A 57,449-nucleotide genomic window follows, 5' to 3' on the forward strand; every position below is an offset into this window, starting at 1 on the left:
CGAAGATATCCAAGCCTGTCTATTGTTTGCAGCACGGCAAACTGACTTTCCTCGATTGACAGCATGAAAATTTGGATTGATGCTCACTTACCTCCTACATTAGCACTTTGGCTGACTGAGACTTTTGATGTTGAGGCTACTGCACTACGAGAGCTTGGATTACGAGATGCTAAAGATGTAGATATTTTTGAGGCAGCACGAGTCACTAACGCGGTAATGATGACAAAAGACAGCGACTTTGTTGACTTGGCATGTCGGTTAGGAACACCACCTCAAATTCTCTGGCTGACCTGTGGTAACGTGACAAATCGGAATTTGCAGCGACTACTTGCGTAGGCGTAGCCCGTCGTAGACATCGCTTTACCTGATGCAATAGAACGACTACGGCAAGGAGAAGCAATTGTAGAAATTAGCAGTAGTTCATGAAAAATTGCTCAACTTATACCTACGGCAAGCCCCTAAAAAGCGTCTATGCATAAATTGTTAGATTTTCTCACGTCAACTCAATTTACAGTGATGAGCGATCGCTTTTAGTCCAAATCTTCTTCGGTAAGTCTAACTTCCAACCAACCTTGAATTGCATCTTGCAGCATCTCTAACAAATGTTCGTAGCTGTTTCCCCAAGGTGACATCCTGGTAGAGCAGCTACACAACCACACCACACACCGTCTTCTTGCCAGATAACTGCTTTAATTTTCATTGCCAATCATCTCCACAAGATTGCGACTAATATTTTATCGCCTTTTCCCTGTATTGAGGTTTTCGTTGGGAATAACAGCGATCGCAGAATTATCGCAATCCGAATTGAAACTTGAGAAAATACTGAGATTAAAAGTACGGATTTTAAAGCTTTTCAGCGATTTTATGTCTCAGAAGTGATTTATAATTGGTATAGTTTAGCTCATAACAGACGCAAGTGTTGTAGCTATCCGCTAACGGAACAGGGAACTGTTTTGCCCAATGCCCAACTAGCTGGATATAAGCCAGTTTGTAATTCTTAACACACTTTTTTAAAATTTTTTATAACCCAAATATTACTACTTATTTCGGGTTAGAATACGCAAAAATACTTAAGCAATAAGCTTTAAATAAGTATTTTTTAATAATAGCGATCAGAAAAATCTATGCAACCCTTACCTCAACTTCTAAGCCACAAAGCTGAGAGTGAATAATTGACCGTTCGCTACGGATGGTTGTGCCGGAAACACTACTATTAGATGCGATCTGTACGATGGGCTACTCAGTGTCACACTGATGGCAGCAGGGGGCAAGAGTATCTTAGCTTCTTGCTCTTTGCAGGTAGTGGGGTACTTTAGTAAGTATGATATGGTACTGCTTATAGCTTCAGGATCTAGCTTGCAAACAGCTAGTATTTCTGAAGTTATGCATACCTCGGTCATGACATTCAACGTGTCATAATTTCCAAAGCTAGCCTCAGTGTTATCACTGTTGCACCAGCAGCAGTTCCATCTACTGCCAGTTGTAGATAACCAAGATCAAGTTATTGGTCTTGTCATCTGGTACTGACAGACATGACAAACCAGGTTGGCTGATTGGAGTTTGTGTGAATAGTACATTTGAAAAAAGTGTATAGATATCTACTAACGTGAAACATTTGTCACAACTGTGTTGGGACTTCAGACAAACTTTATTGTCATTTTGTCATTAAATAATGAAACATAAATTGAGGTAAATTATGCCCAAAATTTTAATAATAGAAGATGAAGAAGCAGTTCGTGAAAACATTTTAGACTTACTAGAAGCTGAGGGTTTTGAAACTCTTGCTGCGGCTAATGGCAAAATCGGACTATATTTGGCTATCTCCGAAGCTCCCGATTTAATTCTCTGTGATCTGATGATGCCAGAAATGGACGGTTATGGTGTGCTAAGAGCGTTACGCGAAGATCAGTCAACGGCAATAATCCCCTTCATTTTTCTCACTGCAAAATCTGCCAAATCTGACTTCCGTCAAGGTATGGATATGGGTGCCGATGACTATATAACTAAGCCATTCACTCGGGCTGAGTTATTAAGTGCCATCATGAATAGGTTGGAAAAGTACGCTACTTTAAAAAGATATTTATCTCCTCAGACTATAATTAATAATTTGTCTCCGAAAATGCATCTATTAGAAATTAGCTTACATCGGGCTATAAAACAAGATAATTTTCAACAATTTGAAATTTATTATCAACCAATAGTTGATATTGATTCGGGGAAAATAGTAGCTGTTGAAAGTTTATTGCGCTGGAAAAGTACGGAAATGGGGATGATTTATCCAACAGAATTTATTCCGTTAGCAGAGTCTACAGGTTTAATAGTTCCACTTGGTAAATGGGTATTAAAAACAGTGTGCCAACAGATAAAAAGCTGGCGCGATGCCGGAATTTATTCTATGATTGTTGCTGTCAATCTGTCAGTAATGGAATTTAATCAACCAGATTTGATTCAGAAAATAGTCAATTTAATAGCTATGAATGATTTGGAACCACATTACTTAGAGCTAGAACTCACTGAAAGTATGATTATGCAAGATATAAATAGTGCGATCGCTACTATGAACAAATTGCAATCCTTGGGTATAAAAATTGCGATCGATGACTTTGGTTCGGGCTACTCTTCTTTAATTTATCTGAAAAACTTACCAATTAACACATTAAAAATAGACCGTTATTTTATTCATAATGTTGCTAACGATCTACAGAAATCAGCGATTACTAAAGCATTAATTGAAATGGCTCATAATCTAAATCTAGATGTAGTTGCTGAAGGTGTAGAAACGGAAGCCGAACTGGCTTTTTTGCGGCAACAAAACTGTAATTCTATCCAAGGCTTTCTATTTAGTCGTCCATTGCCAGCAGCAGAATTTGAAAAATTTTTTTTAACTAACAAATGCTTATATGTTTAAATATTGGGCATTGGGCATTGGGAAGTAAATTATTTTCCCAGTACCTTAAGGGATTTCCAAGAAATAAATTATCCCGTTCCATAATAAATAGTTGGAGATTTTTTATTTGGAAGTCCCTAATAGGTTGACTAAATAAAAAAAATCAAACTTTAGACTGGCGACAATTATTAAGTCTCAAGTCTAGAGTAGAAAAATTGTGTATAGTGTCTACCGCCATGAAAGTCGCTGCGCGTTTCTTGTTGCCAGTTTTTTTACTAACCTTGGCAGTAGCGTGTAACCAGATTCGCGCTTCCTCAGATAATCCCACACCACAAACATCTGTATCTTCTGCCCAACATACACAGAATCTTACACAGCCAAAAAATATTGTCCGTACTGAAGCACTTTCACCGACACGCATCCGAATAAATCTGAAGAATTTACCAGCACCCTTCGCCACAAAAAGTGCCTCCAAGCAACCAAAGGTTGTGGCCATTCCGCAAAATCCGGTGCTGCGCGTACCACCAGGCTTTACAGTTAACGTCTTTGCCGAAGGTTTAGATGCCCCACGCTGGCTAGCTTTAACCCCCAGTGGTGATGTCCTGGTGACTGAAACTAGGGAAAACCGGATTCGTCTGTTGCGTGACAGCAATGCTGACGGTGTAGCCGACGTTCGAGAAACCTTTGCAAGTGGCGACAACGGACTTAATATTCCTTTTGGGATGGCGTTTGCAGGCAATTCTTTTTTCTTGGGTAATACTAATGCGGTTTTACGGTTTCCTTACACCAAAGGTCAACAGCGACTAACTGGCATCGGTGAAAAAATTGCTGACCTTCCTGGTGGTGGCTATAACCAGCACTGGACGCGTAACGTGGTGGTATCACCCGATCGCAATAAATTATATGTTTCAGTTGGCTCAGGAAGCAATGTGGATGAAGAACCCCTACCACGGGCTTCCATACAGGTGATGAATTTAGATGGTTCCCAGCAGCAAACTTTTGCTTCCGGCTTGCGTAACCCTGTTGGTTTAGATTTTCATCCTGTAACTAAGGAACTTTACGCCACTGTTAACGAACGCGATGGAATCGGTGATGACTTGGTTCCAGACTATCTGACACGCGTTAAACAGGGGGCGTTTTACGGCTGGCCTTATGCTTATCTGACACCAAACAACCTCGATCCCCGCCAAAAGACGGATGACAAAAGTAAACGCCCCGACCTAGTAGCCCGTACCCAAACGCCTGATGTGCTGTTCCAGGCGCACTCAGCAGCATTGGGTTTGCAGTTTTATGATGGTAAAACGTTTCCAGAAAGATACCGTAACGGTGCTTTTGCGGCTTTTCGTGGTTCTTGGAACCGCGATCGCGGCACTGGTTATAAAATTGTATTTGTTCCCTTCGATGCTAAAGGGCGATCGCTTGGCTACTACGAAGATTTTCTCACAGGCTTTTTGCTAAATCCTTCCGTACCAAGCACTTGGGGACGGCCTGTTGGTTTACTTGTGTTGCCAGATGGCAGTCTACTACTAACAGAAGAAGCCAATAATCGGATTTATCGGATTCAGTATAAGGGGGGTTAGGCAATTCAAAATTCACGCATTCAAAATTCAAAATTAAGAAATTCAGAGATAGAATTCATTTTACCTGGGGTCAAGTTAAGTAAGTGGGTCAAATTAAATATAAAACCTCACCCTGCCTCCAGCTTCCCTCTCCAAAGCATCCCAGAGGGATTGAGGGTGAGGTTTGATCTTATATTTAATTACGCCTACCTACTTAGAGCAGTTGTACTAATAGAGATGCTGTTACCATTTCCCTTCCCAGGTTTATTGCCTTTACGCTAGATTAATTAAAAATACTGATAATCATTTGGTTGAAAAATTAGTTATGACTCAGAATGACAATAATACTCAGTCAAATATCAACGAATTGTCTCCACATGCAGGTACACGATATTGGGGTGAGGTGGAGGTGATCGAGGAGGGAGAAACCTATAGAATTAGTCGTGTTGAAATCAAACCCAGGCACGGCATTAAACCACAAATCCATTATCACCGCAATGAACATTGGGTTGTAGTTTCCGGTGTGGCGAAGGTGACTTGTGGCGATACGGAAATATTACTGAATCGAAACGAATCAACTTATGTTCCCTCAGCAACCCTACATAAGGTAGAAAATCCTGGACATATTCCGCTAGTTATTCTGGAAATTCAAAATGGTGAATATTTAGGTGAGGATGATACTGAGCGTCCTTATGACTTAAATTTGGTCAAACCTGTAGCTGAAGGACAGTAAGAATTTTAGATTTTAGATTTGGGATTTTAGATTGAAATTTAATCCAAAATTGTCAATCCAAAATCCAAAATTGAATTGCCCAATGCCTAATTAAAACCATCCCTCTTGTTCCAGGGTTTCAATCAGCTGTAAGCCACGGGGATCACCCACTCCTAAAAGTGAGGCTTTGGCGTCTTCCCGTACTCCTAAATCTTGGTCTTCGGCAAAGGCTTGAATTAGGGCGTCGATCGCTGTAGCATAAACTACATTAGAAGGTAGTTCGCGGCACAGTTGACCAATTGCCCAAGCACTGTTACTCCGCACTGCTGCCACGGGATCTTGGACTAAGGCTTCAATTAATGGTGGTATTGCCCCGATAACTGCTTCGTAACTCACTTCTCCCATCTGTGCTAAAGCGCTAGCAGCCCACAAACGCACTGCGGAAATGTCGGTTCTTAAGGCATCTGCTAAGGGTGGTAAACAACGGCGATCGCGACAGTTTCCTAAAGCCCAAACAACACCTTTACGCACATAGCCATTCCAATCACTCTTTAGTTGAGCAATTAATGGACTCACTGCTTCTGAACTGGGATTACGTCCGATGCCATAGGCTGCACTCACCCGCACTAAGGGACAGGTATCAGTTAACAGGCGAATCAGATGGGGGGTAGCACGCGCATCTTCTAGATCACAAAAAGCACGCGCCGCTAACATTCTTTGCTGGGGCTGGGGATTTTCCAGCAAGGCTAGCATCACTTCTGGATCAGGCTTTGCCACAACTGATTCAGCAGTTAGCGGCTCTATTTTATCTAAGGGGCTTTCTAGCTCCTCCTCAATATCAAGTAGGCTTAGATCGTTTTCGTCATACATAATTTCATTTCAATCCCGAAAAGGGATTAACACATAATGCGATGTGCCAATAAGTTAAAGCTTTATATATATTAGTTGCGTTATTATACACTTTCCGTTCTCCCTCGTTGAGTTTTATCTAAACGAGAACCGCTATAACTCAGACCCTACACTATGTTATCGCTATCTTTTAGTTTATTGTTCTGCACTCAGGAATTTTACCATCCACAGAGATTGGGTTTGATAACCTAACTGATTGTAAAGATTTAATGCGGGTTTGTTTGATTGAAACACTTGTAATCCAATCTGGCGATCGCCTCTTTGAATAGCCCAATTTTCCACATATCGCATCAATGCTCTACCAATACCGCGTCGCCGATGTTCTGGTACAACGTAGAGGATAAAGATGTGAGCATGACGGTTCCCATGTACTTGATCTATGGCATTGCCCACCCAGAGGCAGGCAATGGGGTATTGGTTATTTCTCCCCTGATCTCCCTCACCCAAAAAATCGACCCACCACAAGGGTGTATCGCTAGAGAAGTATTGCTTAACTGTTTGTTCTAGGTGAGAAAAATCCTCATTGGGAAAAAGATCCTGGTAAGTTCGCTGCATGAATTTAAGCAGCAGCGATCGATCCAAAGCGGAGCCACGGCGAATAATATACCCAGGTAGTAGTTGCTCAGACACTTCTGATGTTTATTGACTCATATATTGCTAAGTTATATGCTGCTGGTGGGAAATCAGTAGGAGTGGGATCAGAACTTACTCCTACCTGTTCAATTGGTGCGGGTGCTGCCATATCGGAGGGTAAAAAGATGCGGGCGCTGACTGCCACTAGGGCAAAGAGAAATACCAATACCGCAAGCAAGGGGGCGATGTACTGACGAAATATAGCCATATTTAGATTGCAAATATCTAGGAACTTTTATGAAAATCTAGCTGAAGATTTGTGAAGTATTCTTAATTGATTTTAGCGATTTTCTAAGCATGGGGAATGGGGCAATTCAATTTGGGATTTTGGATTGACAATTTTAGATTAAATTTAAATCTAAAATCCAAAATCTAAAATCTAAAATTCTTACCCCCCACTTTTGCTTATGGGCGATCGCGCTCTAAGTCATCAAGCACTCTCTCGCAATACCAATTCTCCGGCATCCCAGGATAAGTTTCCTTTGCCTGTTCAATTAACCGTTCGGCCGCTGCAGCGTCACCGGATAATTTAGCGATTAGCCTGTTTTTGAGATAGCTATCAGATAGATCCTCTTCTACCTGGTTTGGTATCCCTTCATTTATAGTTGATGGTCGGGATTGTTCTCTCCGCAACTGCCAAAATAAAACGTAATAAAGTGTACCAAAAATTAAAATTAGGCTGAGTGTTCCGAAAAAAGTTAGTAAGTTAAATGCTAGAAATCCCAAAACTAACTGCGAGAGAACATAGCCAAGTAATAAACCTGTTAGTAAGAGGATGAATGTGCCGACAGCGATGACTACTTGATTCCCCATATATCCTCTTCTTCGTCCTCAAGTCCGGGTCTGGATACTGCCACTGGCTGAGGGTTCCAGGGGGCAAATAATGGCAATAGGAGTAGTCCTGGGATAGCGGCGGCGATGGTAATTAAGAAAAATATCGGCCAACCCGTGCTTTGGGCGATCGCGCCACCAGGGGCTGCCAGAATATCGCGGCTGACAGCCATTAAGCTGGAGAGCAAAGCATATTGGGTTGCGGAAAATCGCTGGTTACAAAGACTCATCAAAAAGGCAACAAAGGCTGCTGTCCCCAATCCACCACAAAATTGTTCTATATTGATGGCAAGTACCATAGCTTGGTAGTTTTTACCGATGTATGCTAGAAAAAAGTAAGCTAAATTACTTACTGCTTGTAGAATACCAAAAACCCAAAGCGATCGATTGATGCCAATAGCACTCAAAATTGAACCACCTACTAAGGCACCGACAATCGTAGCAATTAACCCCATTCCTACCTGAATTGTTCCAATATCCGTTTTGGTAAAACCGGTTTGCAGCAAAAAAGGCGTGCTCATATTGCTCAACAAAGCATCACCTAGTTTATATAGGGTAATGAATGCAAGCATTAGAATACCTTGGATAATACTTTGACGCTGAAAAAATTCCCTAAAAGGCAAGACTACAGCATCAGTGAGAGAAGCTGGAGGGCTAATTTCCTTGGGTTCTGGTGCGAACAACGTGGCAAGAATACCTATTACCATCGTTCCTGCCATAAATAAGTAAACTGATGACCAAGGCAGTTTGTCAGCAAGTATCAAGGCTAAAGCACCTGCAACTAATAGGGCTATTCGATAACCTAAGATAAAAACTGCTGCACCAGCCCCCATTTCTAGTTTTTCTAAAACGTCGGTGCGGTAGGCATCAACGGCGATATCTTGAGTTGCACTGATAAAGGCGATGACTATAGCGTTGATGGCTAGTAGCTGTAATGCTTGTTTGGGTTGTTGAAAAGCCATAACTGCGATCGCTATGATTAAAGCAATCTGCGTCAAAATTAACCAACCCCGTCGTCGTCCCAAAACTGGCAGAGTGAACCTGTCCACCAACGGCGACCACAAAAACTTTAAGGAATAAGGCAAACTAGCGAGGCTAAACCAACCAATTGCGGCTAAATCTACCTTCTCTACGGTCATCCAAGCCTTTAAGGTATTACCGATTAACAATAACGGTAAACCTGACGAAAAACCTAAAAATAATAAAGCCGCCATTTTCCGACTACCGAAAACTCCCAGTAGCGATTTAATTTTCCTCATAGTTTCAACTTTTTGCCTCTTTTGAGAAAATATCAATAAAATCCAACGAGGAAATGCAAAAGTATATCATGTAACTAGTACCTATAAAGGTTTGAATTATGGAAGCAGCAACAGTTCCCTATTAATCCCGATCAGAGATTGAAACTTACCATAGCTGCTGTGTGATTTCTCCCAAACATGACAAACTACCAAGATTTACTTGGGTTAAATACAAATTCAGGATAACCCTATAGCGTCAGGTTTTCTTAACTTTCTTGAATTGAATAAACCTGATGCCCCCTGATTTCTACTCTGTGTGCAGTAAGGCATTTTTCCCAACCTTCACGCGTACCAATGTTGCTTTTTTGGTTAAGCAGCCCTAATTCCTCTTCTTGTTGCGTGAGTTTAGCAAATTCTTCGTAGCGTGGGTAGTTGCTGGTAACAAATGTTTCCTTACGATGCAAAATTGGCGGATTCGCCCTAGTTTCGTAATCTCGGTGAGTGACGAAGAGGGTTTTTAAATCAATACCGATGCTGGCTTTTAACGCCGGATGGGGATCGGTGTCGAATTCGGGGTAAGACAGATAGGATATTTGCGGCTTATCAGTGTGATATTTAATTAATGTGGCTTCATCTACACGCCCAATGGTGCGACTAGCGCAACCTTCACAAATTCGTAGTATGGGATCAAGTGCAGCAAGTGCCGAAACATGGACGTAAAGGGCACCGCGCGTATGTTTACCAATTTTGCTTTTTTCGCAAGCAGTTTGAATCACCCCAGCTTTACCTAAACTGAAAAGCTTTTGGTCGGCTACTTGACAAGCTTCTTCATAGCTACTAAAAAAGGCTTTGATATCGTGACGCATTTCTGCTGCTAGCTTTTGCCATGCAGGGCGTCGATCAAAGTGGGTAAGGGCGAGATAAACTTGGATATCTAGAGAACGACGATAAGCGATCGCATCCCATTCAGCCTCATCAGTAGCTTGTAAAACTACACCGAAGGCGCGGCGAAAGTTACCAAATTCGCTCAGTAATTCCTGTTCATTTTCCAATTCACCTTTTACAGGTAGTCTACCGCGCTTGGTAAAAAAAGCCATGAGTGGTTGCAGCTGTTCTTGATAGTCTTCAAACCGCTTAGTGGGGATGCGGACTCGTGGTGTAGAGGTGGTAGAAAAGAAGCGGATAGCTTTGTAACTTTCCTTTTCGGCTTCATCTCGAAAAACAAAGTATACGCCTAGTGCGATCGGTATTGCATCTACATTTAGGACTTCATCAATATAAGTTTTGAGTTCTTCTTGTTCGTAATATTTCTGAAAAGTATTGCGGCGCGTCACAATGCCATCATTGTAAGCAAGTTGGGTTTTGCTGGGAGCGTTAATCAGTATTTGAGCCGCGACAATTAAAACTTTGTGGGTGAGTTCCCAAGCTTGGATTAGGCTTTGACGGCGTTCTTCTGCGTCTTCAATGACATTGAGGATATAGCCCAAGTTGACCACATCGGCGGCGGTGCGTGGTACATCAGGATGGTAGTAAGGGTCCCAGCCAGCGCTGGTGTAACCTAAGTTTTTTACTCGCTGGACATCACCACCGTAACCGCAACCGTAATCAAAAAAAGTGGTGTCTGGATTGAGGATTGCCCATTCTATTGCCAATCGTACAGGGCGAGATAGGTCAGTGCGAGCGATCGCAGCTCTATGACGCTCAATTTCTAGCGCTTCAGGCATAATACTAATTCGTAATTCGTAATTCGTAATTCGTAATTAAGAATTTAAATTACGAATTGCAGAGTATTAGTTACGAATTATTTTGTCAATCTTTGACCGCCAGTTCAATTAAATCTTCAATTTTCTTGATATTTGGATCGCCTGCTAAGTAACCAATACCGCGATGCAAATGTAAGCGAAATTGGGTGGCGAGGGTTTCTTTGTCGGTGGGATAACCGTCATTGTGACAACGTTGCTTAAGGGCGAGGAGGAGTATATCGGACATTTCGCCGCCAAAGACGCGCCAAGTCATTTCGACGTTGCTATCTTGCGGAATTGGGACGGGGGAGGGTGTGGTTGCTTCTGCGAGGGAACGACAAAATGCCCAACGACATAGGATATTCCATTGGTCTATTTTGGTGCTGCGTCTGAGTTTGGTAAGTTGGTCTTTAGCTGTTTGAGAGAGTTTTATTCTTTCGATTGGCGATTCCATGATTAAAGGTTAAAGGAATACTCTACATTATGCTTTCAGATAATTAACAATAGTTAACAGCTTGTTATTAATTTAGTATAATGTGCGTTTACGCATATATTCATCACCCAAACGTACAAAATTCCTACTGAATTCTGACTCCTGAGTTCTGAATTCTTCTGCATGAACTTTTAAAGGATATTATGGCTAAACTGCAATTACATTTTAATGGTTCTTTTGCGCTAAAAAAAGACGAAATAAGTAGAATTATTCATGCTGCTGCCCAAGATAAAGGCTTAAATGATAGCTTGCCCAATTTGATGGAGAAAACAAGTTTAGGTAATGGCAAAGTAGGACGAGTAAAAAGTTGGGCAGTACGTGCAGGGTTAATTAAGAATAATCGTCCCAGTCCAGAAGGGGAAATTGTTTTGCGACTAGATCCTAGTTTGGAGTCAAATATTACAGATTGGTTGATGCACTTTTATTTAAGTTTTGGCGATCGCGGTCTAAAACCAACACCAGAGAATCCTGCTGATTGGGGTGGATGGTCTTACTTTATATATACATTTTTACCTCGTTATAGTAAATTTACGAGTGAAGAATTGCTCTATCACAGTGCGTCAATATTTGAAGAAGAAAGTAAAGTGATTGCTGACAGAATTAAATTTATCTTACGAGCATACACTGAGTTCACTGCTTTAGCATCCTGCAAGTTTGTCACCCAAGAAAAGGATAAATATATTAGTGGATATGCCCATTTACCTAACTCTTATCTATTAGGATACTTTTTGGCAAAGCTGTGGGAACGTGACTTTAAGGGCGAAGGTTCCGTTCTCACTGAGTCTATCTTCAACCAGAAAATGGGACTTGCTGCCGTACTGGGGGTAAAAGCAGAGACTTTACAAGAACAGCTAAATGCATTAGAAGCTTACGGCATCATCGAACAGCGACGTGCAGTACCTCCTTTTCAAGTGATTCCGCGCTGGGATGAACCCTTGGCACTGCTAGAGAAGGCGTATGACAATTAGTAGAACCTAATTATCATGTAATGGAACTAGCTCCTAAAGGCACTGGTAAAAGCTTCTTTTTTGAAAATATCAGTAGCAAAGTTAGCTTAATTAGTGGTGGTAAAGTTACTCCAGCCCAATTGTTTATTAATGGTAGAACTAAAGAAGTTGGTTTACTCGGTCGTCATGAAGTTGTGGTTCTAGATGAAGTTCAAAGTTTAACATTCGATAATCCTGAAGAGGTGATTGGTCCACTGAAAAATTATCTGGCTAGCGGTCGTTATAATTGCTCTGGTTTTGCAGATATTTCTAGTGATTGTGGATTAGTGATGCTGGCAAATATCGAATTAGATGAGCAATTACAACCACGCAATGAAGATAATTTAATGGCTAACCTACCAAAGTTTTTTACTGAGACTGCATTATTAGACCGATTATCTGGGATTATCCCTGGTTGGAAAATTCCCAAGTTTCAAAGAGAAATGGTAGCTTCTCAAGTTGGTTTAAAAATGGATTTCTTTGGTGAAGCCTTGCTATCTCTACGCCAAGATAATCGCTTCATATCCTATGTACAGCAGCATACTCACTTTGAAAAAAATGTTACGATTCGTGACCAGAATGCCATCCTCAAATCAGCATCAGGTTTTCTGAAAATTCTCTATCCCCATTTAGAATTAACATTAATGGACTACGAGGATGATTGCCTAAAACCTGCTTGTAAACTGCGCCAAGCTATCCGAAATTCACTATATTATCTCGATGATGAATTTAGGCAGCTTGGTAGAGAAATTCATGTAGAAGCAAAGCAACAGTCAATATCTACTACCAAAAATATCCTGGTTGTATGGTAGTTTGGCGGGTTGTGGAGTCGTATTTGAGTAGATATTCACGGGCGATCGCTTCGTTTTCCCGCAGTGTTTCGACTTCTTTCTTTCCAATCTCAGTATCCGTAGATAACAAAATTACTTGATGGCTAGCGGATGGAAAGTAACGTTCAACTAAGTTGCTACGGTGAGAGGAGTCTAGCCTACCTAGTGGCGTATCGATTGCTACTGGTAGGCGGTGTCCAGAGACTTTGGCTAAACCCCAGAGGAATGCGATCGCCAGTAGTTGTTTTTCGCCAGCAGAGAGGCGATGTTTCGGGACGGGTTTACCATTTAAATCGTAAAGCAAAAGGCTAAAAGTATTGGTATCAATAGTAATGCGATGCACTAAATCTGATTTATGGAGAAGATAAAGGAAGCAATTTTTAACTTCTTCCTCTAATTTATTGAGTTTTCGCAGAGTTAATTTTTCACGGAATATCTTAAGTGTATTTTGAACTTTAGCTGCTGAGGTAATAATATGTTCGCTATTTTTATGTTTAATGTTTTCTACAGTATAATCGCTTAATTCTCTCTTTGACTTAGCAATAATACTTTCTAATTCAGCTAAACGGCGACGGATTGTTTCATAATTTGCTTTAGTTTCAACAACTTGATTTTGTGCGGCTTCTAGTGCTTGACGCAGCTTTGTATAATCTTCTGGTGCTGCTGCTGTTTGCACTTGTCTTTCTAGAGTGTGAATTTCTTCTTCTTTATTTTTGAGAATAGCTAATTTATCTTTTGCAGAAAGTTGAGAATTTTCTAAGTGATATATGAGATTATCTAGCTGACTTAAAGTCTCATCATCAGCTAATAACCAAGGTGCTTCTATCTGGATAGTCTTTGCATATAAGCTATCTACATCTTGGACTAGAAATAATTGAATTTGTTCAACTTGTAGCGGGGAAATTTCCGCTTGATTTAGCCAAGTGAGTAAGCGCTGATCTCGCTCAATTAACAAATCTTTAGAAATTTGTACCTGTTGATGGCGAAATTCTTTTTCTCCCTGTGTTTGTACTTGAGTAAGCAAATTGGGAATTAATGCTAAAGGTAAAACATCAGCCGCCAATTCACACATTGACTGACGTACTTGTTCAATTTCCGCAGTTTTTGTATCTTGTTGTAATTCTAGCTGATTGCGTTCTGCTGCAATCTTCCCGCCTTCAGAAATAAATTTATCAAAGGCTTCTTGCTGCTTTTGTTCTAATTCTTCTACCTGATTTTTGAGAGTTTCTAACTTTTCTCCTGTTGTTTGATAATCTTCTTGCTGTTGGGTTAACCTAGTTTCAATTTCCTCTAGGTTTTCTAAATCTTTAGTATTACCAACTTCTTTAAGTTTCCGGTTAACTAAAATATCTAAATCAACTGCTAAACGATCTGCCAATTCTAGTCCTAAAAGTCCGCGAATTGCATCTACTACAACTGGTGGTGGTGTTTCCTGTTCTGCGAGTTCTTTAACCTGTTCACCATCAAAGAGAAATAAGTTAGAAATGCCTAACGGCAGAAGATTTTCAATATATTCATCCCAGATATTAACTAAAGCATCAGGCCATGTATCACTATCACCTAAAATACCTAATGTATCTTTACCGTCTTTAGGGTTTTTTGTCCAACTACGGACAACACGGTATTTTATTGGTTTATCGTTTTCAATATGTTCAAAAAGTAATTCAATTCGGGTATCTAAAACTGGATCTGTTTTGCTGTTAACACATTGGTTGAGAAAATCGCTATAACTTAAATTACCACGGGTAGAACATTGGGCACGGGGGCCGTAAAGGGCGAGACGAATGGCATCCATAAGGGTAGTTTTTCCACCACCATTCATCCCACCTAAAAGGATAATTGGACGTGAGGTTTCCTGATCAATTTTTGGGTTAAGATTAATTACTTGTTTCCCACTGTAGGGGCCAAAGTTTTGTAGAACGAGTTCAAGGAATATCATTAGTTTTTAAGATTAACATGAGTTCGATGGCGATCGCAGAAGCAGAAAGTTTGTGATAAAAGGAATCAGATAAAATTAATTAGATGATTTTGTCTGACGCATTGAGAGAAAATATTATCTATTAAATATAGATAATACCATCACTAACTTCTAAGAAATGCGATCGCATCTGTGTCGGTGTTGGTAAGCGTGGCTAGATTTGTACACCTCCAGCTTGAAAAATCTGTTCGGCGGTTAAATTCAATTCTGGGAAAGTAGGAGATACAATATGGCTATCGGCTCTAAATTGAGTAACTTGGTACTCACCATCAATTAATTGATAAATGGATATAGTAGGCAGTTTAGGATTGCCAATAAACTTCCTAGCACCTATAGCCGCGTAATCTATAATCCAATATTCGGGAATACCTATAGCTTCATAATCAGCTAATTTTTTGTAGTAATCATCTCGCCAATTAGTACTAACAACTTCAATAACTAATGGAATAGATGTAGCTTGAGATACAGTTGATTCTTTTTTCCATAAAGGCTCATTCACTAAATTTGGTCGATTGATTATTAATATGTCTGGTGAATAAGCTGATTCACTTTCAAGTGGTTTGACTAATACACTTTTTGGAATGAAGTAGGGAAGTTTTTGTCGCCCAATTTCGATAGATATATTTAGCGCCAAAAAACCAACGACATCCTCATGATCTCCCACTGGTTGTGCCATTTCAACAATCACGCCATCATGTAATTCGTATCTCCCACCCTCAGGCCGCCAAGCTGCAAAATCTTCAAAAGTTACTAATTTGTGTATGGCTTGAATCATAGAACCTCGCTTGTCTTAAGATAATCAAACTTTGTCAAGTGTTCTTTAAGTAGTAGTCTGTCAAGGTTAAATTGATGGGTAGTGCGAGCATCTTGCTCGCGTCGTGAGCGAGACGCTCATACTACCAACTCGTCAAAATGAATTTGACAGACTAGTAGTTTGTTGACTGCTGTTTTCTATTCTTCTAAATTTTCCTTTTTAAATTTCATACTTGCCCAAGTTACCTGTTCATCACTTTCACCTTCATCTACTTCATCGATTGCTGCAACATCGCCCAAAGTCATCTGCTTGACTTTTGCAACATCACCTTGACTAACTGCTTCGCTTAATTCGCGTTTCAAACGAGCATTCTTAATCGCATCTTCTGGGGAACGGGAACTCGTATTAAAACATTTTTCTAGGGTTTCGTATATTCCCACGCGACGACTCTTTTTGCGATACTGACGTTCTGTGTCTAACAATTTCGCCATGAGTTCCAAGTGCATCGCGTCACCTTCACAGATTTCTTCTAATACTATCCACTCATCACGACCTAGTAAGCTATAGTCAGCGCCAGGACGGGGATCTTGAAATTCTTCGCCAGTCACTTCTTGATAAATTCGGGGTAAGCTATCATCAAATTCGTGTTTGTCTTCTAGCCAAATGCGGCGAATTTCGCTCATTTCTTCGAGAGTAATTAGGGTGATGTCGCGCATATTTTCTGGCGCTGTACTACGGGTTTTTGTTTGCGCTTCTAATAATCGTCTAAGCCAATGTTCCCGCCAATATTTGGTATAGGGTCCAGGTATTGGTTCAACAGAAATTTCCCCATTTTTATTGCGTTCAAATAGTTGGACGTCTCCCCAAATGCGACGGAAATCTCTCTTGTCCCAGTCATCTTTAATATCTAGTTCGTTACGGATATCTAATAGAGGCTGCATCCATTCTTTCTCTTCATCATTTTGAATCATTGCCTCCATCGATTTATCCTTACTAACGATTGTGCAAACCCAACAGCCAAATCGGGAATCACCACAGCTAGGAGTAGAAGTATCAACAACTAATGGACATTCATTATCTGCTGTTGCACCTCGATACATAGTGAACAAGTCTTTGTTGCTATATTTCCAAGGGTTTTGCCACTGATTTAGGTAAATCCAAACTTCATCAGTACGCCAATCTTCGATAGGAAGATAAATCAATGAGTTAGGTCGGTTAGGATTAGTATTTATGTGATCACGTACCCGCGATTCTCTATGTTTAGCCATCGTAGCAGCACGTTTAGTACTTTCAGCCTTGCGTGTACCTAAGACAAGAATTACTTCACCATTAGACCTAATAACTGCACGGATAAAGCTGTCGGATGGTTGAATTTTAAGGCGTTCAGTACACCATCTAAATCTGTTTCGCGGCGCTGGGTAGCCTTTCCCAATTAAGCTTACCCAAAAGGTATCCTTAATTGCAGGATAAAGCAAATGGGGTTCAATTGGCATTTCTTGTTCTTTAGCAGCAACTTTCATCTGTGCTAAAGAGTTACGTACCCAAACAGAGACCACAGGATTTTCTACCAGCGTATCAGTTGTAATAACATGGATTGTTTTAGTTCTCTTTTCCTGGGGGAGTGCTGCGATCGCATTCCAGATAAGCTGTAAAGTAGCAGTACTATCTTTACCACCGGAATAGCCCACCACCCAAGGAATCTCATCTAAACAATACAATTCTTGAATTTCAATGGTGAGAGCTTGGATGTAGTCCACTAACTCTGCTACAGTACGTGTTTGTTGAACTGTCTTTTCTGGTTGTTGTGCTGTAGTCATTTCTCCTTCTCTCTGGAAACACTGGCATAATATCTAGGCGAATAGGGCGAATAGAATTCGCGTCTACACAAACAAAACCCAGCGACCTGGGTTGAAAAAACAGTTTTTAAAAACTTTACTACTAATATCCAATTTTTTGGATAATTAAACGACATAATCTTATTCTGTTTTTAAAATTTAACATGAAAGATAGTACATCTGACCCAACTGCTGACATCGCTAGAGAGTACCTGGAACGAGAAAACAAGGAAAAACAGGTACTAGCTTTACTCCTGGAGAACTTTTTAGGGAGAAAAGATCAGATTCTCGTCCAAAAAACCGAGATGGGTGGTACTGAGGCTTATGTTAGCTCTGTTACATTGGAATGGTTTGCAGGTCGGGTTCACTTCGCCTCTGGTTTACCTCTGTTTCAGAAAAAGTACAATCCTGAAACTGATAATGTCGAAATTGATGCGGATAGTATTGATGAAATTCAGCAACGTCCCCTTGATTGGTCACGTCAAGCACCACTAGTCCAGTATTTAGCAGCTAGACATAATCATAAGTTTCCACCGGTGCTAGTAGTAATTAATCAACCGTGGGTGGATAATCCCAAAGCTGCTGAATGGGATAACGAAGGACGCGCCACAAAGTCTACGACTGATTTTATACCCCTAGATAAAGACGGTAAGGTAGGTCTGCTAAATATTTCTGAGGATGATGTCACCATTTATGCACTAGATGGTCAACACCGATTAATGGGGGTTCAGGGGTTGATGGAGTTAATTAAAACTCGGAAACTCCAGCGCTATAAAAAAGATAAAGGTGTTGATGACAGTTTTATTACAGTAAATGATTTGATAGAAAAGTACCAAGTAGACCTTACTTACTTGCAAAATTTACCCAAGGAAAAAATTGGTATTGAGTTCATCTGTGCGGTAGCGGCTGGGGAAACTCGCACCCAGGCGAGGCGGAGGGTAAGATCGATTTTTGTTCATGTCAACTTGATGGCTGCACCCTTGACTAAAGGGCAACTAACACAGTTGAATGAAGATGATGGTTTTGCGATCGTTGCTAGAAAAATTGCAGTTACACATCCACTATTAGAACAACGACAAGAGCGCAATCCTCGTGTTAATTGGAATAGTGCAACAGTGGCTTCCAATTCTACAGTTTTGACGACGTTGCAAGCTCTGCAAGATATGTCTGAGCGATATTTGGCTCAAAAGTTCCCCCACTGGAAACCCTTGGAGAAAGGTCTAATTCCCATGCGTCCAGAGGATGAAGAACTTGAGCAGGGGATTCAGGAATTTAGAAAGCTATTTGATAATTTGGCTAGTCTTTCCAGTTATAAAATTTTAGAACACGAGGATACACCAGCTTTGCGGCGTTTCAGCTTTGAGAAAGATGGAGGTGAAGGAAATATGCTTTTCCGTCCGGTTGCTCAAGTTGCATTAGCGCAAGCTTTGGGAATTTTGGTATTTAAAAAAGGTTTTTCTTTAGCAGATATTTTTAAGAAGCTGCGGAAGTTTGACCAGCAAGGTGGTTTTAGTGGTATGGAATATCCGCAATCTATTTGGTATGGGGTTTTGTATGACCCAAATAAAAAGCGGGTGCAGGTTTCTGGACGAGATTTGGCGACGAAGTTATTGGTTTATATCCTGGGTGGAATTCAGGAACAGATGGAACGTGCTGAACTTCGCAAGTCTTTGGCGGATGCTAGGACTGTTGAAAATAAAACAATAGGTTTTGATGGCAAGCTTGTTGAACCGAAAGCGGTAGGACTTCCACCTATCCTGTAATTATGCTTGAAATATATTTTGGCGATGCCATTGCAGGGCTTCCAGTTCGGGAAAGTGTTGCTCTATATTTGGTAGAAGTATTGTTTCACCATGAAAATCTTTCATAGGTTTAGCATGGGGAGATGCTTCTTCTAAATCATTGCTAACTATGATTTTGTATTGCTCATCTACAGCAAACCAACCTCTATCAAATGCCCAATGATGATTTTTGCAAAGTGCTATTCCATTATGAATTCTACTATCATAGAATTGTGAAAATGGCTTAATATGTGCGCCATCAACGATGTTTTGACTTACAGATTTAGTTACTTTTATCCCACAAAAAGCGCATTTGTAATCATAAATACTTACAATTGCTTTTCTGAAAAAAGCATTTCTAATTACTGCTTTTCTTAAGCTCCATCTAGGATTAGTATCTAAATTACTAGACTCAATAGTTTTATCTATTTTTAAGGGGACATCTTGAAAATTCTGATTAATGGTTAAAAAATTTTCTATCGTATTATCTTCAGATGGCAGCCAAGCTGAAACAAGTGCATCAATTAATATTTGCCTAGAAATTTCATCTTGAATTAAATTAAATAGTTCATCATCCAAATGTGCATAGTCAACATCTTCCTTGAGTTTGGGAATTGTTTGCGGACGACCACCATCATATCCAGAACTATACTTGAGATGCCAAAATTTACCATTATCATTTTTTAGATGAAAAAAAGGAAGCGCAAAATCACTTCCCTTAAAAGTACTAGAAGCAAGTACTTCCCAATACTTTTTGAAGGTATCAATCAATTCATCTGATATGGTGATACGATTATCTGTGATTAAATCTTGTGTAATTAGGTCAATTATAGATAAAAGTAATATGGGTTTATTAAGAGCATCACCCTTTTTCTGAGTTTTATATACCTTAATATTAGAGAAACATTCACAATAATAAACTAAACTTCGCTCATCTGCTGGCTGTTGTGCTTTACTCATTGTTTCATCTTTATATACATAACAAGTATTTTCTCAGTCTGTTGTTAATTATTAAGGGTGGATTGATGGTGATTTATGAAAGAAATTTGCTTAAATCGAAATCCTCTTCTTCGGAGTGATCTTGAAACCTTTCAGAACTGAGTATCAATAAAATTCTTTCAGAATAATCTACTGCACCCCGAATTTCTGATTGTAAGATTTCAAGTCCACCATTGGCATATTCTTCAAAGATATAGTTACGTTTTTCGTTATTGTTTCCTTCTTGGAGAGATAAAACTTTTATATCTTGAATTTCAGCAATTGCTATTAAATTTATTACCGTATTATATCCCCTAACTATAAACTGTTCTTGGGGTATTGGCGATGGTTCCCTTTTAGAAATTTCCCCTAAAGGCACGCGTTTTTTATGCTTTGCACCCAAAGCTGCTGCAAACACAATCACATCAGCAAAAGTATTAAAAGGCCCTGTTCCACCATCTGAAGATGTTAAATCCTTCACCAACTCAGCTTTATCTTTAGCAACCCTGATTCTGCCAGTTTCCGCCATGATATTAATATCTACATTGTTGCCATCTTAACCGACAGCGAAAAGCGATCGCTACATTTACGCACTTGCCAAGGTATTATTTTATGATAGGATGCAGGCGATCGCTAAACAAACACTAAACAAACAAATTATCCACCAACATAGTCCATCCTGGTAACGCAGGTTCAGCTTCCGCCACCTCACCACGGCGATAAATTTGGGGTTCTTCAGGATTACCAGCACGATATACTCTGATAACTTCCTCTTTGAGTACATCCACATCCCAAACTACCAAAGTACCCGCCGCAAAATAATCACGGCGTTTACTTTCCATATCTTTCTCAGCCTTATCACCGTAATCATTTTCACTTCTCACCTCAGCAGCAAACACAGGCGCACCATTAAGGAACTTCCCACCTGTAGGTTTGCCAGTATAAAATGCGGCATCAGGACTTAAAGAACGACGATGAGGGAGATTGACAATAAAACCAACATTATCAGGTAAAGCATAACCGCTTTTTGTTAGTCTTTCATAATCACGCAAATTAGCATAAATTTCACCACCTGCACGTCCTGGTAAAAATCCAGTTGGAGACATCAGCACCAATTTTCCATTGACAATCTCTGCTTTACAATTGTCGGGTAATTGGTACAAATCTTCAATAGTTGCTTCGGTTTTAATACTCATATAGCCTTTCCTAATCTAGTGAGGTACAGCTTAAGCTTTATCTCCCCTCTCCTTACTAAGGAGAGGGGTTGGGGGTGAGGTTATAATCTTCTAATTAGTTAGCGATAATCTCAATTTCACCATCTTCTCTTCCCTCCGCGTTCTCTGCGCCTCTGCGGTTCGTTTCTCCAAAACTTATATTGCAAACTGAACATCTTCATAAACCAAAGAAATCGGAAAGTGAAAATCAACACTAGTTAAATGAACCTCATCCTTTTCCTCATAAGGATGTAACTCCCAAAGTCCTCTATCATTTAACCGAAAACAATCTAAAGCAATTTTTTCAGCATCGATGAGGATGTATTCTTGCAAAGTCTGAATACGACGATACCGCGTAAATTTTTTACCTCTGTCGTAAGCTTCCGTGCTTGGGGAAAAAACTTCAACAATTAAACAAGGATATTGGAGAAATTGAATAGCTTGTTTATCCCGTTCATCGCAACTCACCACAACATCGGGATAATGAAAAGGCCCCTTCTCCGATACACCTACTTTCGCATCCGCCATGAAAGGAAGACACCCACTCCCCCTGAGATGACTTTTTAACGCTGAAGCTAAGTTTAAAGCAATAGTTGTATGGGGAAGAGTACCCCCAGTCATGGCGAAAACTTCACCATCAATATATTCATATTTAATTTCTTGGCGTTCTTCCCATTCCAGATATTCCTGGGGGGACATATAGTTTCTGTCTGGACTCGCAACCATAACCTTATTCCTTCTCAAAAGCCACTTTTCTCAACTGTAACTAAAATCAGACTTACGCACAGGTAACGGAAAATCAAACCACAGAGGCACAGGAAACACGGATGAATAAGAGTTTGAGAGGTATTTTGCGGTCAGTCCTGTAAAAAATCTTTGCGCCTACGTTCCTTACGACAGATGTGGTTCAAAGACATCAAAACTGCTGTAATTACTTATCCCGTTCGACTTCCATAATTTCCGTATATTCAAACTCATTCGGACTTTGTTTCACCAAAGGATATTTTTCCCCAGCCAACTCAATATAATCTTGTTCACAATCCGGCTTAGATGAATAATAGGTAAGCACATATTCTCTCCCGATTCTGTCTGTCATTTCTGCTTCTACTTCACCCCGCCACTGAGTCTTAGTAACTAAAACTATCAACTGATTCGCTAATTGGGGAATTGTCTTCGCAATGTGTCGCCGCGAATTCTCATCCAAACTACCGAAGGGCGAATCCATGACAATTGGGAAAGTGCTACTATCAGGAATCATCATCATTTTTCGCTTCTCACTCCATTCCCGTACTTTGTCAATGATGCTGGCTATAAAAGATAAACTGAGAATTTGATTCTCCCCGGTGGAAGCTGCAACTGGTGCTTCTATACCCGTAGTATTTTCTACTAATGTCAGTTCATATTTATCGCTAATTTTAGGAATGTATGGAGTCACAGAAATTTCTGTGAATATCTCTTGTACTCGTTTTTCTAGTTGCAGGCGAAATTGTTGTTCTTGACGATTTCTGACTTCCGTTAACCGTTCGATTGCATCTTGAGTAGCGTTAATTCGTCGCTGTGCTAAAGTCTGCTTATCTTCATTCAGCTTTTGTTTGGCGATTTGTTTATTTAAACCTTCAATTTCAGTTGTCAGTTGAGCAATTTGCTGCTGATTTGCACCCTGTTCTCGATTTAATTCATCAATTTTACTTTCAATTTCATCTAAACGTTTTTGCAAACTGCTAATTTCTTCATTAGCATCTTTTCGCAACCGTTCTTGAATATTGTCTAAATCGCCTTCAATTTGAGATATGCTTTGCCTTAACTGATTAATCCTAGTTTGTTCTCTATCAACTTCTTCCCAAAATCCTATAGCTTGCTTATCAATTTCATCTACTTGAGCTATCATCCGAATTGCAGTTTCTTCTACCGCTGAAGAACCTGCTTTATTTAACCAGCTACTCACATGAGTATGAGAATGATTACCCTCGTGTAATTCTGCGCCACAAATACAGCGTTGAGAATTCAGTAAATCATTCACAAATTCCCGCGATATTCCTGATGTTAACTCGCCTCGCTGCTTCAAATCATTGATAATTCCGCGAAACTGGGCTGTGGTTTCTGATAGTAAAACGGTATAACCCCGCGCAGAAATAACTTTTTTCAGCGCTTCCTTCGTTTTTTTATATTCTTCTTGATTCGCCGTCTTCTGTGATTCTAAATCCTGCCATCTTTCTTGCAATTCCTTAGCAGCACTCAGTTCTCGCAACCGATTACTTGTCTCTTTTTTGAAAGTTTGTTGATATTCTAACTCTTCTTTAATTTCAGTTTGCCGTTTGGTAATGCGTTCACGTTCTTTTTCTATCTTTTCTTGCTGTCGTAACAGTTGTTTAGTTTCAGAATCACCAATAGCTTTTAACTCATTTTCTAGAGCTTTTTTAGCATCTCCCAAATGTCTGATAGAACGGTTGATTACTTCCACACCCAAGAAAATTTTTGTAGCTTCAGCAATTTCAGCTTTTTTGTCAGAACGGACTATTTCTTCAATTCTTTCGCCGTCAAAGAAAAAATATTGATGTAAAGTAGCCGGTAAAATTTGATTAATTATATCGTCTGGTTGCTGAATTGGTATATTCCATTTTCCATCATCCGCACCAACCCACATAGTTAATTGAGTTTTGCCAGCGTCAAAATCACTTTCGTTTTTATAACCCCGACAGGCGCGTTTGACTCGATAGCGTTTACCTTCATGTTCCCAGCCAATCTCTACCCAACATTCTACAGCTTGACCTTTTTGAGTTTCTGCGATCGCACGCTTATTCACTAACTGCTCTATCGATGCAAATGCTGCACTAAATTTATCATACAATACCCACGTAAAGGCATTCAGCAAGCTAGTTTTACCAGAGCCATTATTGCCATGAATAATTGTCGTGTTCTGAGCATCTCCCCCAGCCAGGATCATCTCTGGTGTCGTACCATAAAAGGAGCGAAAGTTGCAGAGCTTTATTGAAGTTAGCTTCATCGCACCTCTTCCTTAATAATGTCCAAAATATTATCATTTATATGGCTGTTAATCTTCTTATCTAGCCTGCCTTTTTCCAGCTTCCATACCCGCTCAATAATTTGCCGTACTTCCGGCGGTGCGCTGGTTATTGGCTCCTGCACATCATCGATATTCGCCTCTTGTGACATATTCGGTTTTGAAATATACTTTTTTTATATTTTAACTTTATCTAGTGCTAGAATAGCCTCCGTAAACCCACTGTTTGCGTTATCTTTAAAATCCTAATTTTTTTTTGAAAAACACTTTATTGTTTAATTGTTTTCTGTTATTATTTATTTTAGCTAATCTAGATCATAATGGGATGTAAGTAAAATTTTTAAAGTTAGTTACATCCCATTATAAGCAAACTCATAATCTTATTATTTCATATTTAATGCACCTTTTTTCAAAACTCGAAAAATTTTACAAAAAAATACAACTATTCTCTGATTCATCATCAAATATCTAATAACCCATATCGCTTTTGTAAATCCAGTAACTTCATTCTGGCAACACCTGCGTTATCAGCCAAATCAGCAAACTCTACAAAGCGCCGCAATTCCTTTTTCAACAAATTACGCTCAACTTCGATAGTTTCTCTATCTAAATCGGGTGGTAAAACAATCATGTCAAATATTGTCGCGCGTTCCTTACCCGGATGAGGACGTAAAACTCGCCCACGTCGCTGGATAAACTGGCGGGGATTACCAGAACTTGATAAAATCACCGCAGTTTGAATTGCTGGAATATCAACACCTTCATCTAAACAACGAATTGCCACTAAACCCTGCAATTCACCACTTTCAAATTGACAGCGCAAAATTTCCCTTTCTTGTAAAGATGTTTGGGCTGTATAGGTGCTTACCTTATACCCTAAATCTACTCCCAAAATTTTAGCAACAGCTTTAAGTTGGCGTAGGGATGAACGTTGTCCCGCATCTTGTGAACCATCACTGCAATAAAAAAGAGTATGAGTAGTTTCGCGGCGAGTTGCCATTAAATCCCGCAAAGCAGTTAATTTATTTTCCGCCGCACCAATTAATCTTGCTCTTTGCATCAACAATGGCTTTAAATCTTCATTGTCTTCAAAATTTCCGCCATTTTCTCGATCTCGATAAAGTAGCGATCGCCCAATTCTTTTAGTTAGCTTTAAATAGGCAATACTTTCAGCTTCAGTTAACTCTACCAACACCGGATAATATAGATAATGTACCAAAGCACCTTGAGCGATCGCATCCCTCAAAGTAAACTCTGGTTGGAGAACTGGGCCAAAATAATCAAATAGAGATTGCGTACCAAAATCATCAAAATACCTCTCCGGTGTGGCAGATAAAGCTAGTCTCAACCCAACACTACGCGGCAAACTTTCTTCTAACTTGGGTGCGCCTAAATTATGCGCCTCATCCCCAATAATTAAAGTTTTGGCGGGAAAATATTTGAGTTGAGACTGAAACCCATCTCCAATTAAAGTGGAATTCGTAGTAATCACCGTGACAAACCGTTGAGAACCAGAACGCAGATTATAAATTTGCGTAGATAGTTGACTTTGCCAAGTGCGTAAATTCTCGAAAGCTAAAATCGGTTGCAAATTAAATTTTTCGCATTCTCGCGCCCATTGGGTGACAAGATGGCGGTAGGGACACACCACCAACAGAACTTGTAAATTAATCTGCTGATATAATTCACAAGCGATCGCTAATGCGGTAATCGTTTTACCACTACCAGTAGCCATTTTCAGCGTCCCTCTGCCATTGTTGGTAAACCAGCTAGCGATCGCTTGTCGCTGATATTGCCGCAATTGCAGAGATGGAGCCATTCTTGGGCATCCTGGTAATGGTTGCGGAGTGTAATAACTGCCCTTACTTTCCCTTGCAATTGGTAATTTCAACCGGAAAGTGGGCAGTTGCTGCACTGGATTTTTCGTCAGGTACATTATGTTAAGGGCATTGAGAATTGGGAATTGGGCATTGGGAATTGGGCATTGAGAATTGGGCATTGAGAATTGGGCATTGAGAATTGGGCATTGAGAATTGGCAATTGGTTATTTCTCCCCCACACTCCCTATTTCCCATGCCCTATTTCCCATGCCCTATGCCCCATTCCCCATTCCCCATTTATTCAGTTGTAACCGCGCCAAACACCAATCAGGGAACCTTGCACTTGTACTTGCATGGCGCTGACTTCAATGGGATTGTACTTAGGATTTGCTGGTTTAAGGGTGACGCGATCGCCTTGACGATAAAAACGTTTTAATGTCGTACCAAATCCATCAACTCTGGCGGCGATGATCGTACCATTTTTTAAATGATTTGGTTCTGCTACTGGACGCAAGAATACCACATCGCCATCAGCAATTAAATCTTCAATCATGCTATCGCCAGCCACCCGCAAAGCATAAGTTTGGGGAGGTAACTCAAAATTAGAAAAGTCTAAATGATCTATAGCATCAGTAAACGGTTCTATTAAACCACCAGCAGCGATCGTCCCCAAAATTGGTACACCTTGCTTAACAGTATGCAAAACCCGAATCGTTCGCGCTTGGCCTTCAGTCCATTCTATATATCCTTTAGTTCGTAAATGTTCCAAACGACTTTGAATTGGTGCTGGTGACTTCAAATTCATCGCTTGCATCATTTGCCGAATTGAAGGCGAATGCTGGTGCGATCGAATGTATTCTGTCATCCATTCGTAAAGTTCTTGTTGAGCTTCCGTTAGACGTTCCATAAATTTGCGGGAAGTAATTATTAATGTCTCTAGAACATTAGTACTACAAAAAACTCCCCATAACAAGAGAAAAGTAAAAATATAAAAGGCAAAAGTAAAAATATTCTCTTTTCTTTTACCTATTTATTCTTGATTTTTATAAATGTAAGTAGTCAAGAGCCAGCCCCACACTCGCCATTCTGACTCCTGTACAGACGCGATTAATCACGTCTTTTGTATAAACGCGATTAATCGCGTCTTTGAACTCCTTTCATTTTGCCCCTAAAATACTCGCAAGTAAGGCTTTTTGAGCGTGCAAGCGATTCTCTGCCTGTTCCCAAACTCGTGATTGAGAACCTTCAATAACTGCCTCGGTAATTTCTTCACCACGATGGGCTGGTAAACAGTGTAAAACAATTGCCTCTGGATCAGCAAGGCTCAATAGCTGCTCTGAAATTTGGTAAGGCTGGAAAATTGGCATTCGGTTATCTGCTTCTGCTTCTTGCCCCATACTCGCCCAAACATCAGTATAAAGTACAGCAGCGCCCTTAGCTGCTGATTCTGGATCATCAGTGAGGAGGACTTCAGTTTTGTTGTTAGCGATCGCTCTTGCTTGTTCTACAATCTGAGAATCTGGCTCATATCCGCTAGGGGTGGCAATTCTCACATTCATCCCCACCAAAGCACAGCCCAACATCAGAGAATTAGCCACATTATTCCCATCACCGACGTAGGTTAAAGTTAATCCAGCAAGAGTACCAAAGCCTTCTTGAATCGTCAATAAATCAGCCAAAACCTGACAGGGGTGTTCTGCATCAGTCAGCGCATTAATTACCGGAATCTTGGCATAGTGAGCAAAAGTTTCCAAATCCTGCTGTGCAAAAGTGCGAATTGCCAAAACATCCAGATATCGATCTAATACCCGTGCGGTATCTTGCAAAGGTTCCCCGCGACTAACTTGAGTGACATTGGGGTTGAGATCGATTACCTGTCCACCCAGTTGATACATCGCCACAGTAAAACTTACCCGCGTGCGAGTTGAAGCTTTGGAGAACAACAACCCCAAAACTTTATTACACTGCAACTTCAACTGTTGTGATTTAAGTTGAGTTGCCAATTGCAGGAGTTCTTGAAGTTCCGTTGGACTGATGTCCGCCAAACTTAATAAATCTCGTCCGATCAACACTGCCATGCTTGTGATGTGTAAACAACAATTATATATTTCTGTTGCTTTACCAGCCGTGTCAAAAAGATATATTTTACGTCCATCCTAGAATTTGAGTGCGATCGCTTCTAATACCATATTACGAATCGTGATGCCTATGGTGTACACACAAGTCATCGAATTACCCAAAACAAAATAAAAACCTCACCCTGTCCTATCTTTAATCCCTCTCCTTACTAAGGAGAGGGACAGGTTTTGCACAAGCAAAACCAGGGTGAGGTTTCTTTAGAGTATTCGATAAAGCATAAATTGCTTCAAGAAAGACTTGTGTGTACACGGTAGCTCCAAAGCGGAGAGAGGCTTTAAGTCTTACTCCCCAACCCTTCCCTTCGGCACGCGGCGCGAACGTAAGAGTTGGGTTGGGGGTTAGGTTTGAGAGAAAGTTGCACACCGCGTGAAATACCTAGACATCATATGGAGCGTACAGCTAGCTATACGTCCCTAAATCTGCGTGCCACTTACTTTTCAGCCAAAATCGCGTAAATTTCCCGTTTAACTTGCTCTAAAAGCTCACGCACCCGATTTATTCGCTCCATATTGCCACTGCGAGCAACCTGCACCACTACAGCAGCTAATTCTGTTGCGGCATTTCGCAACTCAATAAACTCTTGGGGCTTACCTGTCACGAAACTTTTGAAGGTATCCCAAGGAGTGTCTGAAGTTTCCTGTTGGGAACGTTCTGCTAATAACTGTCTACCCTCATCCGTAATCGTGTAAATCCGCTTGCCACCTTCCTGGGCGCTCTTGAGATAACCACCTTCCTCTAGTAATTGCAGTGTTGGATACACTGAGCCAGGACTGAGGCGACGGAAACCACCATAACGAGTTTCCATCTCTTTAATTAGGTCGTAACCATGACTAGGATGCTCCGATAACAATTCCAGCAGGATGAACTTGATGTCACCCCGACGAGTCCGACGTTCATCTCCCCAACCACGACTAAACATTTCATTGCCGAAGTGTTTGCCATGATCTCTACCATGATCTCTGCCATGCCCAAACCAAGACCTAACAAGCAATGAATCCTCTTCGCTAACTCCTGCCAATGCAGGTGTTCCAAACCGTGAACGAAAATGTCTAAACATAAATCAATCTCAAATCAACTTTCTCTACTATACGATATATCGTGATATATTGCGATATATCGGAATAGAATTTTGATGAAGATTTTTGAAGTAAGCAACTGTGCCAACGCAAAGCTAGCCGAAGTTGATGAAGGCTTAGACAGTCTAGGCTCAGGCTGTGCGTAAACGTTCAATATCCCTGAAGGGCGGCGCACCGAACATGCGGGAATATTCGCGGCTGAACTGTGAGGGGCTTTCATAACCCACCTGATAGGCAGCATTAGCCGCATCGGAATTTTCGGCAAGCATCACGCGACGTGCTTCCAATAGTCTTAATTGCTTTTGATATTGAAGCGGACTCATCGATGTCACTTCCTTGAAATGGTGATGGAAAGATGAAGGAGACATACTTGCCTGTCTAGCTAGCTCCTCAACCCGCATCGGCTTTGTAAAATCAGCCTTGATGAGTTTTATCACTTCTGCAATCCGCTGCATGTTGCTGCCTGATGTCGCAATCTGGCGGACAGCTTCGCCCTGTTCACCCATTAAAAGGCGATAATAGATTTCGCGGATAATCATCGGCGCTAGGATAGGGATATCCTGCGGCGTATCCAAAAGCCGTGTAAGTCTGATGGCGCAATCGAGTAAGGATGCCTCGGCGTTGCTGACGAATAAGCCTCTAACAGAGTTTTTTTTCTTACCCGTGCTTGGTCTGGTTTGGGCAATAATATCACAGAGTTGAACTAGGTCTAAATTCAGCTTAAATCCTAAATACGGCTTGTCTGGCGTTGCCTCTACAACAAATGCACTAAGCGGCAAATCAACCGAGACAATAAGATATTGAGCCGCACCATAACGATAGGTTTCCTCACCCAACAAAGCTTCTTTTTTGCCCTGAACGACAATGCCAACAATCGGTTCATAAACACCGCATATTGACGTGGAAGCAGAAGATTCCCGCATAAATTCCAGATGATTTATATCTGTTTTATGAACACCGTTCCCTTTGCCGTCGGTGTGCTGGGTTAGTAATGCCGCCAGTTCTTTACACTCATTGACGGCCGCACCGTGCTTTAGTATTTCAATCGCCATGCTGGCTTCCTAACTGATTTAATCATTTTTATTCGCTCATTATAGAGAATATTTTTCCCTTCACAAAAACTTCTTTCGGAGGATTAGGCAATAATGTGCGATCTTTGTGCATTTTCAACTCCGCTTTTAACCCATATTATGAACACATACAGAAGAAACAGTGAAAGGATAAGGCAATGACGAAAGACAGATAAAAATCGCATTGGTAACGCGATCAAGCAGATGCTCTCCGAAGAAAACAGATGGGTGAATGCACAGAGAATTGAAGTCTCCGGCGGTATGTTTCTTTAATTCAAACCAACTTAAATAGAAAGGAAAATAACCATGTTAAACGTAGAAAACAAAGTCATTGTGATCACTGGAGCCAGTAGCGGAATCGGTGAAGCCACCGCTAAACTGCTGTCCAAAAATGGCGCAAAAGTTGTTTTGGGCGCACGGCGCACAGAAAAACTAGAAAAGATTGTTGAAGATATCCGCAAGCAAGGCGGCACAGCAGAATTTAAAGCCGTAGATGTCGCCAATCGTGAGGATATGAAAGCCTTCATTCACTTTGCCAAAGACAAGTTTAGCCGCGTCGATGTCATCTATAACAACGCAGGCGTTATGCCTCTGTCCCCGATGAATGCCCTGAAAGTCGAGGAGTGGGATAAGATGATTAACGTGAACATCCACGGCGTACTGAACGGCATTGCTGCTGGTCTACCCATCATGGAAGCACAAGGCGGCGGCCAATTTATCAATACCGCGTCCATCGGAGCGCATGTGGTCGTGCCTACTGGCGCCGTGTACTGCGCGACAAAATATGCCGTTTGGGCTATATCCGAAGGATTGCGTCAGGAATCGAAAAATATCCGCGTGACAACAATATCCCCTGGTGTGGTTGAGACTGAACTCGGCTCTGATATCACGGAGGAGTCAGCAAAAGGCGCTTTGAAAGAATTCCGCAAAATCGCACTGACCTCAGATGCGATCGCTAGAGCCGTCTTATATGCCATATCCCAACCAGATGATGTCGATATCAATGAAGTGATTGTCCGCCCGACGGCAAGCGCATTCTAACGCTGGGAGAAGATCATAACAAATAGTACAAATAGCACATTGAGATACTGGGCATTGGGCATTGGGCATTGGTTAATAATCAATAGTTCTTCTTCCCCTGCTCCTTGCGTACTCCCTCTTTTGGTAACAGCGATCGCTGCAATTATCCCAGCCCAGAGTAGCAGTTAGGAAAATACTTGTATTATAAATTGCAGCTTATTAACTTTTATGCCCTATCTTTTTAATCGTAAAGTATTGGTTTTAACAAATATAATACTTAGAATTAGCAGCTTTAGCATTTTCATGTCTAGGCTTAAACTATTATCAAAAAAATTTCCCTAAAATCAATTATTCAGTAAAAATACGTATGCACATTTAAGTCTTCTCACTATATGAATAGTAGAATTAGCCCATACAGGAGAAGACTGTGACGCTCTTAAACCAAGCTCAAGTAGAGCAGCTAAAGGAAATAACTACACAGTTGCGACAAGTAAGACAAGAAAAATCCATCTGCATAGAAGAAATAGCCGCTAAAACACTGATTCGAGCAGGTGTTTTGCAAGCTTTAGAAGAAGAACGATTTGAAGAATTGCCTGAGCCTATTTTTGTTCAAGGATTCATCCGTCGCTATGGAGATGCTTTAGGACTGGATGGAAATGCTTTATCACATACTCTTATAAGCAATGTTGTCTGCCAAAACCACAATAATTATCATCAGAATTTAGACAACAAACCAAAGGCATATATACCTCTTGTTGTAACCTACATTCTATTATTAGTAGCTGCATCTGCTGGTCTTTTTTATACACTTAATCCACCACGAATTACATCTGAATCCCTGACTCCAGAAGTCAATAGTCAACAGTCAATGGTTCCTAATAAGTGAAAGGGAGTGGGGAGTGGGGAGTGGGGAAGCAGGGGAAGAAATGACTAATGACAAATGACAATTTTCAAAATATTTGCGGTTTACGCAAATGCCAAGTAGTGGATTGCTCATAAGCGTAAGCTACCTGAAACAGTTGGTCTTCCCGCAACACATTGGCAATTAGTTGTAATCCTATGGGTAGCCCTTGATCATCAAAACCACATGGCAAACTTAAACTAGGTAAACCAGCAAGATTCACAGGAATAGTCATCAAGTCAGTTAAATACATACTCAAGGGGTCAGTAGTTTTTTCCCCTGCTTTGAATGCTGTAGTGGGAGATGTGGGACAAACTAAGATATCAACCACGCCAAAAGCCTTTTCAAAGTCTTGTTTAATCAGGGTGCGGACTTTTTGAGCTTTCAGATAGTAGGCGTCATAATAGCCAGCCGAAAGTGCGTAAGTACCGATCATAATCCGGCGTTTGACTTCTGTACCAAAACCTGTGGCACGGGTACGAGTGTACATCGATAGCAGATTATCCGCATCAGGAGCGCGATACCCATATTTAACGCCATCGTAACGAGCCAGGTTTGCTGAGGCTTCTGAGGGGGCGATGATGTAGTAGGTGGGTAAACCATAGCGAAAGCGGGGACAGGATACTATCTGAATCTCTGCTCCCAAACTTTGTAGTTGCTCTACTGCTTTAGTAACAGCTTGTTCCACTACAGAGTCCAAACCTTCACCAAAAGTTTCTTTAATGATCCCAATTTTTAGCTGACCTCTGGGTTTGAAGTCTGGTTTTAAGCTGGCGGCATAGTTGGGAATGGCAACTTTCAGGCTGGTAGAGTCTTTGGGATCGTGACCCGCGATCGCACTTAATAATATTGCGGCATCTTCTACTGTATTTGCAAATGGCCCAATTTGATCCAAAGACGAAGCGTAAGCCACCAAACCATAACGGGAAACTAAACCATAAGTCGGTTTCATCCCTACCACACCGCAAAAAGATGCCGGTTGGCGAATCGAACCGCCAGTATCAGAACCGAGAGCAACCACACATTCTTGGGACGACACCGCAGCAGCCGAACCCCCCGAAGAACCACCCGGAACTCGTGACAAATCCCAAGGATTAGCCGTGACTTGATAGGCAGAATTTTCTGTGGAACTACCCATTGCAAACTCATCCAAGTTGGTTTTGCCTACCATTACCGCCCCAACATCTGCCAGTTTTTGCGTCGCCGTTGATTCATAAGGCGGCACGAAATTTTCCAAAATCCGGGAGGCGCAGGTGGTAGGAATTCCCTTAGTACATAAATTGTCCTTAATCCCCACAGGAATCCCTGCTAGCAGCCCAATTTCTTCTCCCGCAGCAATTTTGGCATCCACAGCACCCGCCTGCTCTAATGCCCGTTCTGTGGTAACACATAAAAAGCTGTGCAATTTTGGCTCTAATGCTTGAATGCGCTCTAAAGCTTCTTGGGTAATTTCAACGGCAGAACGTTCTTTTTTAACCAGTTGTTGGTGCAACTCGCGGATGGATGCCATGATTGCTCTCTTTGTGACTCAAGTCATTGATTTTAGTACATATTGACCAAGATTGGGTATGGGGCATTGGGCATTGGGCATTGGGCATTGGTTATTTCTCCCCACTCCCCATCATTATAAAAATAAGCAGTTTAAATATAAAACCTCACCCTGCCTCCGGCTTCCCTCTCCAAAGCATCCCAGAGGGATTGAGGGTGAGGTTATCTTATATTTAATTACACCTACCTACTTACCTGTGAAGAAGTAAGTAGTTCTGGTGATGTAAAAATTGCCAAGCTTAAATAAAATAATATTAGGAATTTAACATCATCCGTAAATAGAAGGACTACAATCAAAACGGACAAATGTTTCATGCTCCAACAACAGAGGATTACAAAGCTATGTCCGACTTAAATCGAGGAATTATGAAATTTGAGGGTGCAGATTCCCCAAAAGTAGTCACCATCTCTACCGTGTTGCTTCTGGGATCGATCGCGGCTCTAATCATCTGGGCGCTGCAAGCTGCCTATGCGCTAAACTAAAACCATTAGTACCCTAAAAGGACACTGGCAAAAACGGTTTCCGTCGTAGCCAAGTGTCCATTCAGCAACTAATAAATAAAAACCCCCTATTAACCATCAAAAATTTCAGAAAAACTTTAGATTTTAGATTTAAGGTTTTAGATGGAAAATTTAAATCTAAAATCCAAAATCCAGAATGTTTGAACCTTGGGGTGTCTTAGTTATTTTAATTGTCTGCCCCCTCTTGGGCGGATTACCCCTGATTGCCTGGATTACTTACGCGCTTACGGGCAAGCAATTATCACAAGTTGGTACAGGAAACATTAGTGTATCAGCTGCCTTTTATCACGGCGGTAGGTTTGTCGGAATTCTGGCAGTCTTGTCAGAAGCTTTTAAAGGAGTTGCAGCAGTCTTCCTCACCCGCGCTTTCTTCCCAGATGAATCTTCTTGGGAATTGATTGCTCTCATCGCCCTGGTAATCGGTAGATATTGGATAGGCAGAGGGGCAGGTACGACAAATGTTGTTTGGGGATTTGTCGTACATGATCCACTGGTGGCAATACTTGTATCTTTCTTTGCAGGTATTAGCTTTACAATTCTGCACTCGAAACAGGTAGTCAAATTTGGGGTTTTGTTTCTCTTTCCTCTGTTTGTGGCACTTCTGCACATTGGCGATATCCCCAGAATGCTTGCTGCTGTTGCCTTAGCTGGTTTAATGGGCTGGATTTATACAAAAATTCCTGATGACATGAACCTGCCAACCCAAGAGGCACAAACAGAATCCCAAGCGATGTTGGAATTTTTACGCGGCGATGTCTACGAGGGGCTACGCCAACGCGCTATGGTTTCTCTAGATGAAGAGTTGGATGCTGCCATAGTCGGAGAAAAAGCGGCGACATTATCTCAAATTAAGCGCTGGGGCTATCCAGTCCCGAAGGGGTGGGTACTGGCCCCAATTGATGATCCTGAACTATTAACAGAATTTCTCCAGCCATCAGAATTATCTCCCTTAGTGGTGCGTTCTTCTGCTATTGGAGAAGACTCAGAACAGGCTTCTGCTGCTGGGCAGTATGAAACAGTTTTAAATGTTACCACCCCAGAGGGATTACAGTCAGCGATCGCTCAAGTTCAAGCCTCGTACAATCATCCATCTGCCGTGCAATATCGGCGCGATCGCGGCTCAAATGATACAGCAATGGCTGTGTTAATTCAACAACAAGTTCAGAGTGTATATTCTGGTGTAGCTTTCAGCCGTGATCCCATTACCCAGCAAGGTGATGCAATCATCATTGAAGCCCTTCCAGGCAGCCCGACGCAAGTCGTTTCAGGAAAAGTTACACCAGAACAATATCGCGCTTTTGTCGTTGAAACAGAAAATTCTTCCTCTGTGCAATTAGAGGGTGAAGGACGAGTCCCACAAGCATTAATCAAGCAAGTTGCATACTTAGCCTACCGAATCGAAAAACGCTATCATGGCACTCCTCAAGATATAGAGTGGAGTTATGACGGTCAAACACTCTGGGTATTGCAAGCTCGACCGATTACCACTCTGCTGCCCATGTGGACACGCAAAATCGCCGCCGAAGTCATTCCCGGAGTCATTCACCCCTTAACATGGTCGATTAATCGTCCCTTAACTTGTGGAGCTTGGGGAGAACTTTTTACTTTAGTTTTGGGCGAACGCGCTTTGGGGTTAGATTTCGCCGAAACAGCAACTCTACATTATTCCAGAGCTTATTTTAATGCCTCCCTATTAGGAGATATTTTTCTCCGTATGGGACTGCCGTCGTCAAGTTTAGAATTTTTAACTAGAGGAGCTAAATTAACTAAGCCGTCTTGGGAGTCAACTTGGGAAAATTTGCCAGGACTAGGGAAGTTGCTGAGGCGGGAATTAAGTTTAGAAAAAGACTTTAAGCGGGATTATCATCAACGGTTCATTCCTGGGTTGTCGCAGTTGGCGCAGTCAAATATAGATAACTTGGAACCATCCAAGCTGTTGACAAGAATTGACTTTATTTTGGAGTTGCTGCGTCATGGGACCTATTACAGCATTTTAGCTCCCTTGAGCGTTGCCCTTCGCCAGGGGATTTTTCGGGTGAAGGATGACCAAATTGATCACAGCGTTACCCCAGAAATCGCGGCATTGCGATCGCTGAGTGCAATCGCTACAGATGCCAAGGAGGTATTGCTTGAGTTTGAGCCACAGCAGGTATTTGAGCAATTAAAGCAAACCCCAGAGGGAGAGAAGATCCTACAAGAATTTAACGAATTGCTTCAGGATTACGGCTATTTAAGTGAAGTCGGAACTGATATCTCCGTTCCCACTTGGCGGGAGAATCCCCAGATGATTAAGCAGATGTTTGTGCAGTTAATGCAGGGGAACGAACCACAATCAGGCGCTAAAGACGCGATTAATAGCATCTTTGCTGGTAAGCCCAAACGCTCTTTTGTGCAACGGCGTGTGGATATCAAAGGACGAGTTACCGAAGTTTATTCCCGGCTTTTGGCTGAATTACGTTGGAGTTTTGTCGCTTTAGAGAAGATTTGGCTAAAGTCCGGTTTACTCAAGAAAACAGGAGATATCTTTTTTCTCGACTTTGATCAAGTGCGGCATCTAGTTGTGGGTGGAGATTCCAGGTTAATTGAGCAGTTGGATGAGTTAGTGGAATTGAGGCGATCGCAATTCTTGCAAGATAGCCAGATCATTCAAGTACCCTTTTTAGTTTACGGCAATACACCCCCTCATCCCTTAGCTCCCTCTGTGCTCTACTCTGACCAAATCTTACAAGGCATTGGAGCCAGTCATGGACAAGCCGAAGGCACGGTGAAGGTGGTGCGAAATTTACAAGACTTGCCAGAAATTGACCGAGATACAATTCTGGTAGTACCTTACACAGATTCCGGCTGGGCACCATTGTTATTAAGGGCTGGAGGATTAATTGCTGAAGCTGGTGGACGGCTTTCTCACGGTGCGATCGTGGCTCGTGAATATGGGATTCCGGCTGTGATGGATGTTCGAGGTGCTACATGGCTGTTGCAAGATGGTCAACGAGTTAGGATTGATGGGTCTAGGGGTATTGTAGAATTATCTAACGATTTAAGACCATCTTAACTCTGGCTTCATTAATAAACACCAAGTCTTCTAGGTACTATTTAAGTATACCATAGTTACGTAGTTACGCTAAAACTCATAACTCAGCACTTAGGACTGATGCAGAACAGGCAAGAAAAAATTTCGCAAGTGATAGTGACTGCTGGGCAGATGCGCGATATTGAAGAACGGATCTTTGCGGCGGGAATGCCTGTAGTAGCTTTGATGGAAAAGGTTGCGGGATTAATTGCCCGTCGCATTCAAGATATTTACCCGAACCTTGGACAAACGAGAAACAATTCAAAATTACTCTCCCACTCCTTAAATCCCCGTGTCGGAATTCTTGTCGGTCCCGGTCATAATGGCGGGGATGCTTTAGTAGTAGCCCGTGAATTACACTTTCGTGGCTATGAGGTTTGGATTTATTCCCCTTTCTCTAAGCTTAAGGAATTAACTTCGCAACACTTGCAGTATGCTCAGAGTTTGGGCATTCCAATTTATCAAACAATTGAGCAACTGCCAAATTCTGATTTGTTGATTGATGGCTTGTTTGGGTTTGGTTTAGAAAGAAACCTTACTGATCCCATCGCCTCTGCAATTAATCAGCTAAATGAATTGTCTGTGCCAATTTATAGCATCGATTTACCTTCAGGTTTACACACCGACACAGGCGAAGTTTTAGGAACTGCCATTCGCGCCACTCACACATTTTGTTTAGGTTTATGGAAACTAGCTTTCTTCCAAGATCAGGCGCTGGAATATCTCGGCAAAGCTGAGTTAATCGATTTTGATATTCCTTTAGCTGATGTAGAAGCTGTTCTAAAAGATATACCCAGAATTAAACGTATTACACCAGCAACGGCACTTGCTACTCTACCTTTACCCCGTCCACCTGTCACCCACAAATATAAGCAAGGACATTTACTGTTGATTTGCGGTTCGCGGCGCTATGCAGGTGGAGCAATTTTAACTGGTTTGGGTGCGAGGGCTAGTGGTGTGGGGATGCTTTCGATCGCTGTACCCGAATCTCTAAAACCTCTTTTGGTGTCGCATTTGCCAGAAGCGCTAATTGTCGGTTGTCCAGAGACGGAAACCGGAGCGATCGCTCAATTACAATTACCAGAAAAAACCGAGCTGAGTTCCTTTAATGCGATCGCTTGTGGCCCCGGTTTAACACGAGATGCAACTCCCATTGTGCAAGAAGTGATCAATAGCGATCGCCCTTTGCTTCTCGATGCCGATGGTTTAAATATCCTCGCACAAATGGGAGCGATCGCCACATTAAAAAAACGTCAAGGAGTAACCGTACTCACACCCCACACTGGCGAATTTGAACGATTATTTCCTGATGTCCCCGATGCCAAACATGACAGAGTAAAAGCAGTACAGTCAGCAGCCGGACAAAGTGGGGCGGTAGTGTTGTTAAAAGGGGCAAGAACTGCGATCGCAAACCCTGAAGGTGCCGTTTGGATCATTCCTGAAAGCACACCCGCCTTAGCGCGTGGCGGTAGCGGTGACGTGTTAACTGGGCTACTGGGTGGATTGTTGGCGCAAGCGACAACTAAACAGATTCCTGTAGAAGATATTGTGGCAACTGCCGCTTGGTGGCATTCGCAAGCTGGTATAATAGCCGCCCAAGAGCGTACCGAATTAGGTGTAGATGCGTTTACATTGACACAATATTTGATCAAAGCTCTAACTTAGTCAATTGCCTCGTTCCCAGTCGGAGACTGGGAATGCCATCCTAGAGGCTCCGCCTCTAATTTAAATATAAATTATGGGACGCAGCCGCTACCACGTACTAGGAACCCAGCCACACTTCCTCACCTGCACAGTTATAAATTGGATACCACTATTCGGCAAAGTTGAATTTACACAAATTATTTTAGATTCCCTCAATTTTCTGCAACGTCAGCAGCGTTTAACCTTGTACGGTTACGTAATTATGGAAAATCATCTCCATATAATCGCCTCTGCCGCCAGTTTATCTAAAGAAATAGGAAACTTTAAATCATTCACAGCTCGCTGTATTATTGACTTACTTGAGAACAACAATTCCAACTACATACTTAACCAGCTTCAGCTTTATAAATTAAAACATTAAGACAAGACAAGAATATCAACTTTGGCAAGAAGGTTTCCATCCGCAGGCAATTCTGGATGAGGAAATGTTGAGACAAAAATTAGATTATATTCACAACAATCCTGTCAGGCGTGGTTATGTGGATGATCCGGCACATTGGCGGTATTCTAGTTACCGTAATTACATCGGGGAACTAGGTTTATTACAGGTAGAGTTGATTGATATGTGAGGGAAGGCAGAGCCTTTAGGATGGCATTCCCAGTCTGAGACTGGGAACGAGGAGATTTAGCCATTGACTAAATACCAACGCTGTAACGCCAAACGTTGAATTTCGCGCCAGGGAATATTATGTTTTCGGGCTAACTCTGCACAATCTTCATATTCTGGCTGCACATTAGCAATAACTTTTTCTGGTGATTGTCCATTCCATGCTAGTTTGACACGCACTTTGCCATATTCCGTTTCCACTTGTTGAATTTCCCGTTGTAAAATGGCGCGTTGCTGAGTTGTTCGCCGAATGCCCAAAGTTGTGGTTTCGCGGAATATAACGGCTTCACAACTGAGCAAATTTTCTGGATGACAAATCACAGTCAGCAAAATCCCTGGACGGGACTTTTTCATGCCGATCGCCTGGGTAAAAACATCCAGCGCACCAGCCGCAAACAATGTCTCAAACACATAGCCGATCGCTTGCGGATTTAAATCATCAATTTGGGTTTCTAGTACCGATATCGTTTCTAAATTTGGGCTATTATCTTCAGAATGGCTGAAATTAGACTCTAAACTTGCGCTTTCGCCTAGCCAGAGGCGTAGAATATTGGGAATGGGTAAATTGATAGTTCCTGCTCCCAGTCCTATCTGCTTGATAGCGATCGCAGGTGGTGAACCAAAATCTCTTGCCAAAGTAGTAGCGATCGCAGCTCCTGTTGGTGTCACCAGTTCTCTATCAATTCCATTGCTATAAACTGGACAACTCCGCATTTCCCACAATTTTAATACTGCTGGTACTGGTACCGCCATCTGACCATGTGCAGCCCGAACAGTGCCGCCACCAGTCGGGAACGCCGAGCAATAAAGTAAGGGTAATCCTTGCTTATTGCTCTCAATCCCCAACCAATCCAACCCTAAGCAAGTACCCACAATATCTACGATCGCATCTACAGCACCTACTTCATGAAAATGAACTTTTTCAGGGGAAATACCATGTACAGATCCTTCTGCCACTGCTAGCTGTCGGAATACCGCCAAACTCCAAGCTTCTGCCCGTGATGGCAACCCTGCTTTGAGAATCATTTGCTCTATTTCTGGCAAGTGGCGTGTGCGATCGTGACTGTGTTCGCGATCGTGGTGATGGTGATGATGATCGTCTACTAAATCCACATGGACTTTAGTCGCCTGCTGACCATTACGTTGGACAAATTCCGCTCTTAACTGATATTCGTGTCCAATACCCAACCCATTGAGTTTTTCAATTAAATACTCCAGAGGAACACCCAAACTTACCAAAGCACCCAGGCACATATCACCAGAAATTCCTGTCGGACATTGAAGATAAGCGATTTTATTCATAATAAATTAGTTATTGGGCATTGGGCATTGGGCATTGGGCATTGGGCATTGGGCATTGGGTATTGGTTATTGGTTATTAATTTTTTCTCCCCTGCTCCCCCTGCTCCCCCTGCTTCCCCATTCTCCCCCTGCTTCGCCATTCTCCCACTCCCCACTCCCCATTCTCCCATATGGCAAAAATTTTCCCAGTTCATCCGGATAATCCCCAAGTTCGCCGAATAGAGGAAATAAAGTCGGCGCTCTTTAGTGGCGCAGTTATGCTTTACCCTACTGATACAGTTTATGCGATCGGTTGTGATTTGAATGCCAAGTCGGCGGTAGAACGAGTGCGGCAAATTAAACAGCTAGCAAATGATAAACCACTAACATTTTTATGTCCCTCGCTTTCAAATGTGGCAACTTATGCCTTCGTAAGTGACACAGGCTATCGGATTATGAAGCGCCTGATTCCAGGGCCATACACGTTTTTGCTCCCAGCGACTAAGTTAGTACCGCGATTGGTGCAAAGCCCCAAGCGGAAAACTACTGGAATTAGAGTACCAAACCATACTGTGTGTTTGGAGTTGCTGGCAGCGTTGGGTAATCCGATTATTTCAACTTCAGCACATCTGCCACCAGATGAAGAAGATAATGGGATGATCCGGATAGAAAAAGAAACAGTTCAGTCGCGGGTAGAGCTATTTGACCGTTTGGATAAGTTGGTAGACATAATTATAGACACTGGACAGGAACCTACATATGAAGTATCTACCATCTTGGATTTAACGGAAGACGAACCAGTAATGATCCGGAGGGGTTTAGGTTGGGAAGCAGCAGCAGCATGGGTATAAGAATTCCACTTCACAGGCGCACCTCTGGGTTTCGGAAATTGTGATAAAAACAACTCCACTTTTGAAATTGTCATATTCAAAGGACATGTCTACGACGGGCTGTTTAGTGACGCAGTGGATATAACAGGATGGTGGCAACAGTTGGCACAGCAAGGTATTTGACAACTTTGAGAAAATGGTGGGTACTCGTGTGCCAGCGTTAATAATAGTGGCTTGTGACAAAAACCGACACATTGCCATAACTATAACTCTTTCGTATTTCCTACAGTTTTATATATGACCTTTAGATATGAGCATTACATAGAGCAAGTTTTGATGGATGAATGCCTAAAGATTCACAAGCCTTGGACGGTCTTGATTGCTGTGTCTGCGTTGTAATTACGGTGCAATACTACTACCTGGAAAAGTCATGAAAGCTAACGTCGTCAATCTACCAAACTCTAGACCCATTTTTGAGAACCACCTTTCGACTGAAGATTTTTCAGACAGCAGCAGCAATACCTTGATTGAATTGCTGTGTGAGGAAATGCAAGGGCAAGTGAAAGCAGCACCCAAATGCGTAGAAGCTTTAGCAAAGCGCATAGCCGTAGAAGTAGAACGCATTTGCGACAAAAGCTCCCGTATTCAAACATCTGGGGAAATCAAATCCTGGCAGATGACGTTGGGAAGGCATCGGATGCAAAAGTGCTTACGTTACTACCAATTAGGTTCCAAACAAGGGCGGGTGGAATTACATAGCAATTTGGGTGCTATGGTTTACCGCCATATAACTATGTCCGGCTCGGAGTTGGGTTTTGAGGCTCGTTACAGCCTGATTGAAGATTTTTTACAAGCATTTTATATCGAAGCTATCAAAGCTTTCCGCCGAGAAAACGAACTACCAAACGATCACACGCCGCGTACTCAGCTGCAATTAGCTGAATATATGTCCTTTACGGAGCAGTATGCCAAACGCCGGATCAATTTACCTGGTGGTGCAAATCAGCAGTTGATTATCTTACGGGCCCAAGGTTTTGCTCGTCGTCAGCCCCAAGAAACTACCGTGGATATTGAAATGGCGGTAGAGTCTGCCAAGGGTGAAGAAGCAGAATCTTACCAGCGTAACTCGGCGGTGCAACAGCTGCGATCGCAGATGATTGCCCAAACTAATTTCGATCCATCAGAAGAGTCAGAACGCGATCGCGTCATCACTGAATTGATGAAATACCTAGAGTCTCAAGGTCAATCTGACTGTATGAACTACCTCAGCTTGAAACTCCAAGACCTCTCAGCCCCAGAAATTGACCAAATTCTCGGTTTAACTAGCCGTCAGCGCGATTATCTCCAACAACGCTTTAAATACCATGTGGAAAAGTTTGCCAAACAACACCATTGGCAATTGGTACATCAATGGTTAGGTGCGGGTTTAGAGCAAAAGTTGGGTTTATCTTCTCAGCAGTGGGAAATCTTTGTGAATCAACTCACAGAACAACAACACCAGATATTACAGTTAAAAACTGCACGGGAAAACGACGTTGCGATCGCCAAAGAGATCAAATGCACCCCCAAACAGTTACAAAAGCGCTGGACTCAACTTTTAGAAATCGCATGGTCTATCCGCAACGGTCATACTGAAGCCCAGACGGGCTAAAATGAAGGTGAATAAAATATACACAAAACCATGAACCCAGTATTTCCCCAACTCTCTAGCCTTTCGAGAGCGGAAAAACTCCAACTGGTAGAAGATTTATGGGATAAGATTACCCCTACACCAGCAGCACTCCCAGTTTTAGATTGGCATAAACAAGAGCTAGCCCGTCGCAAAGCCGAATATCTACAAAACCCAGCCATTGGCAGCAGTTGGGAAGATGTAAAAGCCAGAATCTCTCAACGACATGGCTAGAAAATTAACTATCCTTACAGCCGCAGAACTAGATATTATCGAAGCTTTTGACTGGTACGAAAGGCGCTAATTTAGCTTAGATACTAAGTACAACATTTCATTAATTAGTAGTAAATTCTCTGCGTCCCCCTGGGCTTACCTCTGCGCCCCTTTGCGTTTAAATTTCACCCCTCAATTCACCACGATCTTACGCAAATAACTATTATCTAAATTAGTAACTCCTTCCTTATCAAATTATTAATACATTTGTATTTAGTACAAAAATACCAATATTTTCCTACTCCACACCTAATAAATGTAGTCTTATCCATCCAAAATCAAAAATTTATATAACCTAGCATTTACTGTTGCTTTCAGGGAATCCTAAAATTAGGAAACCTTTTGAAGATAATCAGGATAAAGATGACTCAAGGTGCAAGAGCAGTTACTTCTGGCAATGTCTTGGAAAAAACTGTAGAAGGGACTTTACTGGGTCATGGATATGTCCAAGTGGGCTTTGATTTACCAAAAAAACAGCGCCTTGGATGTCTTTTAAGCTCGAACACTATACCAAAACGATATGCAAGGCAGGTTTATATCGGAGCAGGAATTTATGGGAGCTATATTTATGTAGACTTTTACATTATTGGTGCTGCATCCGTTTCTTCCGGGCTGATTATTGAGTGTAAATGGCAGCAAACTAGCGGTTCAGTTGATGAAAAACTTCCTTACCTTAACTTGAATATTCAAAATTGCTATCCTGCACAAGCAGTTGTATTAATTGATGGTGGAGGTATGAAACCGCAAGCTGTATCCTGGTTAGGTAAACAAGTTGGTTTCAATAAAAATCTTCTTTCTGTTCATAATTTAAGTTCATTCATTGCCTGGTCTAACAATAATCTTTAATACGAAGTTACTAGTAACTCTGTAATTTTTCCACGCTTTTTAGCATTGGAATTAATTGCCCTAGATGCTGATATAGTCTGGATATTGAAACTGCTGTAAAGGTTGCGAGTAAATTCACAATCTGAATTAGATAGCATGACTTTGACTCCACGTTTAGCTAATTTTTCAAATACATCTTTGAGTTTAACTTGCTGATCTTCAGCAAAGCGATAGCTACTGTAACCTGTAAAATAGCTAGTTTCACTTACAGGATAGTATGGTGGATCAAAATAAATAAAATCATCACTATTTGTGGCATAATTTAGCACGTCAACAAAATCTATTTGTTTAATTTTAGATGGAGAAAGTGCTTCTGACGCTGCCCGCAGTAAAACCTCAGAACAAATATTAGGATTTTCATATCTGCCTAAAGGCACATTGAATTTACCCTGTGAGTTGACACGATAAAGACCATTAAAACAAGTCTTATTAAGATAAATTATCCGAGCAGCTTTTTCTAAATTAGTACCCCCAGAGTTATTTCTGACACTATAGTAATAATCTTTATTATGTCGGATTTTATGCTCTTTCAATATATAAATTAATTCGTCAACATGATCTCTAACACAACAATAAGTATTAATTAATTCGCCATTGATATCAGTTAAAATGGCTGCACTTGGTTGGAGATAGAAAAAAACAGCACCACCACCTAAGAATGGCTCATAGTAATTTATATAACTCTTAGGAAAATAAGGAATGTATTGCTGTATCAACCTACTTTTACCCCCTGCCCACTTCAAAAATGGACGCGGGCTAGTTTCTTTAGGGATTTGAATTACCATTTACCTACGATTTAACTGAAAATAATCGTGACTAAATAAAGCCAATATAACCGACGAGCCATATTTTATCTTAACTGGCTAATTTTCCGGCTGCATAGATTACAATTGAGTATATAAAGCAGATCAAAACAAACGTAAGTATATAACAAGGCAGTTTACATTCAGATGTTTGACGGATTTTGGGATAACGTCTTTCGCTACCCCCGGTACTTAATTAGTATCGTCTTAGGACTGTTTCTGAACACCTTTGCGCCATTAGTGCCACTGTTGAAGCGCCCAGTCACCTTAATCGCCATCTTGGGTTTATTTGTGAGCAGCCTAGTCTTCCTGACTCTTACCCTACGGGCAATGTTGGGCTTGAGTACAATCTAGACTAGCGCTATATCGGGGCTATGCCCCACAGACGGTTGCTCTTGGCGTTGCTCCCGCTAAGTACTGTCTACCCAACTTGCATCTATTTTTGTCGTACAACCTCTGTGAGGAGGCAAAATTTTTATGGCTACAAATCGCCGGGTTTCCCGCGTTGCTGAACTGATCAAACGGGAAGTTAGCCAAATGCTGCTCAACGGCATTAAGGATGACCGTGTGGGTACAGGAATGGTTAGTGTTACTGATGTTGATGTTTCTGGCGATCTCCAACACGCCAAAGTCTACGTCAGTATTTATGGTACAGATGAAGCTAAGGTAGAAACAATGGCAGGCTTAAAGTCGGCCACGGGTTACGTCCGCAGCGAACTTGGGGCGCGGATACGGCTACGTCGTACACCAGAAGTCATTTTTCTCGAAGATCGCTCCATAGAACGCGGTAATAAGGTACTAGCACTACTAGACCAACTTAACCATGAGCGTCCCCCAGAAAGTCTGGTATCAGTAGAAGACAGCACTGCTCAAAATGATCAGGAATTCTCCGAATAAGTAACTAAAACAACAATGTAACTTCAGAACAATTAATCTCAGCAAATCCGCCAAACAGTTTACAGACGTGATCTGGTCACGTCTGTTTTAATATAACCATAACCTAATTCAGCGATTCAGTAGTTGCATATATACGCTTTCTATTTGTCTTGGCTTTCGCCTCTACTCTAGTATTTTCCCTTTCCCTCTGCCGCATATTTTTTATTTGGAAGTCCTTTACTCCTCCCTCTTACAGATATTTATCTCAGGAAAACTGTTTAATATGAGTGCTGAAATTAACCTAAGTAATTACGGATTTCCTTAAGAAAATGTTAGCAGATCCTAGTCTTAAAGCTTTCGTCGTATATTTTGGCCGTTATGTTTTGCAATATTTTATACCCTAATGTCTGACAAATATTCTTGTGTTGTTTACCCTTAGATAAATACCAGCAGTTCTATATCTGGTTTTAAGGTGATTATTTGATATGTAAGCGATGCCTGCGGCGGGCTACACCTACGCGCCCTCAATTCTTCCTAACCGCCAAATCTTGCCTAAACACAGTAATGGCAAGACTTTCAGACTTGTTGAATAAAAGTCATACAGCTAAAGAAGCATGTTAAGTTAACTACTTGGAATTTTTTTTGTAAAGCGGATTTTGTCAAAATGTCAGGATTTGTTGACTTTCTTAACATTTCTTGAGATAATTTCAGGATATGTGGGGTCAAAATAAAAATAGTTCCGTATAGCAAACTACAAAATTCTAGCCACAAGTCTAATTTCTGTCATGTTTGTTCCTAACTATTAACGGGAATACTATCGTAAGTGTTAATTTGTGAGTAAAAACCATGAGTGTGAATACGGTGCCTTCTATCAATTACTACTCTCTAGATGTGATTCAAGACGAAGCACGCCGACTGGTGCAAAAGGGAATGATTAGCAGACAACAGCCAATATATACCCTCTGCCAATACATTCCAGCGAGAGAGTGGGTTTGCGTTGAATGTGAATTAGAAAAATGTGACTTTTTGTTACGCGATCGCATTGGCGACCTAATTGGTCGTGAACAGTGGGACAACGACTAATCAATGTTTGATTTCGGATTTGGGATTGCGAGTTTATTTTTGATGTGTGGATGTCACAATCAACGATTCGCCGCCCAATCTGGGGGATAATCTCTGGTTTTTGATGAGCATTGCCCGATAGAGAATCTTGCGTTTTTCATTACACAGAAGTATTTCAGTCTGAATTTATACAGCTTTTCAAGTTAAAGAAGGCATCAGAACCATTTATTTTGTATATCTGGTGCTACAGCTTGAGTCTAGTATGTAGATTCTATGAGGTTCCTACATTTACCTATTGGGTAAGTGTAGGAACCTCGTTTTTGACTTGCAATTCATTGCATCGGAAGCGATAGTCTGCTTGGTGTTCAAAGCGAAAATTCGTGTTGAAAAGTTCCCTCTTACCGCGAGTCAGGGAACCAAGAATCCCCGTCACTAAAGTGACGGGGAGTGTCAACCTACTTGCTCTAAATACTGATTAATGTCTTCAATGATGCGGGTAAGTTCAGCTTCAGTAGTCAAGCGGATGTTGAGGTTGCGGACAGTTAGCAAAACTTTGGCTGCGAAGGGCGTCGGCCAGATATTAGGATTACAGAAAATTTCTAAAAATACTTCACCTGTATGACGATATTCCAGGGGAGGTTGGGGAGTTAGTTTACCGCCGCCAGGGGTGGGTTTAGCGGCGACAGCTTTCAGGCGCTCCATCAGTTTATCCGTCGCTGTCTTTAATTCTCGTGCTGCTTGGGGTGAAAAACTGAAAGACACAGAACCTTCAATTAGGTTCAATGTTAAAGGTGTTGAAGCCATATGTTTTTGATTAAAACTTCTTGATAAGTACTAATATTACCCGAAGGAGGGGTCTGAATCCCACTCTGAAAGTTTTCCGCGTCTTCTTCAAAGACCACTGATGGAATTTATCGTATGTATTTTTAATACAATCTGTTCTGAACTAAGTGGACGTATGAATAACAAAATTAATTAAAATATTCCTGGAATTAATGCTAAAAATATGCTGTTATGTGTAAAGCCATTACTAATGCCTATCTAACTTGTAGCTACTGTTAGTTAAAAAGAATCTCAATAAATTGCGATAAAATATAGAGACTATAGAGAGACTTAACTGTTACTGCGTAAGACTTTGATGCAGTTTATTAGTGTTGATTTATGTTTTAAGTTTTACATTAGAAGTCATAGAACTTGATGTAATAAATTATCTATGACTTACGATAACCGCGCAAAAGTGCGAAAGGTTTTAATTATTACCCTACTGCTCAACCTGTTTGTACTAGGATTGAAAGCACTTGTGGGCTATTGGACAGGTTCTTTGAGTTTGCTAGCTGATGCCTTGCATAGTGTGACAGATAGCGCCAACAACGTTTTAGGATTAATTGCAAGTAAATTTTCTTCTCCACAACCCGATCGCGAGCATCCCTACGGACACCACAAATTTGAAGCTGTGGGAGCTTTAGGAATTGCCTCATTTTTAGGAATCGCCTGTTTTGAAATTCTGCAAGGAGCAATCGAACGAATTGTCAAAGGTGGTGGTGAACCTGTGAGAATATCGCCACCTGAGTTGTGGTTATTACTAATTGTGCTGGGCGTGAATATTTTTGTGGCGTTTTACGAACGTGCTGTGGGTAGGCGGGTAGGTAGCTCAATTCTCATAGCTGACGCTACACATACCATGAGCGATATTTGGGTGACAATCTCTGTAATTGGCGGTTTGATAGGAGTTTGGCTAGGTTATCAATGGATGGATTTGGTGTTATCTTTTCCTGTCGCTTTGTTGGTATTTTGGAGTGGTTGGTCAGTTTTAAAAGAGAATTTGCCTTGGCTTGTGGATCAAATGGCGATCGCACCAGAAGTAATTCATGCGATCGCTACTCCTGTTCCAGGTGTAATTAACTGTCATGATATTGCCTCTCGCGGTGTTCTTGGTCGTCAAGTGTTCATTGAAATGCATTTAATAGTAGATGCACCAGACGTAGAAACCGCCCACCACATCACCGAAGAAGTAGAAAGCCGATTAGAAGAAAGGTTCCGTCCAGTGAGGATTTTAATTCACGTCGAGCCACCAGGATATAAGTCTGAGCAAATTAGCTTTGAAAGTGGAGCAAAATAGTCTCAGCAATTCCAAATCACGCCCTGTTCAGAATATAGGACTCCGATTTGATTTTTGAATTGTTAACAGGATTTCATTTGAAATCTTATTCAGAAATCAGACAGGAGTCCGATAATGGGAGATTTAGATTCACCACTTTCATGTTGAGCATCAAATTTGCGACGATCGCAACTAGTTCTCCTGGATCAACTGGTTTAGCTACATGAGTCTGAAAACCTGCATCCAGGGACAGGCTACGATACTCGCTATCGCCATAGGCAGTTAAGGCAATAGCGGGAAGTTTTCCCCAAATATCAGGCTTCAGCGCCCGGATCTTGCGGATGAAGGTATAGCCATCTTCATCAGGCATAGCAATATCACAAATCAAGACATCTGGTTGCAACTCAGGTAGTACTTTCAATGCTACCCTTGCCGATGTAACTGCTATAACGCTGGCTCCATCAGCTTCCAACACGGTAGTAATGTAAAAACGGCTATCGTCATCATCATCAACTACGAGGATGTTTAAGCCAGCAAGGGGAAGAGCAGGTTGCATAACATCTCCATTAATGTTGATTAAATGAAAGTTATTTCTAATGATCTGCTTGTTTTTTCTCTATAACCACACCATTTATAATTTTACTGCGATCGCGCCTATTTTCCTAGACAATAACTCAATTCGTCCAACCACTATCCAATTGATGGTTAATTATTTCCTGGCATTTATAATTATTGACTGGATAACATTATGTTAGTGTTGAAATTACTTTACATTTAAAAAATTAACTTTAACGAATAGTTGAAATTCCAGAATAATCTTGCTAATTACTGATTGCTTTATTAAGTAGGTAGGCGTAATTAAATATAAGATAAAACCTCACCCTCAATCCCTCTCCCTGAGTTCGGAGAGGGAAGCCGGAGGCAGGGTGAGGTTTTATCTTTAAAAAATAAAAAATTCTGAATTTTGAATCTTTCAATCCAAAATCCAAAATTCAAAATTCGGTGATCAGCTTTTAGTTAAGTAAACTCAAAACTTGATTACTCCCATTCAATCGTTCCAGGCGGCTTAGAGGTGATGTCATAAACCACCCGATTCACCCCTTTCACCTCATTCACAATCCGGGTGGAAATGACTTCCAGGACATCGTAAGGGACTCTAGCCCAATCAGCAGTCATGCCATCTTCACTGGTAACAATCCGCAAAACAATGGGGTAAGCGTAAGTACGTTGATCCCCCATAACGCCAACAGTCCGAATTGGCAGCAATACAGCAAAAGCTTGCCAGAAATCATGATACATACCGCGTTGGTTAATTTCTTGCCGTACAATCAAATCGGCATCGCGCAAAATGTTTAACCGCTCAGATGTGACTTCCCCCAGGATGCGAATTGCCAAACCAGGCCCAGGAAAAGGTTGTCGTTGGACAATTTCTTCTGGTAAACCAATGGAACGCCCAACTTTGCGGACTTCATCTTTAAATAGTTTCCGCAGTGGTTCCACCAATTTAAATCTTAGGTCTTTGGGCAAACCGCCAACATTATGATGACTCTTAATTTTCACCGCTACCCGCTCACCAGTTTGGGAGTCAACGTTGGTGTCAGCAGATTCGATCACATCTGGATAAAGAGTCCCTTGAGCCAGATAGTCAAACTGACCGAGGCGCTTTGATGTTTCCTCAAATACACTGATAAATTCGTGTCCAATACGGCGGCGTTTTTCTTCAGGATCTGTGATATCAGTAATCCTAGCTAAAAAGCGATCGCGGGCATTAACATACTCTACAGGAATGTGAAACTGCTCTTGGAACAGCTTTACCAATCGCTCTGGCTCATACTTTCGCATAAAGCCTTGATCGATAAACACGCAAGTCAGTTGGTCGCCAATCGCCTTATATAGCAAGAAGGCCAGGGTAGAAGAATCCACTCCCCCAGACAGTGCCAACAGCACCCGCTTTTCACCGACTCTGGCGCGAATTTCTCGAATTGCCTCTTCGACAAAAGCCGATGTTGTCCAAGTAGGTTCGCAATCGCAGATATGATAGACAAAATTACGGATTAATGCTATTCCGCCAACAGAATGTACCACCTCTGGATGGAACTGAACGCCATAAAGTTTCCTTTCATGGTCGGCAATGGCAGCACAGGGAGTATTTTCTGTATGTGCAAGCAATTCAAACCCTGATGGCATTTGGGTAACTGAGTCTCCATGACTCATCCACATAGTAGTGCCATCTTCGACATTAGTGAGCAAATCTGTGGGATCATCAATATATAATGATGCTTTGCCGTATTCACCTCGCTCGGCCTTTGCCACTTCGCCACCGAGTTGGTTCACCATCAGCTGCATCCCATAGCAAACACCCAAGATGGGTATTCCCAAATTCCAGATTTCTGCGTCACAATGGGGAGCGTGATCACCATAAACCGAACTTGGGCCACCAGAGAGGATGATTCCCTTAGGATTGAGTTGGCGCAAATGTTCAAAAGTAGTGCGATAGGACAAAACTTCTGAGTATACTTGAGTTTCGCGGATGCGACGGGCAATTAGCTCCGAATATTGAGAGCCAAAGTCCAGAATTACAATCAATTGCCGATCAAGACGCCCAAAATGTTCCAATGTTTGGGGCGCTTGTTCTATTGGTAGAGTCACCACTGTATTCATGACGGGAGAGTTATGTCTGTTAAGGATAGATGCTTTGTGGTCTATGGTGATGCTATTATTCAGCCAGGATAGGCTGATAATGGTATAGAGAGCCTTTACAAACGCGAGTTTATGTGCGTTTGTCTAGTCCCTGAGTCGGAGATGGTATTAAAACGATAAACTGATCCGAGAGTGGTTACTTAAAAGACTATTTATTTGGATTGTTTACGATTATTCATAATAAATTAACATAATTTTCCGATCAACAGAGTCGCAGTTTTACTCTTCACAATAATTTTGCGATCGCGATCAAAGAGGATAGAGCCACAGACTGTAACTCCCGCGCCACGTTCGCTATGGCTTTGGATGTATTCTTGAGAACGAACATCGATGGTTTCGGCGATCGCAGTGTAAACTTGATTTACCCAATCACTACCAGTTGCAGCATCTAGCGATCGGAGATATGTCAGGGCGGCTTCGGCGGTAGCACTATTAAACACAGCTTGGATATCAGGTAATTTTAAACCAGCGATCGCACAGTGCGCTGCTAAAATTTCCCGCCGTCCATCAGCCAAGTAGTGATGGGTGTGAAAAATTCCCCCAGCGAGTTTCATCAGCTTACCGTGATAGCCAAATAATAAGATTTCTTTCACGCCCAGCACATCAGCTTCTACTAACATTGGACCGAGCCAGTTAGCAGTTTTGACCAATTGCTCAGGATTAATCCCTAGTTTGGACGCCAAATCTAGGCCATTCTCCCCGATACAGAATACCAAACTCTCAAAACGACTGGCTTTATTTTGTAATTCGGCCCGAAAAACTGCAAGCTGATCTGGTGTACTCAAAGGTTGAGAAATACCAGTTGTGCCTAAAAGGGAAAGTCCTTCAACCACACCAAAAGCCGAATTTGAAGTCCGAACAGCAAGCGATCGCCCTTCAGGTAAAATAATCGTCACCGTGATTTTTTCCCCCGGTGCTAACATCCGTTGCAAATTCTCTTGCAACAGCCTATGAGCATAGGTATAAATAGCCGGCTTGTTATCAGCATTCACCTGTCTGCCAATTCCTTCCCCTCCTTTAATAATTACAACCTCTTCACCTTCTTCTCGCCATTCCACCAATGCCCAAATCGGTGTATCTTTAGTCAAATCAAGATTATCACCAGGGTCACTACGGGCGATCGCTAAAGCCATACTCTCAGATAGTCCTGCTACCTGTTCAATTGCAATTTCTGCGATTTGGCTTGGTTCAATCAAATCTATAGAGGCTATGCTTAATGGTTGGCGATCGCGTAACCAATGTAAAGCTGCAACAGATGCAGCGCACGCAAATACTGGGAGTGTGTAGCCAGAACGAGACATTAATAAAAACAGTTTTAGACGGCAATTTAAACATCAACTGTAGCTTACTTTCTCCAAACTGCTGTTACAGTCCATTTCGCTTTCTTTGTTTGCAACTCACACTGAACTCCATGATGCACCGCACCCCTAACAGCTACTTTTAACTCGATCTCTTTATCGGTATAGTATTCACCAATTCTGAATTCTGCCCCCTGCCCCTTGCCTTTCTTTTTACACTTTTTATGCCCCCCTACCGCATTGAAATTTTTAGAGAATACATGGTCTACTGAGAAACTAGACCCTTAAATAATCTGGTTGCAAAGGACACTTCTTAAATATGAACACAGTAGCGTTCACGGGTATTTCGTCCTGGGGCTGGTCGTACTGGATAATACAGCCTCACTTAGCTATGCATATTCCAGATGGCTTCTTGAACTTACCCGTTATCCTTGTCACTTGGATAATTGCTATTGGTCTAATTGCACTAGCGATTAAGCGATCGCAAGCAGAATACCAAGAACGAGCTGTACCTTTAATGGGGGTTTGTGCAGCATTTATCTTTGCAGCCCAAATGATTAATTTTCCGATTCCTGGCGGCACTTCTGGACACCTTTTGGGCGGAACACTAGCAGGAGCCTTATTAGGGCCGTGGGCTGGGTCACTAGTGATGGTAACAGTATTCATCGTGCAGGGTGTTCTGTTTCAGGATGGAGGACTGACGGTATTAGGGGCTAACATCTTTAACATGGGATTGATCGGTACATTTGGTGGTTATTATCTCTATCGCACAGTTAGATTTGCTACAGGGCGCGATACCTTGCGAGGAGTGGTAATTGGCGCAGCGATCGCAGCTTGGACAAGTGTGGTGGTTGCTTCAGTTGTGTGTGCCTTGGAACTTGCTTTGTCGGGAACGATTCCTCTAGCGGTGGCTTTGACAGCGATGGCTTCTTGGCACGTCCTAATTGGCATTGGCGAGGCGCTGATTACTGTAGCAGCACTCAGTTTTATTTGGCGGACTCGACCAGACTTATTTTACGATCCGCCCCGTCAGACAAAATCATCTGTCTCTGGTCCCATTTCTCGGTATTAAAAGGTATTTACGGAATCAGGAATGAATGCTTATGAGTAGCAACCTCTCGCACTCGCGCAACCGGGCTTTTGTGATCGCTGGCTTAGGTATTGCTCTGCTGATTGCAATTTTCCTTTCGCCATTGGCTAGCAAAAATCCCGATGGGCTAGATAGAGTCTCCAAAGACCTGAAGTTTGACAGCAAAGAACTAGAACAGAAACCTGCTCAGAAATTACCATTTTATAGCATATTTAATGAGTATGCTGTTAGAGGTGTACCATCTGCGATCGCCACACCATTGGCAGGTTTAGTGGGAACGTTAGTAACTTTTGGTTTAGCTTGGGGTATTGGCAAGTTAGTTGTGCGTGGTTCTGGTTTACCTTCCACAGAAGATGATGCTTATTCAGACTCAGATACGCCAGAGTGAAAAAGAATTCAGAACTTAGAATTCAGAACTTAGAATGCAATCAGTCGGGATTTAAACCTATTTATTCATCCGCGCTTCTCCTGTCAAAGACGCTGCGCGTAGCTTGGCTTTTGAGTAGGGGTACGGGTTGGTGCAGTCGCTCATGGGGAGAAAATACGCAACGTGGTAGCTCCCTTTTTCCAAAGCTACGGTGTACACAAGTCCTAAAAACTTAGCTTGATAAAGCTTTCCTCATTCTCATGCAAAGCATTCTCAGTCAATGCAATGGCATTCTTAGTCAATGCAATGGCATTCTTACTCAATGCAATGGCATTCTCAGTCAATGCAATGGCATTCTTACTCAATGCAATGGCATTCTCAGTCAATGCAATGGCATTGCAGGTCAAGAGAGTTGTGTGTACACTGTAGTTTTCCCAAAAAGAGAGGCTAGCGCCAAGGGACAAAACCGTTCTACTGACGCTCGTTTGCCTAGTGTATCGTAGACAAAACTCGCTACCGCTTCGCTAACACAACTCCTACAGAATTTATGCTGAATTCTGACTCCTGAATTCTTCTTGTTAAATACAGATACGAACTTAACATCATGCTGCTACACGTTGGGGCTTTTCTGCTGGATATCGATAGCAAACAAACTACTCCCTGGCACAAACTTGCTCCCCGTACCCGCATACTCTGTACATTGTTGTTTGTGTTTGCCATTGTCCTAACACCAGATGGGCATTGGTGGACTTGGGCTATTTATGGATTAGCTCTCTTGAGTCTATTATTACTGAGTCGAATTACCCTATTAGTACTACTAAAACGATTGGTAGTTGAGCTAACATTTATTGGTGTTGTTCTCCTGGGTACGTTGTTTCGGGGTGGGGGCGAAGTGTTATGGTCTTGGGGGCCATTACAGATTACGACAGTCGGGTTAACTATCTTGGGGAGTGTGACGTTTAAGGCATTGCTATCACTGTTGATACTTAACTTACTGACTTTAACAACTTCGGTAACGGCACTGCTTCACGCTCTGCTAGAACTGAGAACTCCACCACTCTTAGTAGCAATTTTGGCATCTATGTATCGCTATATCAGCGTATTAATCGGCGAGTTTAACGCGATGCGTCGAGCAGCCGAGTCCCGAAACCTGATGAACAACAACCGCTCAATCCGGTTAATTTTTGGCAATATGATTGGAGCGCTGTTTATCCGCACTTATGACCGGGGAAATTTGGTTTATCAGGCGATGCTATCACGGGGTTATCAAGGAGTACCACCAATGATGGAAAAAGCTTCGTCAGGCGGACGATCTGACGTTGTGGCTTTGAGTTTAACTATAATTTTGGCACTGTTGGGTCAGGCTATTTACTGGCGGAAATAACATTTGTTCACGTTGTATTAATGCATCATAATCCCATATCAATTCAAAATCTTAGCTATACTTACCCTGACGGAACTCAAGCTTTGAGGGACATTAATTTGTCTATCAAAGCAACTGAGCGAGTGGCATTAATCGGAGCCAATGGTTCAGGAAAATCTACGTTGCTGTTACATCTCAATGGAATTCTCATGCCTCAGTCGGGACAGGTGACGATTGGAGAATGTCCTTTAACTGTTGAGAATTTGCGAAAAATTCGGGATTTTGTCGGGTTGGTATTCCAGAATCCAGATAATCAGTTGTTCATGCCAACCGTTTGGGAAGATGTTGCTTTTGGCCCGATGAATCTGGGTTTGCAAGGCGAGGAATTAATACAGCGAGTTTTGCAAGCGATGGCAGCAGTTGATATTGATCCCCAATGGTATGGGCAACGCTATATCGGTAATTTATCTGGAGGTGAGAAAAAACGGATTGCGATCGCTGGAGTTTTGGCAATGAACCCACAGATACTAGTATTTGATGAACCTTCGGCTCAATTAGATCCGCGTTCGCGTCGTCAATTTATTGAACTGCTGCAAAGCTTACCTCTGACGCAACTGATTGCAACCCACGATTTAGACTTAGCTTTAGATTTGTGCGATCGCACAGTTGTTCTGAGTCAAGGTCAGATCGTCTATGATGGCAAAACTGAGAAGGTAATGAGCAATCCAGAGTTTTTGCTTGGGCACGCTTTAGAGTTACCACTAAGCTATAGTCGCCCCTATTGTCAGCTGGAACATGCACCTATCAGCCCATCTCGCTCCAGTTAATTTACTTAAAACAATCATATTTAATTGTTACCTAAAAAGATAGGCTTGGGATGCCAAAGCATTAAAAGCTACTTTTAATTCTGCCTGAGACATGGCACCAGTACCCAGATAATATCCCCAACGATACATTCGGCGTTCTAGGATGCCATAGCGGCGCAAGGTTTCTAA

Annotated in this window: 60 protein-coding genes (2 of these 60 only partly in view); 28 read left to right on the forward strand and 32 right to left on the reverse strand. The window is 41.7% G+C overall.

From position 1 onward, the window contains the following. From V7K31_RS27850 to V7K31_RS27870, 5 genes are all read left to right on the forward strand, one after another. On the forward strand, positions 1–67 hold the final stretch of the coding sequence (locus V7K31_RS27850) for a DUF433 domain-containing protein (RefSeq protein WP_335098901.1). Its footprint begins 167 nt before the window's first position; 67 of the gene's 234 nt are visible here — the last part of the coding sequence; its start codon lies off the left edge, out of view; its stop codon occupies positions 65–67. Further along, positions 64–336: a DUF5615 family PIN-like protein gene (locus V7K31_RS27855; RefSeq protein WP_335098903.1), complete on the forward strand. Its 273-nt coding sequence runs from the start codon at positions 64–66 to the stop codon at positions 334–336. The genes V7K31_RS27850 and V7K31_RS27855 overlap by 4 nt, the downstream gene beginning before the upstream one ends. A 1,360-nt stretch (positions 337–1,696) precedes the next feature. Next, positions 1,697–2,908, forward strand: a complete 1,212-nt coding sequence (locus V7K31_RS27860) for an EAL domain-containing response regulator (protein ID WP_335098906.1) — start codon at positions 1,697–1,699, stop codon at positions 2,906–2,908. Positions 2,909–3,123: 215 nt separating this feature from the next. After that, positions 3,124–4,467, forward strand: a complete 1,344-nt coding sequence (locus V7K31_RS27865; protein WP_335098909.1) for a PQQ-dependent sugar dehydrogenase — start codon at positions 3,124–3,126, stop codon at positions 4,465–4,467. A gap of 304 nt (positions 4,468–4,771) precedes the next feature. Continuing rightward, positions 4,772–5,179: a phosphomannose isomerase type II C-terminal cupin domain gene (locus tag V7K31_RS27870; protein ID WP_335098911.1), complete on the forward strand. Its 408-nt coding sequence runs from the start codon at positions 4,772–4,774 to the stop codon at positions 5,177–5,179. A gap of 90 nt (positions 5,180–5,269) precedes the next feature. Here V7K31_RS27870 and V7K31_RS27875 read toward each other — a convergent pair whose 3' ends face one another. The 7 genes from V7K31_RS27875 to dndE form a co-directional block, all read right to left on the reverse strand. After that, positions 5,270–6,028: a HEAT repeat domain-containing protein gene (locus tag V7K31_RS27875; RefSeq protein WP_335098914.1), complete on the reverse strand. Its 759-nt coding sequence runs from the start codon at positions 6,026–6,028 to the stop codon at positions 5,270–5,272. Between the two features lie 174 nt (positions 6,029–6,202). Continuing rightward, positions 6,203–6,697: a GNAT family N-acetyltransferase gene (locus V7K31_RS27880; protein ID WP_335098917.1), complete on the reverse strand. Its 495-nt coding sequence runs from the start codon at positions 6,695–6,697 to the stop codon at positions 6,203–6,205. Further along, a complete protein-coding gene (locus V7K31_RS27885; protein WP_335098920.1) occupies positions 6,690–6,908 on the reverse strand; it encodes a hypothetical protein in 219 nt (72 codons plus the stop codon). Before V7K31_RS27885 ends, V7K31_RS27880 begins: the two co-directional genes overlap by 8 nt. A 197-nt stretch (positions 6,909–7,105) precedes the next feature. Next, positions 7,106–7,513 carry an ABC transporter permease gene (locus V7K31_RS27890; protein WP_335098923.1) on the reverse strand — a complete coding sequence of 136 codons (408 nt, stop codon included), beginning with the start codon at positions 7,511–7,513 and terminating at the stop codon, positions 7,106–7,108. After that, positions 7,498–8,790 (reverse strand): AmpG family muropeptide MFS transporter, encoded by a 1,293-nt coding sequence (locus tag V7K31_RS27895; RefSeq protein WP_335098925.1) that lies wholly within the window; start codon positions 8,788–8,790, stop codon positions 7,498–7,500. Before V7K31_RS27895 ends, V7K31_RS27890 begins: the two co-directional genes overlap by 16 nt. A 245-nt stretch (positions 8,791–9,035) precedes the next feature. Continuing rightward, positions 9,036–10,493 carry a DNA phosphorothioation-associated putative methyltransferase gene (locus V7K31_RS27900; protein ID WP_335098928.1) on the reverse strand — a complete coding sequence of 486 codons (1,458 nt, stop codon included), beginning with the start codon at positions 10,491–10,493 and terminating at the stop codon, positions 9,036–9,038. A gap of 85 nt (positions 10,494–10,578) precedes the next feature. Then, positions 10,579–10,965 carry a DNA sulfur modification protein DndE gene (gene dndE / locus V7K31_RS27905; RefSeq protein ID WP_334909475.1) on the reverse strand — a complete coding sequence of 129 codons (387 nt, stop codon included), beginning with the start codon at positions 10,963–10,965 and terminating at the stop codon, positions 10,579–10,581. A gap of 182 nt (positions 10,966–11,147) precedes the next feature. Between dndE and V7K31_RS27910 the strand changes: the two genes are divergently transcribed. Further along, positions 11,148–11,972: a hypothetical protein gene (locus tag V7K31_RS27910; RefSeq protein ID WP_335098931.1), complete on the forward strand. Its 825-nt coding sequence runs from the start codon at positions 11,148–11,150 to the stop codon at positions 11,970–11,972. 20 nt (positions 11,973–11,992) lie between these two features. Next, entirely contained in the window at positions 11,993–12,802 is an 810-nt protein-coding gene (locus V7K31_RS27915; RefSeq protein WP_335098934.1) for a BREX system Lon protease-like protein BrxL, read from the forward strand. Here V7K31_RS27915 and dndD read toward each other — a convergent pair. The 3 genes from dndD to dndC form a co-directional block, all read right to left on the reverse strand. Further along, positions 12,774–14,759, reverse strand: a complete 1,986-nt coding sequence (gene dndD, locus V7K31_RS27920) for a DNA sulfur modification protein DndD (RefSeq protein WP_335098936.1) — start codon at positions 14,757–14,759, stop codon at positions 12,774–12,776. The genes V7K31_RS27915 and dndD overlap by 29 nt on opposite strands. A 193-nt stretch (positions 14,760–14,952) precedes the next feature. Then, a complete protein-coding gene (locus V7K31_RS27925) occupies positions 14,953–15,573 on the reverse strand; it encodes a Uma2 family endonuclease (protein ID WP_335098938.1) in 621 nt (206 codons plus the stop codon). A 176-nt stretch (positions 15,574–15,749) separates the two neighbouring features. After that, entirely contained in the window at positions 15,750–17,369 is a 1,620-nt protein-coding gene (gene dndC / locus V7K31_RS27930; RefSeq protein WP_335098941.1) for a DNA phosphorothioation system sulfurtransferase DndC, read from the reverse strand. A 182-nt stretch (positions 17,370–17,551) separates the two neighbouring features. On the opposite strand from dndC, the gene V7K31_RS27935 reads away from it, so the two are divergent. Continuing rightward, positions 17,552–19,150 (forward strand): DGQHR domain-containing protein, encoded by a 1,599-nt coding sequence (locus V7K31_RS27935; RefSeq protein ID WP_335098945.1) that lies wholly within the window; start codon positions 17,552–17,554, stop codon positions 19,148–19,150. On the opposite strand, the gene V7K31_RS27940 is transcribed toward V7K31_RS27935, so the two are convergent. The 11 genes from V7K31_RS27940 to V7K31_RS27990 all read right to left on the reverse strand — a co-directional run bounded on the left by V7K31_RS27940 (position 19,151) and on the right by V7K31_RS27990 (position 30,469). Next, positions 19,151–20,128 carry an HNH endonuclease gene (locus V7K31_RS27940; RefSeq protein WP_335098948.1) on the reverse strand — a complete coding sequence of 326 codons (978 nt, stop codon included), beginning with the start codon at positions 20,126–20,128 and terminating at the stop codon, positions 19,151–19,153. Between the two features lie 73 nt (positions 20,129–20,201). Next, the gene (locus tag V7K31_RS27945; protein ID WP_335098951.1) at positions 20,202–20,675 is read right to left on the reverse strand and encodes a DNA phosphorothioation-associated protein 4; all 474 of its coding nucleotides are present in this window, start codon (positions 20,673–20,675) and stop codon (positions 20,202–20,204) included. A gap of 115 nt (positions 20,676–20,790) precedes the next feature. Further along, complete coding sequence (locus tag V7K31_RS27950; RefSeq protein ID WP_335098953.1) at positions 20,791–21,342, reverse strand: Uma2 family endonuclease; 552 nt, start codon at positions 21,340–21,342, stop codon at positions 20,791–20,793. Between the two features lie 174 nt (positions 21,343–21,516). After that, on the reverse strand, positions 21,517–22,086 hold the full coding sequence (locus V7K31_RS27955; protein WP_335098955.1) for a Uma2 family endonuclease: 570 nt from the start codon (positions 22,084–22,086) through the stop codon (positions 21,517–21,519). A gap of 205 nt (positions 22,087–22,291) precedes the next feature. Further along, entirely contained in the window at positions 22,292–24,364 is a 2,073-nt protein-coding gene (locus V7K31_RS27960; RefSeq protein ID WP_335098957.1) for an AAA family ATPase, read from the reverse strand. Beyond that, a complete protein-coding gene (locus tag V7K31_RS27965) occupies positions 24,361–24,534 on the reverse strand; it encodes a hypothetical protein (protein WP_180277607.1) in 174 nt (57 codons plus the stop codon). The genes V7K31_RS27960 and V7K31_RS27965 overlap by 4 nt, the downstream gene beginning before the upstream one ends. A 308-nt stretch (positions 24,535–24,842) precedes the next feature. Next, positions 24,843–26,318 carry a DNA phosphorothioation system restriction enzyme gene (locus tag V7K31_RS27970; protein WP_335099175.1) on the reverse strand — a complete coding sequence of 492 codons (1,476 nt, stop codon included), beginning with the start codon at positions 26,316–26,318 and terminating at the stop codon, positions 24,843–24,845. 185 nt (positions 26,319–26,503) lie between these two features. Then, positions 26,504–27,109 (reverse strand): transcriptional repressor LexA, encoded by a 606-nt coding sequence (gene lexA / locus V7K31_RS27975; RefSeq protein ID WP_335098959.1) that lies wholly within the window; start codon positions 27,107–27,109, stop codon positions 26,504–26,506. Between the two features lie 250 nt (positions 27,110–27,359). Continuing rightward, positions 27,360–28,280 carry an ornithine carbamoyltransferase gene (gene argF, locus V7K31_RS27980; RefSeq protein ID WP_335098961.1) on the reverse strand — a complete coding sequence of 307 codons (921 nt, stop codon included), beginning with the start codon at positions 28,278–28,280 and terminating at the stop codon, positions 27,360–27,362. A 491-nt stretch (positions 28,281–28,771) separates the two neighbouring features. Beyond that, positions 28,772–29,398 (reverse strand): PadR family transcriptional regulator, encoded by a 627-nt coding sequence (locus V7K31_RS27985; protein ID WP_335098963.1) that lies wholly within the window; start codon positions 29,396–29,398, stop codon positions 28,772–28,774. Positions 29,399–29,548: 150 nt separating this feature from the next. After that, the gene (locus V7K31_RS27990; RefSeq protein ID WP_335098965.1) at positions 29,549–30,469 is read right to left on the reverse strand and encodes an AraC family transcriptional regulator; all 921 of its coding nucleotides are present in this window, start codon (positions 30,467–30,469) and stop codon (positions 29,549–29,551) included. 324 nt (positions 30,470–30,793) lie between these two features. Here V7K31_RS27990 and V7K31_RS27995 point away from each other — a divergent pair, with 324 nt between their 5' ends. Together V7K31_RS27995 and V7K31_RS28000 are read left to right on the forward strand one after the other, a co-directional pair. After that, on the forward strand, positions 30,794–31,528 hold the full coding sequence (locus V7K31_RS27995; RefSeq protein WP_335098967.1) for an SDR family oxidoreductase: 735 nt from the start codon (positions 30,794–30,796) through the stop codon (positions 31,526–31,528). A gap of 406 nt (positions 31,529–31,934) precedes the next feature. After that, positions 31,935–32,393 carry a helix-turn-helix domain-containing protein gene (locus V7K31_RS28000; RefSeq protein ID WP_335098969.1) on the forward strand — a complete coding sequence of 153 codons (459 nt, stop codon included), beginning with the start codon at positions 31,935–31,937 and terminating at the stop codon, positions 32,391–32,393. A 64-nt stretch (positions 32,394–32,457) separates the two neighbouring features. Here V7K31_RS28000 and gatA read toward each other — a convergent pair whose 3' ends face one another. After that, positions 32,458–33,918, reverse strand: coding sequence for an Asp-tRNA(Asn)/Glu-tRNA(Gln) amidotransferase subunit GatA (gene gatA, locus V7K31_RS28005; RefSeq protein WP_335098971.1), 1,461 nt, complete (start codon positions 33,916–33,918; stop codon positions 32,458–32,460). Continuing rightward, positions 33,881–34,006: a hypothetical protein gene (locus V7K31_RS28010; RefSeq protein ID WP_335098974.1), complete on the reverse strand. Its 126-nt coding sequence runs from the start codon at positions 34,004–34,006 to the stop codon at positions 33,881–33,883. The genes gatA and V7K31_RS28010 overlap by 38 nt, the downstream gene beginning before the upstream one ends. A 256-nt stretch (positions 34,007–34,262) precedes the next feature. On the opposite strand from V7K31_RS28010, the gene V7K31_RS28015 reads away from it, so the two are divergent. The 5 genes from V7K31_RS28015 to V7K31_RS28035 all read left to right on the forward strand — a co-directional run bounded on the left by V7K31_RS28015 (position 34,263) and on the right by V7K31_RS28035 (position 39,821). Further along, on the forward strand, positions 34,263–34,439 hold the full coding sequence (locus tag V7K31_RS28015) for a hypothetical protein (protein WP_176727114.1): 177 nt from the start codon (positions 34,263–34,265) through the stop codon (positions 34,437–34,439). 175 nt (positions 34,440–34,614) lie between these two features. Then, positions 34,615–37,530, forward strand: coding sequence for a glycerol-3-phosphate acyltransferase (locus tag V7K31_RS28020; RefSeq protein ID WP_335098976.1), 2,916 nt, complete (start codon positions 34,615–34,617; stop codon positions 37,528–37,530). A 99-nt stretch (positions 37,531–37,629) separates the two neighbouring features. Then, positions 37,630–39,213, forward strand: a complete 1,584-nt coding sequence (locus tag V7K31_RS28025) for an NAD(P)H-hydrate dehydratase (protein ID WP_335098978.1) — start codon at positions 37,630–37,632, stop codon at positions 39,211–39,213. A 73-nt stretch (positions 39,214–39,286) separates the two neighbouring features. Continuing rightward, complete coding sequence (locus V7K31_RS28030) at positions 39,287–39,613, forward strand: hypothetical protein (RefSeq protein WP_335098980.1); 327 nt, start codon at positions 39,287–39,289, stop codon at positions 39,611–39,613. Between the two features lie 64 nt (positions 39,614–39,677). After that, positions 39,678–39,821: a hypothetical protein gene (locus V7K31_RS28035; protein WP_335098982.1), complete on the forward strand. Its 144-nt coding sequence runs from the start codon at positions 39,678–39,680 to the stop codon at positions 39,819–39,821. Between the two features lie 56 nt (positions 39,822–39,877). On the opposite strand, the gene larC is transcribed toward V7K31_RS28035, so the two are convergent. Then, a complete protein-coding gene (gene larC / locus V7K31_RS28040; protein WP_335098984.1) occupies positions 39,878–41,161 on the reverse strand; it encodes a nickel pincer cofactor biosynthesis protein LarC in 1,284 nt (427 codons plus the stop codon). Then, positions 41,158–41,355, reverse strand: coding sequence for a hypothetical protein (locus tag V7K31_RS28045; protein WP_335099186.1), 198 nt, complete (start codon positions 41,353–41,355; stop codon positions 41,158–41,160). The genes larC and V7K31_RS28045 overlap by 4 nt, the downstream gene beginning before the upstream one ends. On the opposite strand from V7K31_RS28045, the gene V7K31_RS28050 reads away from it, so the two are divergent. The 4 genes from V7K31_RS28050 to V7K31_RS28065 all read left to right on the forward strand — a co-directional run bounded on the left by V7K31_RS28050 (position 41,332) and on the right by V7K31_RS28065 (position 44,758). Beyond that, entirely contained in the window at positions 41,332–41,991 is a 660-nt protein-coding gene (locus tag V7K31_RS28050) for an L-threonylcarbamoyladenylate synthase (protein WP_335098986.1), read from the forward strand. The genes V7K31_RS28045 and V7K31_RS28050 overlap by 24 nt on opposite strands. 409 nt (positions 41,992–42,400) lie before the next feature. Next, positions 42,401–43,621, forward strand: a complete 1,221-nt coding sequence (locus tag V7K31_RS28055) for a HetZ-related protein (protein WP_335098988.1) — start codon at positions 42,401–42,403, stop codon at positions 43,619–43,621. Positions 43,622–43,651: 30 nt separating this feature from the next. Continuing rightward, positions 43,652–43,873 carry an addiction module protein gene (locus tag V7K31_RS28060; protein WP_335098990.1) on the forward strand — a complete coding sequence of 74 codons (222 nt, stop codon included), beginning with the start codon at positions 43,652–43,654 and terminating at the stop codon, positions 43,871–43,873. 402 nt (positions 43,874–44,275) lie between these two features. Continuing rightward, on the forward strand, positions 44,276–44,758 hold the full coding sequence (locus V7K31_RS28065; protein ID WP_335098992.1) for a PD-(D/E)XK nuclease superfamily protein: 483 nt from the start codon (positions 44,276–44,278) through the stop codon (positions 44,756–44,758). Here the strand turns inward: V7K31_RS28065 and V7K31_RS28070 are convergent. Then, on the reverse strand, positions 44,755–45,582 hold the full coding sequence (locus V7K31_RS28070; RefSeq protein WP_335098995.1) for a DNA adenine methylase: 828 nt from the start codon (positions 45,580–45,582) through the stop codon (positions 44,755–44,757). The genes V7K31_RS28065 and V7K31_RS28070 overlap by 4 nt on opposite strands. 165 nt (positions 45,583–45,747) lie before the next feature. On the opposite strand from V7K31_RS28070, the gene V7K31_RS28075 reads away from it, so the two are divergent. From V7K31_RS28075 to V7K31_RS28085, 3 genes are all read left to right on the forward strand, one after another. Beyond that, positions 45,748–45,954, forward strand: coding sequence for a DUF751 family protein (locus tag V7K31_RS28075; RefSeq protein ID WP_190731327.1), 207 nt, complete (start codon positions 45,748–45,750; stop codon positions 45,952–45,954). 123 nt (positions 45,955–46,077) lie between these two features. Beyond that, positions 46,078–46,497 carry a 30S ribosome-binding factor RbfA gene (gene rbfA, locus V7K31_RS28080; RefSeq protein WP_335098998.1) on the forward strand — a complete coding sequence of 140 codons (420 nt, stop codon included), beginning with the start codon at positions 46,078–46,080 and terminating at the stop codon, positions 46,495–46,497. Between the two features lie 825 nt (positions 46,498–47,322). Beyond that, positions 47,323–47,559, forward strand: a complete 237-nt coding sequence (locus V7K31_RS28085) for a DUF4327 family protein (RefSeq protein ID WP_069073690.1) — start codon at positions 47,323–47,325, stop codon at positions 47,557–47,559. Between the two features lie 271 nt (positions 47,560–47,830). On the opposite strand, the gene V7K31_RS28090 is transcribed toward V7K31_RS28085, so the two are convergent. After that, positions 47,831–47,992, reverse strand: a complete 162-nt coding sequence (locus V7K31_RS28090) for a hypothetical protein (RefSeq protein ID WP_335099000.1) — start codon at positions 47,990–47,992, stop codon at positions 47,831–47,833. After that, positions 47,989–48,342, reverse strand: coding sequence for a hypothetical protein (locus tag V7K31_RS28095; protein WP_335099003.1), 354 nt, complete (start codon positions 48,340–48,342; stop codon positions 47,989–47,991). Before V7K31_RS28095 ends, V7K31_RS28090 begins: the two co-directional genes overlap by 4 nt. 409 nt (positions 48,343–48,751) lie before the next feature. On the opposite strand from V7K31_RS28095, the gene V7K31_RS28100 reads away from it, so the two are divergent. Then, positions 48,752–49,657, forward strand: a complete 906-nt coding sequence (locus V7K31_RS28100) for a cation diffusion facilitator family transporter (RefSeq protein WP_335099006.1) — start codon at positions 48,752–48,754, stop codon at positions 49,655–49,657. Positions 49,658–49,742: 85 nt separating this feature from the next. Here the strand turns inward: V7K31_RS28100 and V7K31_RS28105 are convergent, their stop codons facing one another. The 3 genes from V7K31_RS28105 to cbiD all read right to left on the reverse strand — a co-directional run bounded on the left by V7K31_RS28105 (position 49,743) and on the right by cbiD (position 53,637). Next, positions 49,743–50,192 carry a response regulator gene (locus tag V7K31_RS28105; RefSeq protein ID WP_335099009.1) on the reverse strand — a complete coding sequence of 150 codons (450 nt, stop codon included), beginning with the start codon at positions 50,190–50,192 and terminating at the stop codon, positions 49,743–49,745. 482 nt (positions 50,193–50,674) lie between these two features. Beyond that, the gene (guaA, locus tag V7K31_RS28110; protein ID WP_335099012.1) at positions 50,675–52,297 is read right to left on the reverse strand and encodes a glutamine-hydrolyzing GMP synthase; all 1,623 of its coding nucleotides are present in this window, start codon (positions 52,295–52,297) and stop codon (positions 50,675–50,677) included. A gap of 224 nt (positions 52,298–52,521) precedes the next feature. Continuing rightward, positions 52,522–53,637 (reverse strand): cobalt-precorrin-5B (C(1))-methyltransferase CbiD, encoded by a 1,116-nt coding sequence (gene cbiD, locus V7K31_RS28115; protein WP_335099015.1) that lies wholly within the window; start codon positions 53,635–53,637, stop codon positions 52,522–52,524. A gap of 388 nt (positions 53,638–54,025) precedes the next feature. On the opposite strand from cbiD, the gene cbiM reads away from it, so the two are divergent. The 5 genes from cbiM to V7K31_RS28140 all read left to right on the forward strand — a co-directional run bounded on the left by cbiM (position 54,026) and on the right by V7K31_RS28140 (position 57,281). Then, positions 54,026–54,706, forward strand: coding sequence for a cobalt transporter CbiM (cbiM, locus tag V7K31_RS28120; RefSeq protein ID WP_335099017.1), 681 nt, complete (start codon positions 54,026–54,028; stop codon positions 54,704–54,706). A gap of 31 nt (positions 54,707–54,737) precedes the next feature. Next, the gene (locus V7K31_RS28125; protein ID WP_335099019.1) at positions 54,738–55,112 is read left to right on the forward strand and encodes a PDGLE domain-containing protein; all 375 of its coding nucleotides are present in this window, start codon (positions 54,738–54,740) and stop codon (positions 55,110–55,112) included. A 239-nt stretch (positions 55,113–55,351) separates the two neighbouring features. Continuing rightward, positions 55,352–55,594 carry a hypothetical protein gene (locus V7K31_RS28130; protein ID WP_335099020.1) on the forward strand — a complete coding sequence of 81 codons (243 nt, stop codon included), beginning with the start codon at positions 55,352–55,354 and terminating at the stop codon, positions 55,592–55,594. Positions 55,595–55,695: 101 nt separating this feature from the next. Further along, positions 55,696–56,475, forward strand: coding sequence for a cobalt ECF transporter T component CbiQ (cbiQ, locus tag V7K31_RS28135; protein WP_335099023.1), 780 nt, complete (start codon positions 55,696–55,698; stop codon positions 56,473–56,475). 20 nt (positions 56,476–56,495) lie between these two features. After that, positions 56,496–57,281: an energy-coupling factor ABC transporter ATP-binding protein gene (locus V7K31_RS28140; RefSeq protein ID WP_335099027.1), complete on the forward strand. Its 786-nt coding sequence runs from the start codon at positions 56,496–56,498 to the stop codon at positions 57,279–57,281. Between the two features lie 27 nt (positions 57,282–57,308). Here V7K31_RS28140 and V7K31_RS28145 read toward each other — a convergent pair whose 3' ends face one another. Beyond that, positions 57,309–57,449, reverse strand: the end of a protein-coding gene (locus tag V7K31_RS28145; protein ID WP_335099029.1) for a hypothetical protein. The gene runs 240 nt beyond the window's last position; 141 of the gene's 381 nt are visible here — the last part of the coding sequence; the start codon falls outside the window, past its right edge — the gene reads right to left on this strand; its stop codon occupies positions 57,309–57,311.

Origin of the sequence: Nostoc sp. (assembly GCF_036917675.1) — a bacterium.
GTDB lineage: Bacteria > Cyanobacteriota > Cyanobacteriia > Cyanobacteriales > Nostocaceae > Nostoc.

Bases quoted from the DNA above. Each gene is read 5' to 3' on its own strand.
- V7K31_RS28055 (WP_335098988.1), top strand. From the start codon at position 42,401: ATGAAAGCTAACGTCGTCAATCTACCAAACTCTAGACCCATTTTTGAG.
- V7K31_RS28045 (WP_335099186.1), bottom strand. From the start codon at position 41,355: ATGAACTGGGAAAATTTTTGCCATATGGGAGAATGGGGAGTGGGGAGT.
- V7K31_RS28035 (WP_335098982.1), top strand. From the start codon at position 39,678: ATGTTGAGACAAAAATTAGATTATATTCACAACAATCCTGTCAGGCGT.
- V7K31_RS27915 (WP_335098934.1), top strand. From the start codon at position 11,993: ATGGAACTAGCTCCTAAAGGCACTGGTAAAAGCTTCTTTTTTGAAAAT.
- rbfA (WP_335098998.1), top strand. From the start codon at position 46,078: ATGGCTACAAATCGCCGGGTTTCCCGCGTTGCTGAACTGATCAAACGG.
- V7K31_RS27870 (WP_335098911.1), top strand. From the start codon at position 4,772: ATGACTCAGAATGACAATAATACTCAGTCAAATATCAACGAATTGTCT.
- V7K31_RS28065 (WP_335098992.1), top strand. From the start codon at position 44,276: ATGACTCAAGGTGCAAGAGCAGTTACTTCTGGCAATGTCTTGGAAAAA.
- V7K31_RS28025 (WP_335098978.1), top strand. From the start codon at position 37,630: ATGCAGAACAGGCAAGAAAAAATTTCGCAAGTGATAGTGACTGCTGGG.
- V7K31_RS27950 (WP_335098953.1), bottom strand. From the start codon at position 21,342: ATGAGTATTAAAACCGAAGCAACTATTGAAGATTTGTACCAATTACCC.
- V7K31_RS27990 (WP_335098965.1), bottom strand. From the start codon at position 30,469: ATGGCGATTGAAATACTAAAGCACGGTGCGGCCGTCAATGAGTGTAAA.
- V7K31_RS27945 (WP_335098951.1), bottom strand. From the start codon at position 20,675: ATGGCGGAAACTGGCAGAATCAGGGTTGCTAAAGATAAAGCTGAGTTG.
- V7K31_RS28010 (WP_335098974.1), bottom strand. From the start codon at position 34,006: ATGCCCAATGCCCAATGCCCAATGCCCCATACCCAATCTTGGTCAATA.
- dndC (WP_335098941.1), bottom strand. From the start codon at position 17,369: ATGACTACAGCACAACAACCAGAAAAGACAGTTCAACAAACACGTACT.
- V7K31_RS28095 (WP_335099003.1), bottom strand. From the start codon at position 48,342: ATGGCTTCAACACCTTTAACATTGAACCTAATTGAAGGTTCTGTGTCT.
- V7K31_RS27860 (WP_335098906.1), top strand. From the start codon at position 1,697: ATGCCCAAAATTTTAATAATAGAAGATGAAGAAGCAGTTCGTGAAAAC.
- lexA (WP_335098959.1), bottom strand. From the start codon at position 27,109: ATGGAACGTCTAACGGAAGCTCAACAAGAACTTTACGAATGGATGACA.
- V7K31_RS28050 (WP_335098986.1), top strand. From the start codon at position 41,332: ATGGCAAAAATTTTCCCAGTTCATCCGGATAATCCCCAAGTTCGCCGA.
- dndE (WP_334909475.1), bottom strand. From the start codon at position 10,965: ATGGAATCGCCAATCGAAAGAATAAAACTCTCTCAAACAGCTAAAGAC.
- cbiM (WP_335099017.1), top strand. From the start codon at position 54,026: ATGCATATTCCAGATGGCTTCTTGAACTTACCCGTTATCCTTGTCACT.
- V7K31_RS27910 (WP_335098931.1), top strand. From the start codon at position 11,148: ATGGCTAAACTGCAATTACATTTTAATGGTTCTTTTGCGCTAAAAAAA.
- V7K31_RS27895 (WP_335098925.1), bottom strand. From the start codon at position 8,790: ATGAGGAAAATTAAATCGCTACTGGGAGTTTTCGGTAGTCGGAAAATG.
- cbiQ (WP_335099023.1), top strand. From the start codon at position 55,696: ATGCTGCTACACGTTGGGGCTTTTCTGCTGGATATCGATAGCAAACAA.
- dndD (WP_335098936.1), bottom strand. From the start codon at position 14,759: ATGATATTCCTTGAACTCGTTCTACAAAACTTTGGCCCCTACAGTGGG.
- V7K31_RS27940 (WP_335098948.1), bottom strand. From the start codon at position 20,128: ATGAGTAAAGCACAACAGCCAGCAGATGAGCGAAGTTTAGTTTATTAT.
- V7K31_RS27995 (WP_335098967.1), top strand. From the start codon at position 30,794: ATGTTAAACGTAGAAAACAAAGTCATTGTGATCACTGGAGCCAGTAGC.
- V7K31_RS27885 (WP_335098920.1), bottom strand. From the start codon at position 6,908: ATGGCTATATTTCGTCAGTACATCGCCCCCTTGCTTGCGGTATTGGTA.
- V7K31_RS28020 (WP_335098976.1), top strand. From the start codon at position 34,615: ATGTTTGAACCTTGGGGTGTCTTAGTTATTTTAATTGTCTGCCCCCTC.
- gatA (WP_335098971.1), bottom strand. From the start codon at position 33,918: ATGGCATCCATCCGCGAGTTGCACCAACAACTGGTTAAAAAAGAACGT.
- V7K31_RS28030 (WP_335098980.1), top strand. From the start codon at position 39,287: ATGGGACGCAGCCGCTACCACGTACTAGGAACCCAGCCACACTTCCTC.
- V7K31_RS28085 (WP_069073690.1), top strand. From the start codon at position 47,323: ATGAGTGTGAATACGGTGCCTTCTATCAATTACTACTCTCTAGATGTG.
- V7K31_RS27900 (WP_335098928.1), bottom strand. From the start codon at position 10,493: ATGCCTGAAGCGCTAGAAATTGAGCGTCATAGAGCTGCGATCGCTCGC.
- V7K31_RS27865 (WP_335098909.1), top strand. From the start codon at position 3,124: ATGAAAGTCGCTGCGCGTTTCTTGTTGCCAGTTTTTTTACTAACCTTG.
- V7K31_RS27985 (WP_335098963.1), bottom strand. From the start codon at position 29,398: ATGTTTAGACATTTTCGTTCACGGTTTGGAACACCTGCATTGGCAGGA.
- V7K31_RS27965 (WP_180277607.1), bottom strand. From the start codon at position 24,534: ATGTCACAAGAGGCGAATATCGATGATGTGCAGGAGCCAATAACCAGC.
- V7K31_RS28060 (WP_335098990.1), top strand. From the start codon at position 43,652: ATGAACCCAGTATTTCCCCAACTCTCTAGCCTTTCGAGAGCGGAAAAA.
- V7K31_RS27955 (WP_335098955.1), bottom strand. From the start codon at position 22,086: ATGGTTGCGAGTCCAGACAGAAACTATATGTCCCCCCAGGAATATCTG.
- larC (WP_335098984.1), bottom strand. From the start codon at position 41,161: ATGAATAAAATCGCTTATCTTCAATGTCCGACAGGAATTTCTGGTGAT.
- V7K31_RS28140 (WP_335099027.1), top strand. From the start codon at position 56,496: ATGCATCATAATCCCATATCAATTCAAAATCTTAGCTATACTTACCCT.
- V7K31_RS28125 (WP_335099019.1), top strand. From the start codon at position 54,738: ATGAGTAGCAACCTCTCGCACTCGCGCAACCGGGCTTTTGTGATCGCT.
- V7K31_RS28100 (WP_335099006.1), top strand. From the start codon at position 48,752: ATGACTTACGATAACCGCGCAAAAGTGCGAAAGGTTTTAATTATTACC.
- V7K31_RS28130 (WP_335099020.1), top strand. From the start codon at position 55,352: ATGCAAAGCATTCTCAGTCAATGCAATGGCATTCTTAGTCAATGCAAT.
- guaA (WP_335099012.1), bottom strand. From the start codon at position 52,297: ATGAATACAGTGGTGACTCTACCAATAGAACAAGCGCCCCAAACATTG.
- V7K31_RS27960 (WP_335098957.1), bottom strand. From the start codon at position 24,364: ATGAAGCTAACTTCAATAAAGCTCTGCAACTTTCGCTCCTTTTATGGT.
- V7K31_RS28070 (WP_335098995.1), bottom strand. From the start codon at position 45,582: ATGGTAATTCAAATCCCTAAAGAAACTAGCCCGCGTCCATTTTTGAAG.
- V7K31_RS27935 (WP_335098945.1), top strand. From the start codon at position 17,552: ATGAAAGATAGTACATCTGACCCAACTGCTGACATCGCTAGAGAGTAC.
- argF (WP_335098961.1), bottom strand. From the start codon at position 28,280: ATGGCAGTGTTGATCGGACGAGATTTATTAAGTTTGGCGGACATCAGT.
- V7K31_RS27925 (WP_335098938.1), bottom strand. From the start codon at position 15,573: ATGATTCAAGCCATACACAAATTAGTAACTTTTGAAGATTTTGCAGCT.
- V7K31_RS28015 (WP_176727114.1), top strand. From the start codon at position 34,263: ATGTTTCATGCTCCAACAACAGAGGATTACAAAGCTATGTCCGACTTA.
- V7K31_RS27875 (WP_335098914.1), bottom strand. From the start codon at position 6,028: ATGTATGACGAAAACGATCTAAGCCTACTTGATATTGAGGAGGAGCTA.
- cbiD (WP_335099015.1), bottom strand. From the start codon at position 53,637: ATGTCTCGTTCTGGCTACACACTCCCAGTATTTGCGTGCGCTGCATCT.
- V7K31_RS27855 (WP_335098903.1), top strand. From the start codon at position 64: ATGAAAATTTGGATTGATGCTCACTTACCTCCTACATTAGCACTTTGG.
- V7K31_RS27890 (WP_335098923.1), bottom strand. From the start codon at position 7,513: ATGGGGAATCAAGTAGTCATCGCTGTCGGCACATTCATCCTCTTACTA.
- V7K31_RS27970 (WP_335099175.1), bottom strand. From the start codon at position 26,318: ATGTACCTGACGAAAAATCCAGTGCAGCAACTGCCCACTTTCCGGTTG.
- V7K31_RS28105 (WP_335099009.1), bottom strand. From the start codon at position 50,192: ATGCAACCTGCTCTTCCCCTTGCTGGCTTAAACATCCTCGTAGTTGAT.
- V7K31_RS28075 (WP_190731327.1), top strand. From the start codon at position 45,748: ATGTTTGACGGATTTTGGGATAACGTCTTTCGCTACCCCCGGTACTTA.